The sequence below is a fragment of the Amphibiibacter pelophylacis genome (assembly GCF_037688875.1).
GTDB lineage: Bacteria > Pseudomonadota > Gammaproteobacteria > Burkholderiales > Burkholderiaceae_C > Amphibiibacter > Amphibiibacter pelophylacis.
The window spans coordinates 1-55,887 of the sequence record NZ_JAWDIE010000019.1; the positions used below are offsets into that span (position 1 = coordinate 1).

Consider the following 55,887-nt stretch of genomic DNA (forward strand, 5'->3'; position numbering starts at 1 on the left):
CCGGTCCGCCCCGAGCAGCCTCAGCGGTCAGAACGCCTGGGACAAACGCTCCCCGGCAGGCGGTCGCAGTGGCAGCAACAGCAGCCGCCCGATGTTCGGCCTGACCGCCCTGCCCCCCCGGCGCAGCACCGCCGCCATGACCGGGCGGCTGGACCGCCTGCTGTGGCTGCTGGTGCACGACCTGTCGCTGTGGAGCGCGCTGGATCACGGCGACCGCGCGCTGCTGGCGCAGCAGATGGCGCCCTGGCCGCAGCTCTTCGCCTGGCTGGGGCAGCAGTATGACGAGCTGGGCGCGATCTCGGCGGCCACGCTGCAGCGCCATCTGGCCCACGCGCACTGGAGCCCTGCGCCCGGCCACGAGGACAGCGCCGAAGCCCTGCACCACAGCGCCAGCGCCATCGCGCGCAAGGTGATGGCGCTGCTGCCGCCCAATGATTCGTCCGCCGCGCGCATCCAGGACGTGCAGACCACGCTGCAGCAGCTGCACCTGGAGCACCTTGACCGCCGCATCGAGCGCCTGCTGCGCCAGCGCAGCGAACCCCCTTCTGACGACGGCGAAGCGTCCAGCGGCGACAGCCCCGCACTTCGCGAAGAACTGGCGCGCTGCCTGCAGCGGCGCGATGCCCTGAAAAAGCGCCTCAGCCCGATCGGCCGAGAGGGTGTTCCTGGCCAGCCCAGCGGCTGATCGCCGTCAGTTTTTGGGCGGGGGATCGCCCTTGTCCGGCACGTTCAGCGCGCTTTGCAGCGCCTGGCCCCAGTGGATGCGAGCGTGCGCGGCCAGCGGCTCCAGGCTCTGGTTGAGGTGCTGCTGCAGGTCGGCCAGCACACGCCGCTGGATGGCCTCGGCCCAGACGGGCGACTGCTGCAGCACGCCACGCGTGATGCACTCGACCCACTGCTGCTGCCCGGCCTGCGTCTGCTGCTGGATCAGGGCGGGCAGCTCGTCGCGCAGCCACAGCTGCCAGCGCTGCTGGGCCTGCGCGTCGGCCTGCGCCTGCGCAGCCACCCGCGCCTCTTCGCGGCAGCGGGGTTCGAGTTCGCGCAGCAGCTCGGCGCGCAGTTCATCCCGGACATCATCCCGGACTTCGGCGCGGACTTCGGCGCGAACATCTTCCCTGATCTCGGCGCGGACCTCGTCCTTCAGCGCCTGGCGCACGCGCGCCTGAATCTGCTCGCGGCTCAGGCCGGACGGCGCGGGCTGCAGCACCTGATCAAGCACGGGCAGATCGGAAAGATCCGGCAGACCTGACAAGCCAGGAGCGCTGGGTGCGTCAGTAGCATCAGACGGGGTCATGCGGAATCCTTCACCAGATGTTCGATCTCGTGCCCGGCCTCGCGGTACTCGCGCCAGCGCTGACGCGCGGCCGCCAGGGCGGCGGGCGCGTCACCGACCACCTCCAGCAGGCGCTGGACGCCGCGTGCGGCGCAGGTGGACAGCAGCGCCTGCACGGCGGCCGGGCGGGTTTCGTCCCAGCCCAGGTTGAGCCAGACGGGCAGCAGCGGCGCATCGGCCGGATTGCGTGGCGCAGGGGGCCAGGGCGGCAGGCTGGCGTCGGGCAGCGCGTCCAGCAGCAGGATGCGGCTGCGGGGCAGCACGGCCTGGGCCTCGTCGGGCGGCATCAGCACCCAGTCGGCCGCGCGCAGCAGCGGCCAGACACGCTCGGGCGCGATCTTGTTCAGGCGCCCGGCTAGGTCGGTCGCCCGGCCCGGCCCGGCGTACAGCCACAGGCGCACGTCGGGGCGGGACAGCGCCTTGTCCATCAGGCGCACGCCGTAGTGCAGCGGATCGGGCCGGTGCGTGTAGAACTGGATTTTCACCGGCTGGACCCGTTTGCAGCCACCGCGCGCGCTGCGCTCAGCGGGCGACCTTGCGCGCCGTGCGGGCGGCCGGGGCTTTGGCGGCGGACTTCACCACCGCTTTATCAGCGACTTTTGCGGCAGCCTTGCCCTTGGCTTTGGCCGCTTTGGCAGGAGCCGCTTCGGGGGCGGGCCCCTTGGGCGCGAAATCCAGCACAAAGCGCGTCAGCAGCGAGACGGGGCGGCCCGTAGCGCCCTTGGCCGCGCCGCTGACGTGGGCGGTGCCCGCCACGTCCAGGTGGGCCCAGCGATAGGCTTTGGCGAAGCGCGCCAGGAAACAGGCGGCGGTGATCGACCCGCCTGCGCGCGAGCCCACATTGGCCACGTCGGCAAAGTGGCTCTTGAGCGCCTGGCCATATTCCTCTTCAACCGGCATGCGCCAGCAGGTGTCCAGCGCCTGCTGTCCGGCCTGGCCCAGCGCGCCCGCCAGTTCGTCGTCGGGGCTGAACAGGCCCGAATGACGGTGGCCCAGAGCGATGATGCAGGCGCCGGTCAGCGTGGCGACATCGACCACGGCGGCGGGCTTGAAGCGCTCGGCGTAGGTCAGCGCGTCGCACAGGATCAGGCGGCCTTCGGCGTCGGTGTTGAGCACCTCGATGGTCTGGCCCGACATGCTGGTGACCACGTCACCGGGCTTGGTTGCCGTGCCGCTGGGCATGTTCTCGCAGGTGGGCACCAGCACGACCAGGTTCAGGCGCGGCTGCAGCTGCACGATGGCGCGCAGGGTGCCCAGCACGCTGGCGGCGCCACCCATGTCGAACTTCATCTCGTCCATGTCGGGCGCGGGCTTGATCGAGATGCCGCCCGTGTCAAAGGTGATGCCTTTGCCGACCAGTACCACGGGCGCCACGTCCTTGCTGGTGCCGGTGTAACGGGCCACGATGAAACGCGGCGGCTCGGCGCTGCCGCGCGTCACGGACAGGAAAGAGCCCATGCCCAGTTTTTCGATCTGTTTGCGCTCCAGCACCTCGACCTTGAGCTGCGGCCAGTGGCGCGCCAGCTCTTCGGCCTGCTCGCCCAGGTGGGTGGGCGTGCAGACGTTGCCGGGGCGGTTGGCCAGCTCGCGGGCCAGAGCCACACCGGCTGTGGTGGCGCGGGCTTCTTCCAGCCAGGCCTCGAAGCTGCTGCGATCAACACCGCCCACCCGGCGAGCGCGCGACGGGGCCAGCACCGTCCAGCTCACCTGACCCAGCTGGCTGTCCTGGCGGGCGGACGGCTTGGTGCGCGTGTAGACGTAGACCGACTGATCCACGCTGCGCACCAGCGCCAGCGCGTGGCCGAAGGACCAGGGCACATCGCCCACCACCGTCAACGCCAGGTGTTTGATGCTGCCGCGCGTCAGTCCCGCCAGCGTTTTCAGACCGGTCTGCAGGGCGTCCTGCACGGCGGTGGCGCCCAGCGCATCGGCGCCGACCACGGCCACGCGGCTTGCGTCGCCCAGGCGGTGCAGGTAGAGGCTGCGGCCGGCCTTGGGCGCCCAGTCGCCGTCCTGCATGGCCTGGCGCAGCACACTGGCGGCCTCGGCGGGCAGGCTGTCGAGCGCGGAGCTGCCGGACAGGATGAGAACGGTTGCGTCGGCCGGGCTGGCCAGGGCCTGAGTTGCGAAGTCAACGGAAAATTGCATGGCGCCCTTTCGTGCCGCAGAGCAGTTGTTAAGATGCGGTGATGTTATTCGATTTGGCTCTCAGACGCGACGTATGGCGGACATTCGTCGCCACCGGGCTGGTGCTGCTGGCCCTGCTGGTCACCGTCACGCTGATGGAGGCGCTGCGCATCACCGCCAACGGCAGCATCAGCCCAAGCGACACGCTGCAGTGGCTGGGCTGGCTGCTGGGATCGCAATCACCGCTGGTGGTGGTGCTGGCCTGGTCCATCGCCCTGATGGCTGTGCAAAGCCGACTTTATGCGGGCAGTGAAATGGTGATCTGGTTCGCCAGCGGCATCTCGCTGGCCCGCCTGCTGCGCCCGCTTCTGCTGGCCAGCCTGCCCGTGGCGCTGCTGACACTGGCGCTGGGCTGGTGGCTGCAGCCGACCAGCGCCGCGCAGCAGCAGCGCCTGACCGACCAGTACGCAGCCGGATCGGTGCTGGCGCGGCTCACGCCGGGCGTTTTCCAGGCCTTTCCGGGCAAGGGTGCGCTTTTTCTGGATCAACCCGAGGGGCCGGATGCGGCCAGCACGCTTTACGCCCTGACCGCGCAGGACGCCATCAGCGCCATGGGCCTGAATTCGGACACCGCCCGCATCGGCCAGGACAGCACGGCCAGCGGCCGGGCGCGCGACGCCACGCTGCAGGCCGGGGAGCTGATCCACCAGGATCCGGCCAGCGGCACCACCGACCGCGTCCGCTTTGAAGCCCTGCAGTGGCTGGACCAGCGCCCGCCCGCCGAGCGCGCCGCCGTGCCCTGGGAGCAGCGCCCCAGCGCTGAACTGTGGCGCACGCGCGCCCAGCCCGAAGCCCGCGCCGAACTGTTCGGCCGCCTGTCGCCCGCCGTCCTGCTGATGGTGATGGTGCTGCTGAGCGCCGTGCTGGCCGTGCACCACCCGCGCCAGCCCTCGGTCTGGGGCTGGCTGGGTCTGGGGCTGGTGGCGCTGATTTATTTCAACACACAGTTTCTGGCGCAGCGCTGGCTGCAGCAGGACCGGGCCGCCTGGGGCCTGATCGTTGCCGGGGTGCACGGCATTCCGCTGGCGCTGGCCCTGGCGCTGCTGTACTGGCGCCAGTACCAGGGCGTGCGCCGCCCCGGTCTGTGGCCGCGCCGGAGCGCCGCATGATGCCGCGCCACCGCCGTCTGATCCTGGGCCTGCTGCTGCAGCGCGTGCTGCTGCTGGTCGTGGCGCTGCTGGCGCTGTTTGCTTTCCTGGACGCCACGCGCGTTTTCGCCCAGGTCAGGCCGGACGGCTACAGCTGGTTGCAGGCGCTGGGCCAGATCGGACTGCGCATGCCGCGCCACCTCTACGACGGTCTGCCGCTGGCGGTGCTGCTGGGCGCGGTGATGGCACTGAGCCACCTGGCGCAGACCTCGCAGTTCACCGTGCTGCGCGCCGCCGGGCTGGCCCCGCGCGATCTGGTCCGCCTGCTGGCGGGCACGGGCGTGGCGCTGGCCGCGCTGACCTGGCTGTGGGGCGACCAGGTGGCCACGCGCACCGACCAGGCCGCGCAGACGCAGCAGGATCTGCGCCTGGGCCGTCGCGCCGCCACCGATGCGCCGCCCGTGTGGCTGCGCGAGCGCTGGCCCGCACCGGGGTCGCCAAGCAGCGAACCGGCCACGCTGCGCTTCATCAGCGCCCGGGTGCGCGGCAGCGGCGAACTGGCCGATGTCGTCATCCAGGCCTTCGACGATCAGGGGCGGCTGCGCAGCACCTGGCGCGCAGCCGGGGCGCAGATTCCACCAACCGCCAGTGGCCACTGGACGCTGATGGACGCGCGCCGCACCGATTTCCCGCCCGCAGGCGATGCCCCCACCGCGCCGCCGCTGGCCGAAATCCGCCAGGCCCGCATGGACTGGCCCACGCAGCTGGACACCGCGCTGGTGCTGTCGGCCCTGAGCCCCAGCTACCAGATGAGCAGCGCCCGCCTGCTGGAATACGGCCGCCACCTGCGCGACGCCGGACAGAGCGACCAGCCCTACAGCGTCGCGCTGTGGAACCGCATTTTTTACGCCCTGGGCTGTGGCGTGCTGCTGCTGCTGGCCCTGCCCTTTGCCTACGCACCGCCCCGGCGCAACGCCAGCGGCATGGCCCTGCTGGCGGGCACGCTGCTGGGCGTGGCTTACGTGCTGGCCAACAGCGTCGCTGCACAGATCGGCCAGATCTACCAGTGGAACGCCCTGGCCAGCACCGCCTGGCCGACGCTGCTGGCGCTGGCCGGGGCCACGCTGTGGCTGCGCCGCACCTGGCGGCTGCGCTGACCCGGCGCTCCTTCCTTTCAAGGCCCTGCCATGAACCTGCACCAGTTCCGATTCGTCCAGGAGGCGGTGCGCCGCAACCTCAACCTGACCGAAACCGCGCGCGTGCTGCACACCTCTCAGCCGGGCATCTCCAAAGCCATTCTCGAACTGGAAGAAGAGCTGGGCATCGACATTTTCGTGCGTCACGGCAAGCGCCTGCGCCGCGTCTCCGAGCCTGGGCAGAAGGTGCTGGAATCGGTGGAAATCATCCTGCGCGAAGTCGCCAACCTGCGCCGCATCGGGCAGGAGTTCTCGCGCCAGGACGTGGGCCGCCTGAGCATCGCCACCACGCACACGCAGGCGCGCTACATGCTGCCCGAGCCGCTGGCCCGCCTGCGCCAGATCTACCCCAAGGTGCAGGTCAGCCTGCACCAGGGCACGCCCGACCAGGTCACCGCCATGCTGCTCGACGAGGTCGCCGACGTGGGGCTGGCGACCGAATCGGTGGCCGAATCGGACGCGCTCATCACCTTCGCCTGCCACGAGTGGCAGCACGCCATGGTCGTGCCCCAGCACCACGAGCTGGCGCAGCTGCCCGAATCGGCGGTGATCACGCTGGAGCAGCTGCAGCGCTGGCCGCTCATCACCTACCAGCCCTCGTTCGCCGGGCGCAAACGCATCGACGCGGCGTTCGAGCAGCGCCAGCTCACGCCGCAGATTGCGCTGGAGGCCATCGATTCCGACATCATCAAAACCTATGTGCGCCTGGGCATGGGCGTGGGCATCATCGCCGAAATGGCGCTGCAGCCCCCCGGCCAGACGGGCGAAGCGCGCCCTGACAAGGACCTGGTCTGGCGCCCGCTGGGCCACCTGTTTGGCAGCAACACGTCGCGCCTGGCGTTCAAGCGCGGCGTTTACGCGCGCGATTACGTGCTGACTTTTGCCGAACTGTTCTCGCCGCGCCTGACCCGCGAGCTGCTGCTGCGCACGCTGCAGGGGCCGGGCAAGGACCACTATGAGCTTTGAACAACAGGAGAAAACCATGAGCGATGCTGTCCTGATCTCCGCCCCCGACCTGCGCGCCGGGCTGGAGACGCCCGGCGCCCAGCCCCCCGTGCTGCTGGACTGCCGCCACTGGCTGGCCCAGCCTGCGCAGGGCCGCGAGGCCTGGCTGGCGGGGCACATTCCCGGCGCGCACTTCGCCCACATGGACGAAGACCTCAGCGGCACGCACAGCCCCGGCAGCGGCCGCCACCCGCTGCCGCAGCGCGAGGCGCTGGCGCAGTCGCTGGCACGCTGGGGCATCACGCCTGACAGCCGCGTGGTCGCCTACGACGCGCACTCGGGCGCCATGGCGGCACGCGCCTGGTGGCTGCTGCGCTGGATGGGCGTGCGCCAGGTGCAGGTTCTGGACGGCGGCCTGCCCGCCTGGACCGATGCAGGCGGGGCGCTGGAATCGGGCGCCACCCCGGCCGCACCGGGCGCCACCCCGGTCACCTGGCCCGAAGCACAACGGGCCACGCGCAGCACAGCCGACGTGCTGGCCGGAATTGGCCAGCAGCGCCTGATCGACGCCCGCAGCGCAGACCGCTATCGCGGCGAAAACGAAACACTGGACCCGCTCGCCGGGCACATTCCGGGCGCGCTCAACCGCTTTTACGGGCTCAACCTGGGGCCGGACGGCCGCTTCCTGGCGCCCGACGTTCTGCGCGCGCAGTGGGCCGAACTGGGCGTCACCGCAGACACCGCCGCGCAGACCCTGCACCAGTGCGGCTCCGGCGTCACCGCCTGCCACAACCTGCTCGCCCTGGCCCACGCCGGCCTGCCCCCGGGCGTGCTCTACCCCGGCTCGTGGAGCGCCTGGTGCTCGGACGCGGGGCGGCCGAGGGCGGTGGGGGTGGAGGCGGCTTGAAGGTATCCGGGCCAGATCAGCCGGATGGCGCAGCACCAGACGCCTGTAAATGCTTTTCGGGCAAAAGCAGACCGGAAAGCTCAAGCGGTGACATCGGACAAACCCCGCTTGCCCGCCAGGTGTTCGACGTGACCCCTCAAAAATGAATCGCATCCGGCCCCGGGTCCACCAGCCCGGCGGACAGCGCGGGAGCTGGGCTGGCTGCAGGCGCTGGGTTTGGGGCTGAGCCTGGCGCAGGTGCGGGCGTATCCAGCGCAGCGCTGGCCGGGATCAGCCCCTGCTGCACGGCGGCGCGGTGGGCCTCGATGGCCAGCAGGCCTTCGAAAATCAGGGTGTCGACGATGACGTGCGGCCAGGTGACGGCCTCGTGCAGGCGCACGGCAGCGCCCCCGGCCATGATGAGCACCGGCACCTGGTTCAGGCGCTGCTGCAGGCGGCGCAGCTGGCCTTCGATGGCGCCCGCCAGGGCGAAGGTGCCCCCGCTCATCAGAGCATCCGATGTGTTGGTGGGGAAATCGACCACGCGCCCGGTGGGCACCTTGAGCCCGGCGGTGCCCAGCTCCAGCGCTTTCTGCATCAGGCCAAAGCCGGGCAGCACGACGCCGCCCAGGAAGCGGCCGTCGGCGTCGAGGGCGTCGATGGTCACGCAGGTGCCGACCATGACGACGACGGCCGGCTGGTTCAGGCCCTGCTGGCGCAGGCGGTGACGGGCGCCGATCAGCGCCACCCAGCGATCAGCGCCCAGGCGGCTGGGGTGGTCGTAGCCGTTGCTCACGCCCGCCTCAGAGCGGCCAGGCACCACCCAGCGCGGGCTTAAGTCCCAGAACTCCAGCTGCTCGCAGGCGCGCACGCGGATGGCTTCCGACGCCACCACGCAGCCCAGCATGCGCGTGGGCTGGCTCCATTGCACGCCCACCTGGCGGGCCAGTCCGGCCCACTGGCGCTCGGCCAGATCGTCCACGCGCTCCAGGAAAACGGCGCCGTGGGCCACCAGCCCGGCGCCCGGCTCGGGCCGGTCGTAAATGGCCCACTTCAGGCGGGTGTTGCCAATGTCTATGCACAGAAAGCTCATGACCCGGACGGCGCCGACAGCGCAAACATCAAAAACGCCATCTTAGGGCCTGAAGCCGCCGCGCGACGGGCGCAGCCCCCCGCGTTTGTCCCTGGTTTCAGCTCAGAGCAGGCGCACGCCGTCAGTGCCTTCAGTCAGATCGCGGTTTTTGCTGACCTTGCTGTGCAGCTTGATCTGCAGCCGCAGATCGTTGGCCGAATCGGCGAAGCGCAGCGCATCCTCGTAGGTGATGCGGCCGCCGTCGTGCAGATCGAACAGCGCCTGGTCGAAGGTGCGCATCCCGGTTTCGGTACTGCGCTTCATCACCTCCTTGATCTCGGTGATTTCGCCCCGGAAAATCAGGTCGGAGACCAGCGGCGAGTTGATCATCACCTCCACCGCCGCCACGCGGCCCTTGCCGGTGACGTTGGGCACCAGGCGCTGCGACACCATGGCGCGCAGGTTGAGCGACAGATCCATGTAGAGCTGCTCGCGGCGATCCTGCGGGAAGAAGTTGACGATGCGCTCCAGCGCCTGGTTGGCACTGTTGGCGTGCAGCGTCGCCAGGCACAGGTGGCCGGTTTCCGAGAACAGCATGGCGCTTTCCATGGCCTCGCGGTCGCGGATCTCGCCCATCAGCACCACGTCGGGCGCCTGACGCAGGGCGTTGCGCAGCGCCACCGACCAGTCGTCGGTGTCCAGGCCCACCTCGCGCTGGGTCACGATGCAGTTCTTGTGCGGGTGCACGAACTCGATCGGATCCTCGATGGTGATGATGTGGCCGTGACTCTGCTCGTTGCGCCAGTCCAGCATGGCGGCCAGCGACGTGCTTTTGCCCGATCCCGTGGCGCCCACCATGATGAACAGGCCGCGCGGGCTCATCACCAGATCCTTCAGCACGGACGGCAGACCCATGGCGTCCAGCTGCGGCAGCTGGGTGGGAATCTTGCGCAGCACCAGGCCCACCTGGCCCTGCTGGACGAAGGCGTTGACGCGAAAGCGCCCCAGATCGGTCGGCGAAATGGCGAAATTGCATTCCTTGCTGCGCTCGAAATCGGCGGCCTGGCGGTCGTTCATCAGCGAACGCGCCATGGCCGAGGTGTGCAGCGGCGTCAGCACCTGCGGCGAGACCTTCTGCACGCGCCCGTCCACCTTGATGGCGGGCGGGAAACCCGCGGTCAGGAAAAGATCCGAGCCCTCGCGCGTGATGACCAGCCGCAGCAGGTCGGTGATGATTTTGGTGGCCTGGGTGCGATCCATAGTGACTGGTCTGTCCGTATCGGTGAAGTCGGTGAAAACGGGCGCTTACTGTCGCGCCATGAGGTTGCTCAGGCGCAGGCTGACCTGGCGCAGGTTGAGCGAGATGCGGCGCGCCAGCCAGGCCAGCAGCACGGCGGCCAGGCGCGGGTCGCGCTCCATCATGTCGTCGAGCTGCTGGGCGTCCAGCACCGCGACCTTGCAGTCGGTCAGGGTGTGGCAGCCCGAGAAGCGCATCCCGGCATCCAGCAGCGACATCTCGCCCAGCGTCTGCCCGGCCTTGGCTTCGACCAGGCGCGTGGTGCCGCCCCAGGTCTGGCGCCGCTCGATGCCAAACCGCCCTTCCAGCACGATGAACATGTAGTCGCCGTACTCGTCCTGGGCGATCACGTCCTGGCCGGCCTCGATCTCGACAAAGTGCAGGTAGCGGCTGATCAGCAGCAGCTGCTCGGGCTGCAGCGACTGCACGTGGCGCTGCGCCGCAAAGAGCGCGACGATGGCCTCGCGGCCCCAGTCCTCGTCCAGCGCCTTCCAGCGCAGCACGGTGCGCTTTTGCAGCCAGGTGACCAGCGGCTGGGTGTCTTCCAGCTCCAGAAAGCGGCTGGTGAAAAAAGCGCTGTCCTCTTCCGGAAAGGCGCTGGGTACGGTGCCGCGCCGCTCCGGGGTCTGTTGCGGTTCGGGCCGCAGGAAGGAAAGCAGGCGTTTCATGGAGGGTCTTTCGGGCGACGGGGCGACAGGCCGACGGTCAGCCGGGGAAGTTTTCCGGGTACTTGGCCTTGTTGCGAGCCTCGGACGGGGTGATGAGGTTGCGCTTGACCAGATCGCTCAGGTTCTGGTCCAGCGTCTGCATGCCGACGTTGGTCCCGGTCTGGATGGACGCGTACATCTGCGCGACCTTGTTCTCGCGGATCAGGTTGCGGATGGCCGAGGTGCCGATCATGATCTCGTGCGCGGCCACACGGCCCTCGCCGTCCTTGCGCTTGCACAGCGCCTGCGAGATCACGCCCACCAGCGATTCCGACAGCATGGCGCGCACCATGTCTTTTTCAGCCGCCGGGAAGACATCCACGATCCGGTCCACGGTCTTGGCCGCCGACGACGTATGCAGCGTGCCAAACACCAGGTGGCCGGTTTCGGCGGCGGTCAGCGCCAGACGGATGGTTTCCAGATCGCGCATTTCACCGACCAGAATGGCGTCCGGATCCTCGCGCAGCGCAGCGCGCAGGGCGTTGGAGAAGCTCAGCGTCTGCGGGCCGACCTCGCGCTGGTTGATCAGGCATTTTTTGCTCTCGTGCACGAATTCGATCGGGTCTTCGACGGTCAGGATGTGGCCGTATTCGTGCTCGTTGAGGTGGTTGACCATACCGGCCAGCGTGGTTGATTTGCCCGAGCCCGTCGGCCCCGTCACCAGCACCAGACCGCGCGGCTTGAGCGCCAGTTCGGCGAAGATTTTGGGGGCGCCCAGCTGCTCCAGCGACAGGATCTTGCTGGGAATCGTGCGGAACACCGCGCCGGCACCGCGCGCGTGATTGAAGGCGTTGACCCGGAAGCGCGCCAGGCCTTCGATCTCGAAGGAAAAATCGCACTCCAGCGTCTCTTCGTAGACCTTGCGCTGGGTGTCGGACATGATGTCGTAAATCAGCGCGTGGACCTGCTTGTGGTCCATGGCGTCCAGATTCAGGCGGCGCACATCGCCGTGCAGGCGGATCATGGGCGGCAGGCCCGCCGACAGGTGCAGGTCAGACGCCTTGTTCTTGACCGAAAATGCCAGCAGCTGTGTGATATCCATCGTCATCCTTTAACCTTCGCCCCCATGAGCGATACCCCATTGATTGTCCCGCACGATACGCCCCCCCTCCAGCAGGCCCTGGCCGCGCTGCAGCAGCGCATGGCCGCTGCCTGCCAGCGCAGCGGCCGTGACCCGGCCAGCGTGCGCCTGCTGGCCGTGAGCAAAACCGTAGCAGCGCCCGTCATCGCGCAGGCCTGGATGGCGGGCCAGATCGATTTTGGCGAGAACTACGTTCAGGAAGCCCTGGAAAAGCAGAGTCTATGGCCCCATATTCGGCCGCATGACGGAGACAGCGCCCGCCCGGACCCGGTCTGGCACCTGATCGGGCCGCTGCAGTCCAACAAGACGGCGGTGGTGGCGCGGCAGTTTGCGTGGGTGCACAGCGTGGACCGGCTGAAAATCGCCCAGCGCCTGTCCGACCAGCGCCCCGAAGGTCTGCCGCCGCTGAACGTCTGCGTGCAGGTCAATGTGCAGGGCGAGATCGGCAAAAGCGGCGTGCCGCTGGCCGAGGCCCAGGCGCTGTGCGCGGCCATCGCGCTGCTGCCGCGTCTGCGCCTGCGCGGTCTGATGGTCATCCCCGACCCGGACCGGGGCGCCAGCGCCACGCGCGCGGCTTTTGAAGCGCTGGCCGCGCTGCGCGACCGTCTGGTCGCCTCGGGGCTGCAAGGGCTGGACACGCTCTCCATGGGCATGAGCGGCGATCTGGAAGACGCCATCGCCGCCGGATCGACCTGCGTGCGCGTGGGCACGGCGCTGTTTGGCGCCCGCACCGCTCCCCCGGCCGGATGAGCGCAGCGGCCAAAGCCAGCCCGGCCGCCCGTGCCCTGATCAAGCTGGGCCTGGTCGACGCCCTGAGCCGCGCCCTGCACCTGCCGCTGCGTTACGAGGACGAAACCCGCCTGACGCCGCCGCTCGATTCGCGCCCCGGCGAGAGCGTGCTGGTCGAGCTGGAGATGGTCCAGGTGCCCGCCCAGCCGCCGCGCCCCGGTCAGCCCTGGACGGCGCTGGGCCGCTGCGTGATCAGCGGCCAGCGCGTGCAGCTGCGCTTTGTCCACGCCCACGCCGGGCTGCGCAAGCTGCTGGAGCCCGGCCAGCGCGTGCGCGCGTTCGGCGAAGTGCGGCACAGCTTTTCGGGCTGCGACATGGTCCACCCGCAGGTGCGCGCCGTGCAGCCGGGCGAGCCGCTGCCTGCCACGCTGACGCCCGTTTACCCCACCAGCGCCAGCCTGCCGCAGAACTACCTGCGCAAAAGCATCGCGGCTGCGCTGCCGCGCGCGCCGCTGCACGAGTGCTTTGCGTCGGCTGATCAGGCGCTGCCGCGTGGCCTGCTGCCGCTGCGCCAGGCGGTGCTGACGCTGCACCACCCCGCCCCGACCGAATCTCTGGACGCGCTGCTGGACCGCACACACCCGGCCTGGCAGCGCATCAAGTACGACGAGCTGCTGGCGCAGCAGCTCAGCCAGAAACGCGCCCAGCAGCTTCGCCGCCAAAGCGCCGCGCCGCGCCTGGCCCCGCACCCCAACCCGCTGGCGCAGGCGCTGCTGCAGCATCTGCCTTTTGCCCTGACGCCCGCGCAGGAGCGCGTTCTGGCCGAAATCCAGGCCGACCTGTCGCCGCCCGCCCGCCACGCTGTCACGCCCATGCACCGCCTGCTGCAGGGCGATGTGGGCAGCGGCAAGACCGTGGTCGCCGCGCTGGCCGCCTGCATGGCGCTGGCCGCCGGGTGGCAGTGTGCGCTGATGGCGCCCACCGAAATCCTGGCCGAGCAGCTCTTTGGCAAGCTGGTCGAATGGCTGGAGCCGCTGGGCGTGCAGGTCGCCTGGCTGAGTGGCAGCGTCAAGGGCCGCCGCCGTGCCGCCATGCTGGAGGCCGCCGCCAGCGGCCAGGCCGGGCTGGTCGTGGGCACGCACGCCGTCATCGAGCAGCAGGTGCGGTTTGCGCGTCTGGGGCTGGTCATCATCGACGAGCAGCACCGCTTTGGCGTGCAGCAGCGTCTGACCCTGAAGGACAAGGCCAGCGAGGGCGACGGCGCGGGTGCCGATCCGCGTTCCGCCCCGCTGGAAGCCCACCTGCTGATGATGAGCGCCACGCCCATTCCGCGCACGCTGGCCATGAGCTACTTCGCCGATCTGGACCTGAGCGTACTCGACGGCCTGCCGCCTGGCCGCAGCCCCATCGTCACGCGCGTGCTGGGGGCGCAGCGCCGCGACGAGGTCATCGCCCGCATGAGCGGCGCGCTGGAGCAGGGGCGGCAGATTTACTGGGTCTGCCCGCTGGTGGAGGAAAGCGAAAAGCTCGACCTGGAAAACGCCACCGCGACCCACGCCCTGCTGTCCGAACGTCTGGCGCCCTGGCCGGTGGCGCTGCTGCACGGGCGCATGAAAGCGCCTGAGAAAGCCGCCGTCATGGCCGCCTTCAAGGCCGGCGAAGCGCGGGTGCTGGTCGCCACCACCGTCATCGAGGTCGGGGTGGACGTGCCCAACGCCAGCCTGATGATTGTTGAACACGCCGAGCGTTTTGGCCTGTCGCAGCTGCACCAGCTGCGCGGCCGCGTGGGCCGGGGGAGCGCCGCCAGCGCCTGCGTGCTGCTGCACGGCGGGCCGCTGTCGCAGGCCGGGCGCGCCCGCCTGCAGGCCATGGCGCAGACGCAGGACGGCTTCGAGATCGCCCGGCGCGATCTGGAGATCCGCGGCCCGGGTGAGTTTCTGGGCGCACGCCAGAGCGGTGCGCAACTGCTGCGTTTTGCCGACGTGCAGCACGACGGCGATCTTCTGGACGCTGCCCGCGAACGCGCTGACCGCCTGCTGGCCCAGGCGCCCGAGGCCTGCGACGCCCACATCGCGCGCTGGCTGGGCCACCGCACCGAGTTCATCAAGGCCTGAGCCAGAAACGCGCTATCCCGGGCCGACTTGGCATAAACACCGCGAATTTCCCGGATTTGCACAAGATTTTTTATCAATCGGCCCGTTTGACACCATCAATTGGACGCCGATGGCTCTCAATCCTAGACTGGTTTCATTGATTTTTGACATTCAAACCAGCCTAAGGACAGCCTCATGACCCACCGATCAAAAACCCCCTGGCGCTCTGTGAGCCGCTTTGCCCTCTCGGCCATCATGCTGGCGGCAGGTGCTGCCGCACAGGCCCAGGCGACGCCAAACAGCGCCGCCCTATCGCCCGCCCAGGCCATGAGCAACAAGGACTGGTGGCCCAACCGGCTGGATCTCTCGCCGCTGCGCCAGCAGAATGCCGTCTCCAGCCCGATGGGCGCCGACTTTGATTACGCCAAAGAATTCAAAAAGCTGGATCTGAAGGCGCTGAAAAGCGATATCGAGGCCACGCTGACCGATTCCCAGGACTGGTGGCCTGCCGATTTTGGCAATTACGGGCCTTTTTTCATCCGCATGGCCTGGCACAGCGCCGGAACCTACCGCGCCATTGATGGCCGCGGGGGGGCAGAGGGGGCCCAGCAGCGCTTTGATCCGCTCAACAACTGGCCCGACAACGTCAACCTGGACAAAGCCCGGCGCCTGCTGTGGCCCATCAAGCAGAAGTACGGGGCCAAAATCTCCTGGGGCGATCTGATGGTGCTGGCCGGAACCGTCGCCATGGAATCCATGGGGATGCAGACTTTCGGCTTCGCGGGGGGCCGTACCGACGACTGGGAACCCGACCTGGTCTACTGGGGCCCCGAGCGCGAATGGCTGGGTGATGCGCGGCACAAGGAAGGCCGACAGCTCAAAGGCCCGCTGGCCGCCGTGCAGATGGGCCTGATCTACGTCAACCCCGAGGGGCCGAACGGCAACCCGGACCCGCTCGCTGCCGCGCGCGATATCCGGGAAAGCTTTGGCCGCATGGGCATGAACGATGAAGAAACCGTCGCACTGATCGCCGGTGGACATACTTTTGGCAAATCGCACGGCGCCCATCATCCGGAAAAATGTCTGGGCGGCGATCCCACCTCTTCGCCCATCGAGCAGCAGGGCTTCGGCTGGAAAAACAGCTGCGGCAAAGGCAACGCGGAAGACACCGTCAGCAGCGGTCTGGAAGGCTCGTGGACGTCCAGCCCTACCCTGTTCACCAAGACTTTCCTGAGCAACCTGTTCGCATACAACTGGGTGAAAACCAAGAGCCCGGCCGGTGCGACCCAGTGGAAACCCGCCGAAGCCGCTGAGGACGCGCAGGTCCCCGACGCCCACCTCCAGGGCAAAACCCATCCGCCCATGATGTTCACCACCGATCTGGCCCTGCGCGCGGATCCGGCTTACGAAAAAATCTCCCGCAGCTTTCTGGAAAACCCCCGAAAGTTCGAAACCGCCTTCGCCAAAGCCTGGTTCAAACTGACCCACCGCGATCTCGGCCCCCGCAGCCGTTACCTGGGCGCGGACGTGCCCAAGGAAGTGCTGCTGTGGCAGGACCCCCTGCCTGAGATCAAGTACAAGCAGATCGAAGCGGCTGATGTGAATGCGCTCAAGGCGCGCATTCTGGCCTCGGGCCTGACGACGCCGCAGCTCGTCCGCACCGCATGGGCTTCGGCCGCCTCGTTCAGGGGCTCTGACATGCGCGGCGGGGCCAACGGTGGCAGGATCCAGCTGGCGCCGCAAAAAGACTGGGCCGCGAACAACCCGGCCGAACTCGCTCAGGTGCTGGCACGGCTGGGCGCCATCCGCAAGGATTTCAACGCGACTCTGGGGAACGGCAAGCAGGTCTCGATGGCCGACGTCATCGTTCTGGGTGGCACTGCCGCTGTCGAGGCCGCGGCCCAGAAAGCCGGTTACAAGGTCCAGGTGGCCTTTACGCCAGGGCGCGCCGATGCAACCCAGGAGCAGACGGATGTGACCACCTTCGCCGTGCTCGAGCCCAAGGCCGACGGTTTCCGCAACTACTACAGCAAGGACGCCTATTTCCCGCCCGTGCAGGCCCTGGTGGACAAAGCCAGCCTGCTGCGTCTGTCCCCGCCCGAGATGACCGTGCTGGTCGGTGGCCTGCGCGCCCTGGACGCCAATGCCGGCGGCAGCCGAAACGGCGTTCTGACCGATCAGCCCGGGACACTGAACAACGCCTTTTTCGTCAACGTGCTGAACATGTCGACGGTGTGGCGTCCTGCGGGCACCGACGGCCTGTATGAAGGACGTGACCGCAAGACCGGCCAGGTCAAATGGACGGCAACGCCCGTCGACCTGATTTTTGGATCAAACTCTGAACTGCGCGCCATTGCAGAGCATTACGCCAGCGACGACGCCAAAGAGCGCTTTGTCCAGGACTTTGCCAAAGTCTGGACCAAAGTCATGGATCTGGATCGCTTCGACAGAAACTGAGTCCTGCGCGTTCAAGTATCCGGTCGGGATATAAGAACCAATCACCCGGCTGCTTAGGTGGCCGGGTTTTTGTATTTTCAAAACAGGAGTTTTTTTCTTGAATCTTCGTGAACTGCGTTACCTGGTTGCCCTGGCAGAGCATCTGCACTTTGGCCGCGCCGCTGAGGCCTGCAATATCACTCAATCCACCCTGTCGACCCAGCTGCGAAAGCTGGAGGGCTATCTCGGCCAAACCCTGATCGACCGTCAAAGCACCCCGATGTCACTGACGCCCATCGGCGCACAGATTCTCGAAAAGGCCCGGAAAGTCCTGCAGGAGGCGGATGATATTCTCGCCATCACCCGCAAGCGGGCCAGTCCGCTGTCCGGTCCGCTCGTGCTGGGCATCATCCCGACGCTGGCGCCTTACTATCTGCCGCAACTGCTCAATACGGTGGACAAGGCTTTTCCCGACCTCAGGCTGGTCATCCAGGAAGGGCAAACTGCCGAGTTGTGCGCGCGGCTTGAAAACGGCCTGATCGACGCCGCCATACTCGCGCTGCCCACGCCGCTGGCCGGGCTGACCCAGCCGGCTGACGCGTCCGGATGTTCTCCGCGCCACTGTGACCGCTGCGAGGCCGCCGTTCAAGGACTGCCCGCGCCGCTGGACACCCGGCAATATGCTTTGAGCCTGCTGTTTGACGAGCCATTCCGCGTGGCCCTGCCCGGCAATCATCCACTGGCACGAGGGGATCAGACCCCGGTCACCATCGCCGACATCGACGATCTCGATCTGCTGCTGCTCTCCGACGGCCACTGCCTGCGCGGACAGGCCATGGCGATCTGCGGGCAGCGTGCCCAGCAGTTTGCTGATGCCGCCCTGGACTGCAGCGCCACGAGTCTTGAAACCCTGCTGCAGCTGATCGCTGCCGGACGCGGCTGGACCCTGCTGCCCGCCCTGGCCGCCCCGCGCGCGGATGCGTCGCGGGTCAAGGTTTTGAATCTGCAGGGCAATCACTTTCGCCGCCTCGGTCTGGTCTGGCAGCGCAACAGCAGCCGCGACACCGGCCTCAGGCTGCTGGCGGAGCGTCTGGCGCTAAGCAGCCGACAGTCCCCGGAGCTGGCGCCGCCTTCACCATATCCACATGCGCAATGCCGTCCTCTTCATACGGCAGCCCCACCGCCTCAAAGCCCAGCGATTCATAAAAGGATTGCAGATAAACCTGCGCCCCAATCTGTATTCCTTGCCCCGGAAAACGACTTTCGGTGAAACGGATGGCTTCGGTGACCAGAAGCCGACCCAGTTTCATCGCCCGGAAAGCAGGCAGCGTCATCACCCGCCCGATCGAGGGCTGGGGGTATTTCAGCCCAGGATCAAGCACGCGGGCATAAGCGGCCAGATCAGGCCCCAGCCGCATCGTCAGATGCCAGGCCGCACTGTCGAAATCATCCGGGTCCTGATAGGCGCAGCGCTGCTCCACCACAAACACCGCAGCGCGCGCCTGGAGTATCTCCAGCAGCTGACGCGCTGGCAGATCGTCCACGCGGGACCAGGCCACTAGAACAGCAGTTTGGCCAATTTGTACAGGCCGGTGGCTATCGTGGCACAAAGGATCAGAAAGCATAAAAATTTGATGGATCCCCAATTGTCTTCATGCCATTCACCCCGCAAGGCGGAGAGCCATTGCGGCTGATACAGATACCTCAAGGACTCGAGAAAATCTTCCCAGTCGTCAAAAACCCATCGGCCGATCCAGATATACAGCGGAAGCGACACGAGGGCCATGACAAAAAGCAGGACGGGCCTGTCCACCGTCCAGACAGAGGGGTTCATCGTCACTCCCGATCAGGATGTTCAGAAGGTCAATCTGCCACCGGCGGTGTCGGCTCGGACGCCGCAGGCACGCTGCCGGTGTGGTGCACCACGCGCTGCGGGTAGGGAATCTCGATGCCGTTGCGGGTGAGGAAACGCCACAGCGCCAGGTTGACGTCGGAGCGCACATTGCCCTGGCCGTTGTCCGGATCGCCGATCCAGAAATTGACCTGCAGATCCAGGCCGTCGGCGCCAAAGCCGATCAACATGACGCTCGGGCCCGGATCGGCCAGGACGCGGGGCACGGCGCGGACCAGTTCGACCAGTTGCGGGAACAGCGCGTCCAGATCGGTCTCGTAACCCACGCTGACGCGGGTATTCAGCGCCACACGGCTGTCGGTAAAACTGATGTTTTCGATGCGGTTGGTCACCATCATTTCATTGGGTACGATGGATTCAATCCCGCCCGGCGTGCGCAGCACGGTATAACGCGTGTTGATATTGGTGATACGGCCTTCGAAATTATCCACGCGAACATGGTCGCCAATGCGTACGCTCTGCTCGGCCAGAATCACGAAACCGCTGACATAGTTCGCCGCCAGTTTCTGGAAACCCAGGCCAATACCCACACCGACTGCACCGCCCAGCACGGAGAGCGCCGTCAGCGGTATCCCCGCCGCCGACATCGCCAGCAGAATGCCCACAAAAATCAGCACGCTGCGCAGCGCATTGGCCGCCATTTTGCGCACCGACAGGTTGGAGCTGGAGCGCAGCAGGCGGCTTTCGATCGCCGACGACAGCCACATCACCACCAGCATGATCAGCAGCGTGGAGACCACCGCATCAAACACATTGCGCACCGACACCTGGGTGCCGCCCATCGTCCAGGTGATGTCTTCCATCAGGTGCAGGATGCCGGGCAGGATGTGCGTCAGCCACAGCAGCAGCAGCACCCAGACCCCCCAGGACAGCGTGCGCTCGGCCCAGTTCACCCAGGCGCTGCCCGGAAAAGACGCCAGCAGCACGCGCACCGTGACGCGGATGACCAGCAGGCCCAGCACCAGCGGAACCGCCAGGTTGTAGAAAAACAGCGGCTGTCCGGCCTGCAGATGAACCCGCGCGGCAATGCCCACGCCCACGGTCAGCAGCACCGGAAAGACCACACCATCCACACCCCGGCTGCCGTACCAGATGCCGTTGCCCGGATGGCGCCGCCCCAGGTGGCGGCTGATACCCCAGGCCAGCAGCACCAGCACGGCGACGGTGACGATTTCGATCAGCGTGCTGAGCTGCCAGAGGCGGCCAAACCACGCCGTGATGATGTTTGTCATTTCCTGTTCAGTCATGCGTTTCTTTCCTGAGTGCCACAGCACAAATTGGGGTATTGTCAGGCTTGCCCTGTCACCGCCCAACCCCGATTGCGATGCCCAGCCAGCCCCAAAACAACGAAGGCCACCCCGGCGCCAGCGGCGACCCGGTTCAGGCCCTGGAAGAACTGTTCGTTCAGCTCAATGGCCTGATTCTAGGGAAAAACCGCCAGATCGAACTGGCCATGGTCTGCCTGCTGGCCGGCGGTCACCTGCTGATCGACGACGTGCCCGGCGTGGGCAAAACCACGCTGTCGCACGGACTGGCGATTTCGCTGGGCCTGCAGTACGGCCGCGTGCAGTTCACCGCCGATCTGATGCCGTCCGACCTGACCGGCGGCAGCGTGCTGGATCCGCAGGCGCAGCGCTTTGTCTTTCACCCCGGCCCCGTGTTCAACCAGCTGCTGCTGGCCGACGAGATCAACCGCGCCGGGCCCAAGACCCAGGGCGCGCTGCTCGAAGCCATGGAAGAGCGCCAGGTCAGCGTGGACAACGTCACCCACCCGCTGCCGCAGCCCTTTTTTGTGATCGCCACGCAAAACCCGCTGGACCAGCGCGGCACTTACGCGCTGCCCGAATCGCAGCTCGACCGCTTCCTGATGTCGATTTCGCTGGGCTACCCCAGCCGCGAGGCCGAGCGCGCAATGCTGACTGGCGTGTCGCGCCGCAGCCTGCTGTCCGGCCTGCGCACCGTGCTGCCGCCGCCGCTGCTGGCGCAGATCCAGCAGCGCGTGGCCACCGTGCACGCGTCGGCGCCGGTGCTGGACTATCTGCAGAACCTGATCGCCGCCACGCGTTCGGGGCAGTGGTTTGTCCACGGACTGAGCCCGCGTGCGGCGCTGGCCCTGCTGGGTGCGGCGCGGGCGCACGCCTGGCTGGCCGGGCGCAGCCACGTCGCCCCGGACGACATCCAGGCCATCCTGCTGCCCTGTGCGGCGCACCGTCTGACCGCCCTGCCGTCAAGCGGGCGCAGCGCCCGCGACCAGCTCCAGCTGATGATGGACCGCATCGAGGTCGTCTGATGGCGCCCGTGCTGCGCCGGCGGGCCTCCCGCAGACCCCGTCCTCCCGCTCCTGGCCTGCTGCAGCGCTGGCTGGTGCCGCGCCTGCGCGCCAGCGAGACGCACACGCTGACGCCGCGCCGCATCTACATCCTGCCCAGTGCGGCCGGCTGGGGCTTTGCCGTGGCCCTGCTGGTGCTGCTGGTGACCTCGATCAATTACCAGCTCAACCTGGGCTACGCACTGACTTTTCTGCTGGCCAGCACCGGCATGGCCTCGGCCTGGGTGGCACAGCGCACGCTGCAGGGGCTGGAGATCGGCCTGCTGCCGCCCCAGCCCGTGTTCGCCCGCGAGATCCACGCGCTGCGCCTGAGCGTGAACAACCCCACCGCGCGCGACCGCCACGCCGTGCAGCTGCGCTGGCTGCCGCTGCCCCGGGGCCGGCGGCGCGGGCCGCAGCTGCCCGCCGATCCCCACCCGGCCGTGCTGGACTGCGCGGCGCTGGAGCGCAGCGACGCCGAGCTGCCACTGTCCTTCGTGCGACGCGGGCTGTCGCCGCTGCCGGTGCTGGAGATCGCCACCGAGTTCCCCCTGGGCCTCTTCCGCGCCTGGAGCTGGTGGCAGCCTGCGCAGACACAGTGGGTCTGGCCGCGCGTGGACACCGGCGCACCCGACCTGCGCGACCTGGACTGGACCAGCGACAGCTTTGACAGCCGCCCGCAGCGCGCCCGGCCGCACAGCGACCCGACCCAGCGCAGCGACATCCCCGACGATTACCGCGCCTGGCGCAGCGGCGACGCCCTGCGCCGGGTGGTCTGGCGCAAGGTCGCCAAGGCGGGGATGGACCGGCCCGCGCAGTGGGTCACCCGCGACACCAGCAGCGAAGAGGCCGCGGGCGATCTGACCGCCGTCTGGCTGGACCCGGCGCTGTGTGCGGGCCTGCCGCGCGAACGCCAGCTCGGCCGCCTGGCCGCCTGGGCGCTGCAGGCCGAAGATCTGGGCATCCCCTACGCCGTGCGCGGGCTGCCCGCTTTTGACGACGGCGCCAGCAGCCTGCTGGGCCACGGCCCGGCGCAGGTCCACCGCGTGCTGTGCCACCTGGCGCAGGCCTGACCGCCATGGCTTTGCCCCGCCCCGTCGAAGCGTCGCGTCCCCTGTCCGAGCGGCTGCGCGATCTGCCGCGCGAGGCGCGCGACACGCTGCTGCTGCTGGCCATCTGCGGCCAGATCCTGCTGCCGCTGCTGGGCGAGATCCCGCTGTGGTGTGCCGCGCTGGTCGCCGTGCTGTGGGGCTGGCGGCTGTGGACGGTACTGGCGCTGCGCGCATTGCCGCCGCGCTGGGCCGTACTGGCTGTTGCCGTGGCCGGGGCGGGCGCCATCGCAGCCACCGAGCGCCCGCTGCTGGGCCAGGGCGCCCTGGTCACCCTGCTGGTGCTGCTGATGGCGCTCAAAACACTGGAGATGCGTGCCCGGCGCGACACCTGGGTGCTGTGCCTGCTGGGCTTTTTCCTGGTGATTGCGGGCTTCATCCAGTCGCAGTCGCTGCTGGCGCTGGCCAGCATGCTGGTCTCGCTGGCGGGACTGCTGACAGCGCTGGTGCTGGCCCACCGGCCGGTGGGCCGTCCGCCGCTGCTGGCTGCGCTGGGCCAGGCGCTGCGGCTGCTGGCGCTGGGAGCGCCGATGGCAGCGGCGGCCTTTGTGCTGTTTCCGCGCATCGGGCCGCTGTGGGGCATGCCCGACGCGCAGATCGCGCGCACCGGCCTGTCTCAGGAGCTGCGCTTTGGCGACATGGGCCAGCTGGCGCAGGACAGCAGCATCGCGCTGCGCATCCGTCCCCTGCCCGGCCCGGACGGCCGCACCGTGCCGGTCGATCCCAAAACGCTCTACCTGCGCGGCCCGACCCTGAGCCACTTCGACGGTCGCACCTGGACCCCGGACAGCAGCAGCCGCTTTTCGGCCCTGGTCGGTGCCGACAGCGCAGGCCTGCGCCTGATGCAGGCGCCGCAGCGCCTGGAGATCACCGTCGAGCCCAGCCAGGGCACGCTGCTGGCCCTGCCCGAGCTGAGCCTGCCGCTGAAGCTGTCGCAGTCCTTGCTGGGCACGCACCCCAGCCCGGCCACGCCCCAGCCCGATCCCGCCCTGCCGCCCGGTCTGGCTGAAGACGACGGCAGCGCGCCCTGGCAGAGCACCCCGGCCGAGCTGCGCGCCGCCCGCCTGCCCCTGACTGAGGGCGAGCGTGAAGGCAGCGCCCGCCTGCTGCCCGATCTGTCCTGGCAGACCGACCAGCCCATTCGCCAGCGCCAGCGCCTCGAGGTGATGACCTGGCCGGCCGTGCAGATCGGCCCCTTCGGTCTGCCCGGCCTGGCGCCCACCGGCAGCGACGAAGCCCGCCCGGCCCCGGTCTGGCCCGCGCTGCTGCGCGCCAACCTGCAGCTGCCGCCGGGCAACGAGCGCACCATCGCCTGGGCCCACGACCTGCGCCGTCGCCTGGACCCGCGCCTGGACGCCGACGCCGACGCCTTTGGCGGCGCCGACGATCCGGCGCAGCAGCTCGATCCGCCCATGGTGCGTCACCCCTTCACCCTGGTCCAGGCGGTGCTGTCCTGGATCCGCCACGGCCAGTTCCGCTACACGCTGACGCCCGGCGTCTACCGCAGCAACCCCATCGACGCCTTCTGGTTCGACCGCCGCGAGGGCTTTTGCGAGCATTACGCCGCCGCCACCGTGATCGTGCTGCGCGCCATGGGCATCCCGGCGCGCATCGTCACCGGCTACCAGGGCGCCGACCCGGTCCCCCAGGACGGCTACTGGGTGGTGCGCCAGAGCAACGCCCACGCCTGGGTCGAGTACTGGCACCCGGAAATCGGCTGGGTGCGCGTGGACCCGACGGCCGCCGTAGCGCCCGACCGCATCGCGCAGGGCATCGCGCTGGATGCGCCTTCGCCGTTTGGCGATTTCATGCAGCGCCACGCGCCGGGCTGGCTGCCGCGGCTGCAGGCGCTGGGCTGGGACGCCCGCCGGGGCTGGGAGACGCTGAACAACCGCTGGAACCAGTGGGTGCTGGGCTACGACCGCGACCGCCAGGAAGAACTTTTTTCCGGCTCAGACTGGCCGCTGGACCCGGGGCAGACACTGGCCCTGAGCGTGAGCCTGCTGGCCCTGATCGCCAGCGCCGTGCTGTGGCTGCGCCAGCGGCGCGATCCGCGCAGCCCGTGGCAGCGCTTCATGGCCACGCTGGTGCAGGATCTGAGCCGCCGCGGCCATCTGCCGCCTGAGGCGGCACAGGCCTCGCCCGCCGCACTCACGCCGCTGCAGCTCGGCCAGCGCCTGCAGGCGGCGGCGCAGGGCCTGGCGCCCGAGCGTCAGCGCGCCATTCAGGCGCATGTGGCGCAGCTCGACGCCTGGCGCTATGGTGTGCCGCAGAGCCCGTCGCGGCGGGCCCGGAGCGTCTGGCTGCGCCTGTGGCGGCGCCAGCTGCTGGCTCTGTTAGCGCCGCGCTGATCCGCACTGGCGCCAGTCGTGACTTGTGCCACACCCGGACTCTGTGCGTGTTGCAAAGCCGCGATTAACATGCCGTTCATGGAAGAACTCCCACCCCAGTCGCCCCGTCTGCCCCGCTGGCGCAGCCCGCTGCTGCTGTGCGTGCTGGCCGGTCTGCTGCTGCTGCCGATGCTGTGGAACGACCCTCCGCTGATGAAACTCATGGGCGCCGCAGGTCTGGGCCTGCTGCTGCTGGCTGGACACAGCAGCCGCCGCCGCGAACGGATCTGGCGCGACAGCCTGATCCAGCAGGAAAACAGCAGCACTGACGAACTGGAGCGCCTGCGCGCCGAGCACGCCCACGTCATGGCCGCGCTGGACCGCCTGCCTGAGGCGCTGGTCATCTACGACGCGCAGGAGCGCCTGCTGCTGTGCAACCAGCGCCACCGCGAACTCTTCCCCCGCTCGGCGCCCTACATGCAGCCCGGCCAGCTGCTGCAGGACATCGTGCGCCAGACGCGGCTCAATGGCGAAGCCGAAAACCCCAGCGTGCGGCCCATGGCACTGGACCGGCCGCAGGGCAGCGGCTCCGACCTGCTCCAGCCGCTGGCTGACGGCCGCTGGGTGCGCCTGCGCCAGAAGCAGGGCAGCGACGGCAGCCTGGCGCAGTTGCGCGTGGAAGTCACCCCGGAAGTCCGCCAGCAGGAGGCACTGCAGCAGCTCAAGGACGGCCTGCGGCGCACGCAGCAGATGCTGCAGGAAGTCATCAACGCCCTGCCCGGCGGCGTGGCGCTGTACGACGGCCAGCAGCGCCTGCTGATGGCCAACGCCCAGATGACCGAGTTTTACCCGGCGCTCTCCGACCAGCTGCGTCCCGGAGTGCGGCTGGAAGATCTGCTGCGCGCGGGCCTGCGGCGGCGGATTTTCCCGCAGGCGACAGGCCACGAAGACGAGTGGATCCAGTCCCAGATTGATGCTTACATCTACGCCGAAGGCAGCGACCGCCCGGTGCGGCGCGTGTGCCGCCTGGCCGACGGCCGCAAGATGAGCATCAGCACCAAATACCTGAGTGGCGGGGGTTACCTGGGCCTGCACCAGGAGCTCACGCTGGCGGCTCGACCGGACAGCGACAGCGTGCCGGACTACCCCGAGCGCCTGCACACCACCGACCCGTTGACCGGCCTGTCCAGCCGCCGCTATTTCGACGTGACGGCGCAGGGCGCCTGGGGACGCGGCCAGCGCACCAGCACGCCGATGTCCGTAGCGCTGATCGATGTGGATCAGCTCAAGGCCTACAACGACCACTATGGCCACCTCAGTGGCGACGACTGCCTGCGCCAGGTGGGCCAGGTGCTCGAGGCCACACTGAAAACCGACAGCCCACCGGGCGGTTTTGTCGCCCGTTACAGTGGCGAAGCCTTCGTCATGGTGCTGCCCGACCAGGCTTTGGCGCCGGCGCAGGCGCTGCTGCAGCGCGCCCAGCAGGCCCTGCGCGACCAGGCCATCCCGCACGATGCCAGCACGGTGGACGCCTGCGTCACGGTCAGCATCGGCCTGGCCTGCGCCATCCCCCGCCCCGGCAGCGAGCTGTCCCAGCTGCTGGCCGCCGCCGACTCAGCGCTCGCAGAGGCCAAATCCAGCGGCCGCAACACCCTGCAGACCGCCAGCCTGGAGTTCCCCAACCGGCGGGCGGCGGTGCATGTCTGACGATGGTTGGACGTGAAGGCCAACAGAGGGTTGGCTGATACTGTCAGGCCGTCAGCGAACTGAGTCGGCCTTCACGCGCCCTCAGCCCTTCGCCTTGTCCGCCTCCGACACAAAGCTGTCGGCATAGAACGCGTCGGCGGGCAGGCCGCACTTTGCGGTGAAGTCGGCGCGGGCGGAATCGACCATGATGGGCACGCCGCAGGCGTAGACCTCGTGGGCGGAGAGGTCGGGGAAATCGGCCATCACGGCATGGTGGACAAAGCCGGTGCGGCCCTTCCAGCCCTCCGGGGCGCTGTCGCTGAGCACGGGCACGTAGCGCATCAGCGGGTTGTTGGCCGCAAACTGCTCGCACCAGTCGTGCATATAGAGATCGGACAGGCGGCGTCCGCCCCAGTAGAGCGTGACAGGGCGCTGTGCGGGAGCGCCCGCCTCGGCGGTCTGCGCCTTGTGCGCCCAGTCGTCCAGCATGGCCTTGAGCGGGGCGAAGCCGGTGCCGGACCCCAGGAAAATCATCGGCTTGCTGCTGTCGTCGCGGAGAAAGAAAGTGCCCAGCGGGCCTTCGATGCGCTGGATTTGACGCTCTTTCATGGCACCAAAAACGTGGTCGGTGAACGCGCCGCCGGGCAGGTGGCGGATGTGGAAATCGACTGCCGCCGGTTCGCCCAGATCGTGCGGGGCGCTGGCCATGGAGTAGCTGCGGCGGTCGCCGTTGCGCAGCAGCACGTCCACGTACTGCCCCGCACGGAAGCGGAAGGGGCTGGTGGCCGGCAGCTGCAGGCGCACGCGCATGACGTCGTCGGCCAGGCGCTCCAGGGCCTGCACGCGCACCGGCATTTTGCTGACCGGGTAGTCGGCCAGGCCCGCGACAATGCGTGCCTCCAGGACGACATCGCTGCGCGCGCGCGAGGTGCAGCTCAGGATCCAGCCCTCGGCCTCTTCCTGCGCCGACAGGGCGCTGCTCTGGTGCGGGCCCTGTTCGACCTGACCGGACAGCACCTTGCATTTGCACGAGCCACAGGCGCCGTCCTGGCAGCCATAGGGCAGACCCACCCGGGCGAGCTGGGCTGAATGCAGCAAAGTGTCTTCGGGGGCGGATTCAAACGTCAACCCGGCGGGCTGGACTTCGATGCGGAACATGTGCGTAACTCCTTGGTACTGCCATTTACTTACGCTGTATTGTATCGCCCGGGTCGCTGGTCCGTCCCACGGCGACCATCTGCATGGCCGACGCGATCAGCGACGAGACCTCGCCCATCTGGCTGGGCACGATCAGCGTGGTCCTGGCGTCGGACGCCACGCGGCTGTAGGCTTCGACGGCTTTTTCGGCCACTTTCAGCTGCACCGCCTGCTCGCCGCCGGGCTGGCGGATGGCGATGGCGATGCGCTCGATGGCCGCTGCAGTGGCGTCGGCCACGGCGGTGATCGAGGCCGCTTCGCCCTGCGCGTTGTTGATGGCGGCCTGCTTTTCGCCCTCAGAGCGGGCGATGAAGGCCTCGCGCTCGCCGGTGGCGATGTTGATCTGCTCCTGGCGGCGGCCTTCGGACGCGGCGATCAAGGCGCGCTTTTCGCGCTCGGCGGTGATCTGCGACTGCATGGCGCGCAGGATGGCCTCGGGCGGCGTCAGATCCTTGATTTCGTAGCGCAGCACCTTCACGCCCCAGTTCAGCGCGGCCTCGTCAATCGCCTGCACCACCTGCGCGTTGATGATGTCGCGCTCTTCGAAGGTCTTGTCGAGTTCCAGCTTGCCGATGACGCTGCGCAGCGAGGTCTGCGCCAGCTGCGAAATCGCCATGATGTAGTTGGACGAGCCGTAGCTGGCGCGCATGGGGTCGGTCACCTGGAAGTAAAGGATGCCGTCCACCTGGAGCTGCGTGTTGTCGCGCGTGATGCAGACCTGGCTGGGGACATCCAGCGGGATCTCCTTCAGGCTGTGCTTGTAGGCCACACGGTCGATGAAGGGCACGATCACGTTCAGCCCCGGGCCCAGCGTGCCCGCGTACTTGCCCAGGCGCTCGATCACCCACGCGCTCTGCTGCGGCACGACCTTGAGCGACTGGATGACGAAAATAATGGCCACAACGACCAGAACGAGAGCAAATTCCATGGGGTTTTCCTTGAAGCGGAGACAACAGTAACGGCGGTAACGGGGGATCAGGCCAGCGGCGCAGACCGGTCGGTCGCAGGCTGCAGCAGCAACGTATTGCCCTGCAGCGCAGCAACGCGCCAGGCGCCGGGCTGCAACGGCCGTACCTTGTGACCCGGATGCGGCTGGGCGCGCCAGGTGGCGCCGCGATAGCGCACCAGCGCTTCGTCACCGCTGCGCCAGTCGTCGACCTGAATCACCTCGCCGACATCCAGCAGGCCCAAGGCCGTGGCGCCCCGCCCGGCCCGCGAGCGACGGCGCAGCGTGTGACACAGGCCCACGGCAAGGATGGCCACGGCCGCCGCCACCAGCATCTGTGCCGTCATGCCCGCCCCGGCCAGCGCCACCAGCGCCCCGGCCACCAGGCCCAGTGCCAGCATCAGCAGGTAAAAGGTGCCGGTCAGCAGCTCGAGCGCCACCGCGACACCGGCCGCAATGGCCCACAGGGTGTACGTGCTCCATGCCATGATGGGGTCTCCTTGTGCCTTGTGACGCTTAACGGTAACACAGCGGAGAAATCACCCCCGGCCTTGAGCCACAAACGCCATGCCGATGGGCGTTTCACTCTGCAGCACCTGCACCGCGAACAGGGTATTGGCCAGCCCCGGGCGCGCCGCCTCAGGCGTTTTGGGGCTCAGGCCCGACTGGGCGCGCAGGTGGCAGTCAACCTCGGGGGCGGGAGTCTGGTGGTGGAGGGTGTGGGGCAGGGTCACTGAGCGGGCGGGAATTTCCGGGCGGTATGAACCACGTTAAGGACCACGATGGATTCGGCGCGGATTCTGACGAAAACAATGTAAGGCAGACGATGGACCAGCAGTTCACGCGCACCGGGTACCCTGTCACTGGCCCTGATCCTTTCGGGGAAAACGGCCAGCCCTTTGACCTGTTCCACAATGCGATGAAGAACTGCGTCGGCCGTGCGCTCGCTGGCCCGGGCACGAAACCAGCTGACGATGCTGGCAAGATCATCCAGCGCTTCGTCGGTCCACTGGATCTCCATGACGTGGAGCTCAGCAAGAAGATGCTGGTGGCTTTTCCTTGAGGCGCGAATCGACAGCGGACAGCACCTGCGCGTGCGGGGTCAGCGCCGTCTCGCCCGCTTCAAGCCGATCCAGAGTACCGCTGACCTTGGCACTCAGCCAGGCGTCATGCCCGGATTCTTTGTCCATGTACAGATCGCCAATCAGGGAACCTGCCGCATCCTCCATAGAAATCAGGATGCCCACCGGCCTGTTGTCACGGGTCACAAGCACCGGTTCGCGCTGGGCCATATCCAGCAGCTGGCCAAAATGGGTTTCGGCGTCACGGGTGGACATGGTTTTCATCGCGGCATCCTTGTCATAGCGGGTTCAGGCGCAGCATCGCCGCTTCACACCGGGCTGTCAATCCGGATCCAGGTGGTTTTCAGCTCGGTGTATTTCTCGAGGGCGTGCAGCGATTTGTCGCGGCCGATGCCGCTCTGGCGGAAGCCGCCGAAGGGCACGGTGATGTCGTCGCTGTCGTACTGGTTGACGTGCACGGTGCCTGCACGCAGGGCGCGGGCGACGCCGTGGGCCTTGTTCAGGTCGCGCGTCCAGACCGCCGCCTGCAGGCCGTAATCGCTCTGGTTGGCCTGGCGCACGACCTCGCGGGCGTCGTCAAAAGTCAGCACCGAGAGGACGGGGCCGAAGATTTCCTCGCGGGCGATGGTCATGGCGCTGGTCACGCCGTCGAAGATCGTGGGCTGCACATAGCAGCCGCCGGTGGACTGCAGCACGCGCTCGCCGCCCGCCAGCAGCTTCGCGCCTTCGCGCAGGCCGGAATCGATGTAGCGCAGCACGGTCTGGGTCTGGGTCTCGTCGACCAGCGCGCCCAGCTCGGTGCCGGGCAGCAGCGGGTTGGCGGGCGCGTACTGCGGCAGCAGCGCCAGCGCTTTTTCCAGAAAAGCCTCGCGGATGCTGGCCTCCACAAAAAGGCGCGACGGCGCATTGCAGCTTTCGCCCTGGTTGAAGAACAGGCTGCCCACCGAAGCCGCGACAGCGGTGTCCAGATCCGGACAGTCGGCGAAGACGATGTTGGGCGATTTGCCGCCCAGCTCGGTCCAGGCGCGCTTGAGGTTGCTCTGCCCCGCCATGACGTGAATCTGCTTGCCCACGCGGGTCGAGCCGGTGAAGGCGATGGCGTCCACATCCATGTGCAGCGCCAGCGGGCTGCCCGCCTCGGGGCCGAAGCCGGGCACAACCTGGAAAACGCCTTCGGGCACCCCCGCCTGCAACGCCAGATCGGCCAGGCGCAGCGCGGTCAGCGGCGATTTTTCGGAGGGCTTGAGCACCACGCTGTTGCCTGTGGCCAGCGCCGGGGCGATCTTCCAGGCGGCCATGATCATGGGGTAGTTCCACGGCACGATGACGCCGACCACGCCCAGCGGCTCACGCTGGATCAGGGCCAGCGCGTTGCGCGGCGTGGGGGCGATCTCGTCGTAGACCTTGTCGATGGCCTCGGCGTACCAGCGGATGCAGTTGGCCGTCGCGTTCACATCCACGCTGCGCGCGTACTGCACGGGCTTGCCCATGTCCAGGGTCTCGGTCACGGCGAGCTCGTCGGCGTGGGCCAGCACCAGGTCGGCAAAGCGCTGCAGCGTTTTCTTGCGCTGCGCCGGGGCCTTGTGCGCCCAGCGGCCGTCCTCGAAAGCGGCGCGGGCCTGGGCCACGGCGGCATCGATGTCGGCGGCGCCGCAGCGGGCCACTTCGGTCAGTCGGCGACCGTCGATGGGCGAATGGCAGTCGAAGCGCTGGCCGTCCAGCGCGTCAACGGCCTGGCCGCCGATGCGGGCGCGGCCATCGAAAGTCAGGGTCTGCGCCAGGGCGGCGTAATCAACGGGCGGGACATCTTTGCGGGACATAAGGCCTCCGGGCTGCGGGTTGTCGGGCCATGCTAGCACGCAGACCCGCTATCATCCCCGCACCGCTGACTTGCGCCCCGCGCTGCCGCCATGCCTGCCCGTGACACTGCCCCGCCCTCCATCACCTGCGTGATGCCCGCCTATAACGAGGCGGCCAACCTGCCCCATGTCGTGCCCCACGTGCTCGAAGCGCTGCTGGCGCTGTCGCCGCAGGTCGAGCTGCTGATCGTCGATGACGGCAGCCGCGACGGCACCGCCGACGTGGTGCGCGAACTGTGCCGCAGCCACCCGCAGTGCGTTCTGCTGGAGCTGTCGCGCAACTTCGGCAAAGAGGCCGCCATCAGCGCCGGGCTGGAGCAGGCGCGCGGCGACGTCACCGTCATCATGGACGCCGACGGCCAGCACCCCACCGATCTGCTGCCCGACATGCTGCGCCACTGGCAGGCCGGCGCCGACATGGTTTACGCCGTGCGCACCAGCCGCGACGACCAGCGCGGCCTGCACATTGGCCTGATCGGCTGGTTCTACCGCCTGGTCAACTGGCGCTCGCGGGTGCAGATTCCGCCCAACGCGGGCGATTTCCGCTGGATGGACAGAACCGTTGTCGCCGCGCTGAACGCCCTGCCCGAGCGCAACCGCTTCATGAAGGGCCTTTACGCCTGGGTGGGCTACCGCACCGTCGCCCTGCCCTATCAGCCGCTGGACCGGCACAGCGGCGTCACGCGCTTCAACTGGCACAGTTCGCTGCAGCTGGGGCTGGCGGGGATGATGTCTTTCTCGACCCTGCCGCTGCGCCTGATGACGGTCAGCGGCCTGCTGCTCGCGTTTTTTTCGCTGCTCTACGGCCTGTGGATCGTGCTGGATGTGCTGATCGGCGGCAAGGACGTGCCGGGCTTTGCCACCATCGCCACCGCCGTGATGTTTTTCAGCGGCGTGCAGCTGCTGTCCATCGGGCTGCTGGCCGAGTACGTCGGGCGCATCTATGACGAGGTCAAACGCCGCCCGCTGTTCATCGTGCGCGAGCGCGTGGGTCAGGGGCTGGACCCGGATCACGACCCCGCCGCGGCCCCCCAGCCGCCCCAGTCTGCCCGCCCACGATGAGCGCTGCGCGCCGGGCCTCGGCGCTGTGGTTTGTGGCCGTGGGCGCCGGGGCAGCGGCCACGCATCTGGCCGTGTTCACGCTGCTGCGCCGCAGCCCGCTGGCCGCGCCGGGGCGAAGCCCGGTGCCCGTCTGGGCCTGGCCCGAAACGCACAACGCCCTGGCCTTCGCCGTGGCCTTTGCCGTCAGCTACCTGGGCCACCGCCACCTGAGCTTCGCCGACACCACGCAGACGGCAAAAGACAGCCTGCCGCGCTTTGCCGCCACCGCCCTGCTGGGCCTGCTGGCCAACGAGGTCTGGTTTGTGCTGCTGCATCGCCTGATCGGCTGGAGCGACACAGCGGCCCTGCTGGCCGCCATGGTGCTGGTCGCCGGCCAGACCTGGGTGCTGGGCCGTCTGTGGGCATTCCGGCGCTGAACCGGCGCTGATCAGGCCTCGGCCGTCTCGGGCAAGGTGCGCCCGGCGGCGCGTTCCATGGCCCGGCGGGCGATGTCGGCGGGTCGGGGTCCGCCACTGCCCTGCTCCAGGCGGAAGCGCCCGACCATCTCGGCCAGACGCGCGGCCTGCTGGCTCAGGCTGTCGGCGGCGGCGCTGCTCTCCTCGACCAGCGCGGCGTTCTGCTGCGCGGAGGCATCGAACATCCCCATGGTCTGGCTGATCTGGCTGATGCCGCTGCTCTGCGCAGCAATCGAGCCGCTCAGCTCGGCCACCAGCGTGGAAACCTGGTGCACGCTGCTCAGGATCTCGTTCATGGTGCTGCCCGCCCGCGCCACCTGGGTGCTGCCGGTGTTGACCTTCTCGACCGAATCGCTGATCAGGGTCTTGATTTCCTTGGCGGCGGCAGCGCTGCGCTGCGCCAGGCTGCGCACTTCGGCGGCCACCACGGCAAAACCGCGTCCCTGCTCGCCCGCCCGGGCGGCTTCAACAGCGGCGTTCAGCGCCAGGATGTTGGTCTGGAAGGCAATGCCGTCGATCACGCCGATGATGTCGCTGATGCGCTGCGAGCTGGCGTTGATCTGCTCCATGGTCGCGACCACCTGCGACACCGCTTCGCCGCCGCTTTGCGCCACACCGTAAGCCTGGTTGGCCAGCAGCCGGGCCTGGTCGGCCGACTGGTTGCCCTGGGTGAGCGAGCGGGCCAGCTCGTGGATGGACTGCACGCTCTGCTGCACATTGGCAGCGGTGTTTTCGGTGCGCTGCGACAGGTCCAGGCTGCCCGTGGCGATTTCGCTGGAGCCGGTGGCGATCGATTCGCTCACATCACGCATGTCGCCCATCATGCGGCGCAGGCTGCTTTGCATGCGGTGCAGTTCAATCTTGACGGTGGCCGCCTCGTCCTTGCCGGTGGTGTCGATGTGGCGGCTGAGATCGCCGCTGGCGATGGCCGAAGCCGTTTGGCGCACATCGGCAAACACGGTCAGCAGGCGGCGCAGCACCAGCGCGATGATGCTGCCCATGACCAGCAGGATCAGCACATTGGTGGCCATGGCGATGCCCGACCACATCTGCGCCGACGCCACGGCGGCCTCGACTTCAGCGCGCGTGCGTGCATCCAGCCGGGTCATGAATTCGCCCAGCGGCTTCATGATTTTGGCCTTGTTGGCGTGATAGGCGCTGTCGCTGAGCATGCTGATGGCCTTGAGCTGCTGGGTATCGCGCTCCATCGGGTCGGCGATGTTGCTCAGGCCCTGGACGATCTTGAAGGCCGCCACCTCGGTGTTGACCAGATCATTGGACTGTCTGGCGGCTTCGGCGATCAGATCGAATTCCTGCGGCGTGAAACCGGCTTCTTTCATCTGCTCAGCCAGCGCCAGCGGCGGCAGCGTGTCGGTGCGGTAGCTGTCGTCGGCGGCGCGGTAATCCCAGTAAATGCCCTCGTAGTTCACCGGGCGCGGCAGCTTGCCGTTGCGGATGTCCAGAATCTCGTTGTACTGCTTTTCCCACATCGGGTTGGCGCTGGCGGCGTAGGTGCGCGCCAGGCGGGTCAGATCATCGGAGCTCTGGCGCAGCGTGTCGGCCAGCTGGTAGGCGTGCAGGCGCGCCTCGGTTTTGCGCTGCGCCAGATGCTCCAGCTGCTGGGAATGCCAGCTCGTCCAGGTCTGGCCCGCAAACATCAGCGCCATCGCGGCGCCGGACAGGGCGAATATTTTCTTGAATGACAGGCTGTTCATCGCGGACCTCGGGGCTCTCGGGGACGGTTTATGAGGCCCACCGGACCGGAGGGCGCCGGGCAGCAATCGTGATTTATGTCACTGCCTGGCGATGTTCTCGGTCAGCGGCAAAAAAACTGTAGCCCTTCATCCCCTGGTCCGGGGGGGATGAATGTCCGCGGATCAGGCCCCGCTGTTCAGCGCCCGCGCCTGCCAGCGCAGATGGTCTTCGATGTGGCTCTGGATGAAGAAATAGCCGTGGTCCTGGCCGGCGTGGCGGCGCAGCGTGAGCGGCTGGCCGATGGCGGCGCAGGCGGCCTCGAAGACTTCGGGGCGCAGCTGGCTGGCCAGGAATTTGTCGTCCAGCCCCTGGTCGATCAGGATGCCGTCCGGATACGGCACGCGCTCCTGTGCCGCCATCAGCGCGCTGGCGTCGTGCGCCGTCCAGGCGCTGCGGTCCGGGCCCAGATAGCCGCTGAAAGCTTTCTCGCCCCAGGGCACCTGGCTGGGCGCGCAAATGGGCGCCAGCGCCGTCACCGCCGCAAAACGCCCTGGATGGCGCAGCGCCAGCGTCAGGGCACCATGCCCGCCCATGGAATGCCCGCACAGGCCCAGGCGAGCCACGTCGAGCGGAAGCTGCTGCGCCAGCACGCCGGGCAGCTCGTGGACGATGTGATCCTCCATGCGGTAGTGCGTGGCCCAGGGCGCCTGCGTGGCGTTCAGGTAAAACCCGGCGGCCAGACCGAAATCCCAGTCCGCGTCCTCGCCGGGCACACCGGCGCCGCGCGGGCTGGTGTCGGGCGTGACAAGCGCCAGGCCCAGGTCGGCCGCCACGCGCTGCGCCCCGGCCTTGATGGCGAAGGTTTCTTCGCTGCAGGTCAGCCCGGCCAGAAAAAACACGGCGGGCACCGGCGCAGCGCCGGGCGCCAGCGCCTGCGGCGGCAGGTAGACGCCCACGCGCATGGGCCGGCCGATGGCGCCGGAATCGAAGCGGTAAAAGCGCTGCTGGCCCCCGAAGCAGCCATGGCTGGCGAGCAGTTCCAGCGCCATGTCAGTACAGCACCACGGCGCGGATGGATTCGCCGCGCTTCATCAGATCAAAACCGTGGTTGATCTCGTCCAGCTTCAGGCGGTGCGTGATCAGCGGGTCGATGCTGATTTTGCCGTCCATATACCAGTCGACAATTTTCGGAACATCGGTGCGGCCGCGCGCGCCGCCGAAGGCCGAACCTTCCCACTTGCGGCCCGTCACCAGCTGGAAAGGCCGGGTGGAAATCTCGGCCCCGGCCTCGGCCACGCCGATGATGATGCTGCGGCCCCATCCCTTGTGCGTGCATTCCAGCGCCTGGCGCATGACCTGGGTGTTGCCGATGCACTCGAAGCTGTAGTCGGCGCCGCCATCGGTCATCTGGACGATGGCATCGACGATGTTGCCGCCCGCCGCTTCGATGTCTTTGGGGTTCAGGAAGTGCGTCATGCCGAACTGGCGCGCCATGGCTTCGCGGCCGGGGTTCAGATCGACCCCGATGATTTTCCCGGCGCCGACCATTTTTGCGCCCTGGATCACGTTCAGGCCGATGCCGCCCAGGCCAAACACGACCACGTTGGCACCCGCCTCGACCTGCGCGGTGAACAGCACCGCACCGATGCCGGTGGTGACGCCGCAGCCGATGTAGCAGACGGTGTCAAACGGCGCATCCGGGCGAATCTTCGCCAGCGCAATCTCCGGCACCACGGTGTGGTTGGCAAAGGTGCTGGTGCCCATGTAGTGGAACAGCGGCTCGCCGTTCAGGCTGAAGCGGCTGGTGGCGTCGGGCATCAGGCCCTTGCCCTGGGTGCCGCGAATCAGCTGGCACAGATTGGTCTTGCGCGACAGGCAGAACTTGCACTGGCGGCATTCGGGCGTGTAGAGCGGAATGACGTGGTCGCCCTTTTTGAGCGTCGTCACGCCCGGGCCGACATCGACGACAACGCCCGCGCCCTCGTGGCCCAGGATGGCCGGGAAAATGCCTTCGGGGTCGGCCCCCGACAGCGTGTAGTAATCGGTGTGGCACAGGCCGGTGGCCTTGATTTCGACCAGCACCTCGCCCGCTTTGGGGCCCTGGAGGTCAACGGTCTCAATGGTCAGCGGCTGACCGGCTTTCCAGGCGACGGCGGCTCGGGTCTGCATGGTGGGCTCCTTGGGTTCTGTGAAATGGAAGATTCCGGATGTCAGGACGGGGGGCTGAAAGCGCTCAGGCCAGGCGCACCAGCTCGCGGGCGATCAGCAGGCGCTGGATTTCGCTGGTGCCTTCGTAAATCTGCGTGATGCGGGCGTCGCGGTAGTGGCGCTCGACCGGGTAATCCTGCAGATAACCGTAGCCGCCGTGGACCTGCAGCGCGGCGCTGCACACGCGCTCGGCCATCTCGGACGCGAACAGCTTGGCCTGGCTGGCCTGCAGCAGACAGGGCAGGCCCTGGCTTTTCATCTGCGCGGCCTGGTAAACCAGCAGGCGCGCGGCACTGATCTGCGTGTCCATGTCGGCCAGCTTGTGGGCGATGGCCTGGTGCTGGTGCAGCGGCTGGCCGAACTGCTGGCGCTGGCTGGCGTAGGCCAGCGCGGCCTCGAAAGCCGCACGGGCGATGCCCACGGCCTGCGAAGCAATGCCGATGCGCCCCGCCTCCAGGTTGGACAGCGCAATCGCCAGGCCCTGTCCAGGCTGACCCAGCAGGCCGCTGGCAGGCACGTGGCAGTTGTCCAGCGTCACCGGGCAGGTGTCGGAAGCGCGGATGCCGAGTTTTTTCTCGGGCTCGCCCACGATGAAACCGGGATTAGGCAGTTCGATGGCGAAGGCCGACAGGCCCTTCTTGCCCGCGGCCGGATCGGTCACGGCAAAAACGATGGCGATGCCCGCCCGGCGCGCATTGGTGATGAACTGCTTGCTGCCGTTCAGAACCCAGTCGCCCGTGCTGGCGTCGTGCACGGCGCGGGTTTTGATCTCGTGCGCAGCCGATCCGGCGCCGGGCTCGGTCAGGCAGAAGCAGGCGATGCGCTCGCCGCTGGCCAGGCGGGGCAGCCAGGCCTGGCGCTGTGCGTCGCTGCCGTCCTTGAGCAGCAGGCCGCAGCCCACCGACGAATGCACGCTCATCAGGGTCGAGCAGCTGGCGCAGCCGGCCGCCACCTCTTCCACCGCCAGGGCATAAGCCACAGCGTCCGTGCCGCTGCCGCCCCAGTCCTCCGGCAGCGTCAGGCCCAGCAGGCCCAGCTCGCCCATCTGCGCGACGATGTGATCCGGCAGCGCCGCGTCGCGGTCCCACTGCGCGGCGTGCGGCGCGAGTTCATTGCGGGCAAAGTCGCGCGCCATATCGCGCACCATGCGCTGGTCTTCGGTCAGCAGGGGGTCCATGTCCATCGCTTTGTCTCCGTGTTCTTGTGAGTGCTTATCGTAGCAGCAGCGGAAAAGATCCCCTGGCGATCAAAGCTGCAGCGATCTGCTGCGCGGCAGGTGGGAAAAATTCAGTCTGGACATGCTGATCACCCCGGCGGCCCGGGCGGGGCGGCCGTTGCGCATCTCACAGCGGCAGCTCGTCGCTGCCCGGGCCGTCGGCCGCGCTGTCGCTGGCGTCCCACAGGCGCAGCGGTTTTTGCATGGTGTCGGTGACGCGGCCTTTGCGGGCCCGCACGCCCGCGTGCTTTTGCAGGGCCAGCGGGCGGATCAGGTCTTCGCGCTCGCGTCCGCCGCGCAGCAGTCCGGCAATGCCCAGCACGCGCGCGAAGGGCGTGGCGGCGATCAGCGGATCGCCCTCGTCCACCGCCATCAGCGTCAGGCCCTTGCCGCCTTTGGGCTGGTGCTTGATCTCGGACAGCGCGTAAACCAGCAGGCGGCCGCTGCGCGACAGGCAGGCGACCCGGCTCTGGCCGGGGCGCAGGGCCTCGGGGCGCAGCAGGCTGGCGCCATCGTCCAGGGTCAGGAACTGCTTGCCCGCCTTCTGGCGCGACACCATGTCGGCGATGTCGGCCAGCAGGCCGTAGCCCGCGCTGCTGGCCAGCAGCAGACGCGTGTCGGCGCTGCCCGCCACATAGTGGCTGATGCGCGTGCCGCTGGCGATGTCAGCCAGCGCGGTGACGGGCTGGCCGTCGCCCCGCCCGCCCGGCAGCTGCGCCACGGGCACGCTGTAAACGCGGCCGTCGCTGCCCAGCGCCAGCAGGGTATCCACGCTGCGGCAGGCAAAAGTGCCATAGAGACTATCGCCCGGCTTGAAGGAAAGCCCTGACGGCTGCACCTCATGCCCCTTCAGGGCGCGCAGCCAGCCCTTGTCACTGACCACGACCGTCACCGGCTCGTCGACCACGCGCACGTCCAGCACGGTACGTTTTTCGGCCTGGATCAGCGTGCGGCGCGCGTCGGCAAACTGCTTCGCGTCGGTTTTGATCTCGTGGATGAGCTGGCGGCGCAGCGCATCGTCACTGCCCAGCAGCGCCTCCAGCTGCTCTTTTTCGGCCTTGAGTTTGGCCATTTCCTGCTCGATTTTGATGAATTCCAGCCGCGCGAGCTGGCGCAGGCGGATCTCCAGAATATCGTCGGCCTGGCGCTCGGACAGCGCAAAACGCGCCATCAGCGCCGCCTTGGGCTCGTCCGATTCGCGGATGATGGCGATGACCTCGTCAATGTGCAGCAGCACCGTGTGCCGGCCTTCGAGGATATGCAGGCGCGCCTCGATCTGACCCAGGCGGTGGCGGCAGCGGCGGCGCATCACGGCCAGGCGCTCGTCCAGCCACTCGTGCAGCACGGTCAGCAGCGCCTTCTGGACGGGACGGCCATCGACGCCGATCATGGTGAAGTTCAGCGCCACCGAGCCTTCCAGGCCGGTGTGCGCCAGCAGGATGCGGGCGAATTCGTCGGGGCTCTGGTTGCGCGAACGCGGCTCGAAAACCAGGCGCACCGGCGCATCTTTGCTGGATTCGTCGCGGACGTTCTCCAGCGCGCCCAGCACCACGGCCTTGATCTGCGTCTGCTCGCTGCTGAGCGTTTTCTTGCCCGCCTTGAGACGCGGGTTGGTCGCTTCCTCGATGTCCTGCAGCACGCGCTGGCTGCTGGTGCCCGGCGGCAGTTCGGTGACGACCAGCTGCCACTGGCCGCGCGCCAGCTCTTCCACCGTCCAGCGCGCGCGCACTTTCAGGCTGCCGCGCCCGCTGCGATACACCTCGGCGATGTCGGCCGCCGGGCTGATGATCTGTCCGCCGCCGGGGAAATCCGGCCCGGGCAGCACGGCCATGACCTCGTCCAGAGAGGCCAGCCGGTTGCGCAGCAGCAGCACGCAGGCCTGGGCAACTTCGTCCAGATTGTGCGGCGCGATCTCGGTCGCCAGGCCCACCGCGATGCCGCTGGCGCCGTTGAGCAGCACAAAAGGCAGACGCGCAGGCAGGCAGGAAGGCTCTTCGGTCGAGCCGTCGTAGTTGGCGATGAAATCGACCGTGCCGTCGTCGATCTCGTCCAGCAGCAGCCGCGCGATGGGCGCCAGGCGCGCCTCGGTGTAGCGCATGGCGGCGGCGCCGTCGCCGTCGCGGCTGCCGAAATTGCCCTGGCCGTCGATCAGCGGGTAGCGCTGCGAGAAATCCTGCGCCATGCGCACCAGCGCATCGTAGGCCGCCTGATCGCCGTGCGGGTGGAAGCGGCCCAGCACGTCGCCGACCACGCGGGCGCTCTTGACCGGACGCGCGCCCTGGCTGCCGTTGCTGCCGCCAAAGCCCAGGCCCATGCGCTGCATGGCGTAAACGATGCGGCGCTGGACGGGTTTCTGTCCGTCGCGCAGGTCGGGCAGCGCCCGGCCCTTGACCACGGACAGGGCGTATTCCAGATAGGCCTGGCGGGCATAAAGGCCCAGGTTCTGGGCGTCATCGTCGAGCGTCGTTGAGGTCATGGAAGCAGTCATCGGAACAGTCTGGGGTCAGCGGGCCGTCAGCGGCGCGACGACACAAACACCCCGCTGATGATCAGGGCGAAGGCCACGCCGTGATAAAGCTGCGGCGGCTCGCCCAGCAGCACGGTCGACATCAGCGCCGCGAACACCGGGGTGAAGTTGATGAAAAATCCGGAAATCGTCGCATTGGTTTTCTGCACGCCCAGCGACCAGAAGCGGTATGACACCAGCGCCGGGCCCAGCGCCACATAAAACACCAGCGCCGCCACCAGCGGCGTCAGCACCAGGGCGGGCGGCACGGCGGGCAACGTCCATTCGGCGGCCGCGAAAGCGCTGGACCACATCACCCCCAGCGCGATCTGCGCCAGCAGAAAGCCCGCCCAATCGGCGCGCACGGCGGCAGGCTCGCGGGTGCGCGACAGCAGCCAGTTGTAAAACGCCCAGACGATGGACGCCGCGATCATCAAAAGATCGCCCGGCACAAACTGGATGCCCGCCAGAGCGGCCCATTCTCCCCGCGTCATGACCACGCCCACGCCGGTGATGGACAGCGCCACCCCGGCCAGGTCCAGTGGGCGGATGCGCGCGCCAAAAAACAGCCGTCCCACCAGCAGCATCCACAGCGGCGTGCTGGAACCCACCAGCGTCACGTTCAGCGCGCTGGACGTGTGCAGCGCCCAGTACTGCAGCGAGTTGTAAGCGCCTATGCCCAGCAGACCCAGCGCAGCGTAGCGCTTCCAGTGCCGCCACAGCGGGCTGCCGGGCTTGAGCACCCAGCCCGCGAGCGGCAGCAGCAGGATCAGCGCCAGGCTCCAGCGCATCCAGTTCAGCGTCAGCGGCGGGATGAACGCCGCCAGATAACGCCCGACGATGGCGTTGCTGGCCCACAGCGCGGTCGCCAGAAGCAGGCTGGCGGCGGCGGACACGGTCAGGGTGGGCGCAGCAGGCGCTGCAGAGGGTGGGGCGGGATTCATGGCGCTCAGAGTCTAGCAGTTTGCCCGCACCCCACCCCGCCCCGGAACAGGGCACAAAGGCCCGCCGCTGCCCCGTGTCGGCACGCTTTTTGCACCACGGTGGCGCACGGCGGATGACACGGCGCGTGCAGGCCAGTGTCATCCGGGAAATGCGATGTTTTGGTGCGTAGCGCACCGTTTTGGGTCAAACAAGGAGATGGGCATGGGGATGGATGCACTGAAACAGAGCAACGACACCCTTTTTGTGCTGCTGGGCGCGATCATGGTGCTGGCCATGCACGCGGGCTTTGCCTTCCTGGAGCTGGGCACCGTGCGGCGCAAAAACCAGGTCAACGCGCTGGTCAAGATTCTGGTCGATTTCTCGGTGTCCACCGTGGTCTATTTCGCCGTGGGCTACGGCGTGGCCTACGGCACGCACTTTTTCGTCAGCGCGCAGGTGCTGGCCGAAAAGAACGGCTACGACCTGGTCAAGTTCTTCTTCCTGCTGACGTTTGCGGCGGCCATCCCGGCCATCATCTCGGGCGGCATCGCCGAACGTGCGCGCTTCTGGCCGCAACTGATCGCTACGGCGGTCATCGTCGGCTTCGTCTACCCGGTGTTTGAAGGCATCGCCTGGAACCGGCACTTTGGCGTGCAGGCCTGGCTGGAAGCCACCACGGGCGCAGCCTTTCACGATTTTGCGGGCAGCATCGTCGTCCACGCCGTCGGCGGCTGGATCGCCCTGCCCGCCGTCATCCTGCTGGGCGCACGCAGCAACCGCTACCGCAAGGACGGCGTGGTGTCGGCGCACCCGCCTTCCAGCATCCCCTTCCTGGCGCTGGGCGCCTGGATCCTGACGGTGGGCTGGTTTGGCTTCAACGTGATGTCGGCGCAGACGATCAGCGGCATTTCGGGCCTGGTCGCCGTCAATTCGCTGATGGCCATGGTCGGCGGCACGCTGGCCGCGCTGGTGCTGGGCCGCAACGACCCGGGCTTTGTGCACAACGGCCCGCTGGCCGGGCTGGTGGCGGTGTGCGCGGGCTCGGACCTCATGCACCCGCTGGGCGCGCTCGTGGTCGGCGTGGTCGCCGGAGCGCTCTTCGTCATCATGTTCACCCACACGCAGAACCGCTGGAAGCTGGACGACGTCCTGGGCGTGTGGCCCCTGCACGGCCTGTGCGGCACCTGGGGCGGTCTGGCCGCCGGCATTTTCGGCCAGACGGCCCTCGGGGGTCTGGGCGGCGTCAGTTTCATGGCGCAGCTGGCGGGCACCGTGATGGGCGTGGCCTGGGCCCTGCTGGGCGGCTGGATCGTCTACGGCGTGCTGAAAAAGACGGTCGGCATCCGCCTGAGCCAGGAGGAAGAGTTCAACGGCGCCGATCTGTCCATCCACAAAATCACTGCCACCCCCGAGCGCGAAACCAACTGGTGAGGCCACGCAAAAAATTCGCAAAAACCGCTTGACAGCCGTTCATACAGCGTTCATAATTCATTCTTCTGTCGCGGGGTGGAGCAGTCTGGTAGCTCGTTGGGCTCATAACCCAAAGGTCGTAGGTTCAAATCCTGCCCCCGCAACCAAAATTCTGGCTTGTTGATTAAGCACTTAAAGGCTCACAGCGATGTGGGCCTTTTTTGTTTTTAGGGCGGGTGTGTTGCTCTGTCACTTCTGGCACGTCACACACAAAAAAGCCCACGACCTTTCAGCCGCAGGCTTTTGCATGAAATCGCTGACAGGTCAGAACGGAATATCGTCGTCCTCATAGCTGCTGTAAGACGCTGGGGCCGGAGCGGGGGCGGCGCTGGCAGGCGTCTGCTGGCGGGGCGCCTGGCGCGGTGCCGGAGCGGGGCTGCCGTAATCGGCGTCAGACGGGGCGCTGCGCTGGCCACCACCACCCATACTGCCCGAACCGCCGTCCTCGCGACCGCCCAACATCTGCATCTGGTCGGCGATGATCTCGGTGGTGTAGGTGTCGCGGCCTTCCTTGTCCTGCCACTTGCGCGTCTTCAGGCGCCCTTCGATATACACCGGGCGCCCTTTCTTCAGATACTGCCCAGCGATCTCGGCCAGCTTGTCATACATGACGACGCGGTGCCACTCGGTTTCTTCCTGGCGCTCGCCGCTGTCGCGGCTCTTCCACTGGCGGCTGGTGGCCAGGGTGATGTTGCACACCATGGCGCCGCTGGGGGTGGATCGGGTTTCAGGGTCTCGGCCCAGGTTGCCGATCAGGATGACTTTGTTGATGGATGCCATGGGGCACTCCTTGCACGGGTTCGAAAAAAGGGGGTTCACCGCAGTGAATGACTCTGATTATGCCCGCAATCGCCCGCCCGGCCGATCGCCCTAGCGGGGGGTGCCGCTACAATCTGGCGGATGTCCGCGCCCTTTGCTCCACCCCTGAACGCCCCCGGCCCCGAGGCCCAGCTGCAGGTGCTGCGAGAGGTCTTCGGCTACCGGGAATTCCGCCTGCAGCAGGGCGACGTCATCGCCCACGCCAGCGGGGGCGGCAGCGCCCTGGTGCTGATGCCCACGGGCGGCGGCAAGAGCCTGTGCTATCAGGTCCCGGCCATTGCCCGCCACCGCGCGGGCCTGGGTGTGACGCTGGTCGTCAGCCCGCTGATTGCCCTGATGCACGACCAGGTCGAAGCCCTGCGCGAAGCTGGGGTGGCCGCCGCCGGGCTGACCTCGGCGCTGGATGGCGACGCCGCGCGCCAGATCGAGCGCGACTGGGTCAGCGGCCGGCTCACCCTGCTCTACGCCGCGCCCGAGCGCGTCACCCAGCCGCGCTTCCTGGCCATGCTGGACGCGCTGCAGGGGCGCGGTCAGCTCAGCCTGATCGCCATCGACGAAGCGCACTGCGTCAGCCAGTGGGGCCACGATTTCCGCGAGCACTATCTGCAGCTCTCCCTGCTGCACGAGCGCTACCCGGCCGTGCCGCGCCTGGCGCTGACCGCCACCGCCGACCAGCACACGCGGCAGGACATCGTCCAGCGCCTGGATCTGCAGGATGCGCGCCTGTTCATCAGCAGTTTCGACCGCCCCAACATCTTCTATACCGTGGTGGACAAGGACAAGCCGCGCCAGCAGCTGCTCGATTTCCTGCGCAGCCAGCCCATCGGTGACAGCGGCATCGTCTACTGCCAGAGCCGAAAAAGCGTCGAACAGGTCGCCGCCTTCCTGGTCCAGGAGGGCTTTGACGCCCTGCCCTACCACGCCGGCCTGGACGCGGCCGTGCGCCAGACGCACCAGAACCGCTTCCTGCGCGAGGACGCGGTCATCATGGTGGCCACCATTGCCTTCGGCATGGGCATCGATAAGCCCGACGTGCGCTTTGTCGCGCACCTTGATCTGCCGCGCAGCATCGAGAGCTATTACCAGGAAACCGGCCGCGCCGGACGCGATGGCGCCCCCGCGCGCGCCTGGATGTGCGTGGGCGCAGGCGACGTGATGCAGCAGCGCCGCATGATCGAAGCCAGCCCCGCCGACGACACCTTCAAGCGCCTGCAGGGCCGCAAGCTGGACGCGCTGCTGGCGCTGACCGAGGCGCACGACTGCCGCCGCGTCCACCTGCTGGACTATTTCGGCGAAGCCTCCAGGCCGTGCGGCCACTGCGACAACTGCGTCAGCCCGCCCCAGACCTGGGACGCCACGCGGGCCACCCAGCAGGCGCTGAGCACCGTCTACCGCCTGGCGCGCCACGGCGAGAACGGCTTTGCGCCGACCGCCTTCGGCGCCACCCACCTGATCGACGTGCTGCAGGGCAAAGCCAGTGAAAAGGTACGCGAATACGGCCACGAGCGCCTGAGCACCTTTGGCATCGGCAAGGACATCGACGCGATGCAGTGGCGCCAGGTGGTGCGCCACGCGCTGGCCCGCCACCTGCTGCGCGCCGAAGGCGACTGGGGCGCGCTGGCGCTGGACGACGGCGCCCGCCCCGTGCTGCGCGGCGAGCAGGCCGTTCACCTGCGCGTCCTGGAGCCGCGCCGCGCCGTGCGCAGTCCCACCTTCAAACAGGAGCGCAGCCGCCGCGCCAGCACCCTGGACACCAGCGACTGGTCCAGCGGCGACATCGCCCGCTGGGACGCCCTGCGCGCCTGGCGCTCCGAGGTCGCCCGCCAGCACGATGTGCCGGTTTACGTCATTTTCAACAACGCCAGCCTGGCCGACATGGCCCAGCGCAACCCGTCCAGCCTGGACGAACTCGCCGACGTCCAGGGCGTGGGCGCCAAAAAACTGCAGGCTTACGGCGAAGAGTTGATCACGCTGCTGGGTCGGGTGCGCTGACAGCGCTGTCCTGCCGGTGCAAACGCACAATCACCTCGCGGGTGGGCGGCGTCACCGCGTCGGCCAGGGTGTGTTCGTCCAGTCGGGCATAGAAGGCGGCTTCGGCGTCACCCAGCAGGCTTTTCAGGCCGCAGCGACCGCGCAGCGCGCAAGGCGGGCTGGCGCAGTCGATCAGGCCATTGCCGCGCTCCAGCGTGCGCACCAGGTGCCCCAGGCGCGACTGCGCCATGTCGGGCGCCAGGCGCACGCCGCCGCCTTTGCCGCGCACGCTGTTCAGCCAGCCCTGCTGGCCCATGAACTGCACGACCTTGCTCAGGTGGTTGTGCGCCACGCCCAGGCGCTGCGCGATCTGGGCGATGGTCACGGCGTCGTCAGGCGGTACGCCGCCCAGGTACATCAGCACCCGCAGACCCAGATCGGTGAACAGTGTCAGCTGCATGAAACGCTCCCGCACGGCCCAGAAACAGGCCGATGCGCATTGTCTCCGCTGGCGCTTACTCTTTCACGCCGCCCGTACCAAAAGCCTCAACGTGGATGCGCTCCGGCGCGTAGCCCAGCGCACGCAGCGCCTGGATCTGCGTCAGCATGAAGCCCTGCGGGCCGCAGACATAGGCGTCGGCATCAGCGGGCAGCAGCCCCTGCGCGTGCAGGGCAGCCAGGTCCAGACGGCCGACCGCCTCGCACGATCCGGCGGGCGAGCCCTGACCGTCCTCGTGCACGATCCAGGCGCTGCTGCGGGGCATGTCTGCCAGCAGTTCGCGCACGCGCGGGCCGAAAACCTGCACGGCAGCGCTGCGGGCGGCATGAAGGAAGCGCACCGGGCGCTGCGGCGCGGTGGCACGCAGATGCTCCAGCATCGCCAGCATGGGCGTGATGCCGATGCCGCCGCTGATCAGCAGCACGGGCGTGTCGCGGTCTTCATGCAGGAAGAAATCGCCCTGGGGCGGTGAAACCTCCAGCACATCACCCGCCTGGAAGTGGTCATGCAGGTGATTGGACACCATGCCCGGCACATCGCCCGGCCGGGCTTCGCGCGTCACCGAAATGCGCAGGTAGCCCTTGCCCGGCGCGTCCGACAGGGTGTACTGGCGCGGCTGGCGGTAGCCCAGTTCAGGGACGATCACGCGCAGCGTCAGGAACTGGCCGGGGCGCCACAGGGGCAGCGGACCGCCATCGGCCGGGCACAGGTAGAAGGACGAAACCTCGGCGCTCTCCGCCTCGCGGCGCTCGATGCGGAAGCTGCGCCAGCCCGTCCAGCCGCCCTCAATGGCCGCTGACTGGTTGTACAGCTTCTGCTCCATGCCAATCAGGATGTCGGCCAACTGGCCGTAGGCCGCCGCCCACGCCTGGACCAGCTCGGGTGTCGCGGCGTCGCCCAGCACTTCGCCCAGGCTGGCCAGCAGGTGGCGCCCGACGATGGCGTAATGCTCCTGGCGGATGTTCAGGCTGACGTGGCGCGCGGCAATGCGCTCCAGCACCGGCATCAGCACGCCGGGGTTGTCGATGTGCAGGGCGTAGGCCGCGACGGCGGCGGCCAGCGCCTGCTGCTGATCGCCCTTGCGCTGGTGACCCTGGTTGAAGTGTTCGCGCAGCTCGGGGTTGTGCGAGAGCATGCGCGCGTAAAAGTGGCTGGTCAGCGCCTCGCCGTGCTGCTGAAGGACGGGCGCGGTGCCGCGAACGAGGTCACGTGTGGTCTGGTCGAGCATGAGAGCTTTCAGTGAGTGGTTAATAAATGCATTTTAAATGCATTTATGTCGCACCCACAAGAAATGACACAACCCGACAGAAAGACTCAGCCGGTGCGCACCCCGCGCCGGTGCAGAATCTCGCCCACGATGCCGCGCCGGAACAGCAGCACGCACAGCACGAAAATCAGCCCGATGACGATGGTCACCGATTCGCCCAGGCCGTTGAACCAGTCGATGCCGGTCAGGCTGGCAAAAGCGCGGCCGACGTTGCCCAGGCGGTTTTCCAGGATCACGATGATGGCCGCGCCCACGACGGGGCCCAGCAGCGTGCCCATGCCGCCGATCAGCGTCATCAGGATCACGAGGCCGGATGTGGCCCAGTAGACATCGGTCAGCGTGGCGAAGCCCAGCACCAGGGTTTTGGTCGAACCGGCCAGGCCCGTCAGCGCCGCCGACAGCACAAAAGCCAGCAGCTTGAAGCGGTCAGCCGGGTAGCCCAGCGAAATGGCGCGCGGTTCGTTGTCCTTGATGGCGCGCAGCACCTGCCCGAAGGGCGAATGCACCACGCGCGCCACCAGGGCAAAACCGGCCACGGCCACGGCCAGCACCAGGTAGTAGAGCGCGGTGTCGCTGGACAGATCGATCAGGCCCAGCAGCTGGCCACGCGGCACGCCCTGCAGTCCGTCCTCGCCGCCCGTGAAAGGCGCCTGCAGGCACAGAAAGTAGAACATCTGCGCCAGCGCCAGCGTGATCATCGAAAAGTAGATGCCCTGGCGACGGATGGCGATCCAGCCCATGACCGCGCCCAAAGCCGCCGCGAACAGCGTGCCCGCCACGATGCCGCCCAGCGGGCCCCAGCCCTGGCTGGCGGCCAGATAGCCGGTGACGTAAGACGCTCCGCCAAAAAACGCGGCGTGGCCGAAGGACAGCAGGCCGGTGTAGCCCAGCAGCAGGTTGAAGGCGCAGGCAAACAGGGCGAAGCACAGCAGCTTCATCATGAACACCGGGTAAACCACCAGCGGGGCCAGCAGGCCCGCCAGCAGCAGCACGGCGTAGAGGATCAGGTTGGCGCGGTTGGACATCATCGGGCCTTCATTTCTCTTTGCCGAACAGGCCGGCCGGACGCAGGATCAGCACCAGCACCATGATGACGAACACCACCGTGCTGGACGCCTGCGGGTAGAACACGCGGGTCAGTCCCTCGATGACGCCCAGCGCCAGGCCGGTGACGATGGCGCCCAGAATCGAGCCCATGCCGCCAATGACCACCACGGCGAAGACGACGATGATCAGGTGCGAGCCCATCAGCGGCGAAACCTGCATCACCGGCGCGGCCAGCACCCCGGCCAGGCCCGCCAGCGCCACGCCAAAGCCGTAGGTCAGCGTGATCATGCGCGGCACGTTGACGCCGAACGATTCCACCAGACGCGGGTTTTCGGTGCCTGCGCGCAAAAGCGCTCCCAGCCGGGTTTTCTCGATGACGAACCAGGTCGCGAAGCACACCGCCAGCGAGGCCACGACCACCCAGGCGCGGTAATTGGGCAGGATCATGAAGCCCAGGTTGGTCGCGCCCTGCAGCAGGTCGGGCGTGTCGTAGCTCTGGCCCGAAGCGCCGTAGATGGAGCGGAAAATGCCCTCGATCAGCAGCGTCAGCCCGAAGGTCAGCAGCAGGCCGTAGAGATGATCCAGGCGGTAGAGCCAGCGCAGCATGGTCTTTTCAATGACGATGCCCAGCAGCCCCACGACCAGCGGCGCCAGGACCAGCATCACCCAGTAGTTCAGACCGAGGTAGTTTGCCCCCATCCAGGCCAGCATGGCGCCCAGCATGAACAGGGCACCGTGGGCGAAGTTGATGACATTGAGCAGGCCGAAAATCACGGCCAGCCCCAGGCTGAGCACCGCGTAAAAGCTGCCATTGACCAGCCCCAGAAGGAGCTGGCCCAGCAGGGCCACCAGGGGGACGCCAAACAGTTCCATAGGGCTTTCCGCTTGCGGTATCAGGGCTTATTTCTTGACCAGGCTGCACTTGGATTCGGCCAGCGTGGTGTAGGCCTTGCTGCCCGGCACGGTCTGCAGCAGCTTGTAGTAATCCCAGGGCTTGGTCGATTCGGCGGGCGTTTTCACCTGCAACAGATACATGTCGCGCACCATGCGGCCGTCGGCGCGGATGGTGCCGTTCTTGACGAACATGTCGTTGATCGGCGTCTTGCGCAGCTGCTCCATCACCTTGGCGCCGTCGGTCGTCCCGGCGGCCTTGACCGCCTTCAGCCAGGTCAGGGTGGCCGAGTAGTCGGCGGCCTGCAGGCTGCTGGGCATGCGCTTGAATTTCTCGATGAAGCGCGATGCGAACTTGCGCGTGTCGTCGTTCTGGTCCCAGTACCAGCTGTCGGTGACCAGCAGGCCCTGCGCGGTTTTCAGGCCCAGGCTGTGGATGTCGTTGATGAACACCAGCAGGCCAGCCAGCTTCATGGTCTTGGTGATGCCGAACTCGTTGGCCGCCTTGACGCTGTTGATGAAATCGCCGCCCGCGTTGGCCAGGCCCAGCACCTGCGCCTTGGAGGCCTGCGCCTGCAGCAGGAAGGACGAGAAATCCGACGCACCCAGCGGGTGGCGCACTGCGCCGGCCACCGTGCCGCCGCTGCCCTTGACGATTTCGGTCGCGTCTTTTTCGAGCGAATGGCCGAAGGCGTAATCGGCGGTCAGGAAGTACCAGCTCTTGTCGCCCTTGTCGACCAGGGCCTTGGCCGACACGCGGGCCAGCGCCACGGTGTCGTAGGCGTAGTGGACGTTGTAGGGCGTGCAGTCCTCGTTGGTCAGGCGCGAAGAGCCCGCGCCGATGATGAAATAAGGCACTTTCTTGTCGGCCATGATGCGCGCCGTGGCCAGAGCGGCGGCCGAATTGGTGCCGCCCACGACCATGTTCACACCCTGCTGATCCACCCATTCGCGGGCCTTGGTGGCAGCGACGTCGGCCTTGTTCTGGTGATCGGCGGTCAGCACCTCGATCTTGCGGCCCAGCACGTTGCCGCCGAAATCAGCCACAGCCATTTTGATGGCTTCGCCACCGGCCTGGCCGTCGATGTCCGAATAGACGCCCGACATGTCGGTGATGAAACCGATGCGAACCGGGCCGGTTTGCGCGTGGGCGGCGGTAGCCAGCAGGCTGGCCAGAGCGAGGGCGGTGATTTTCAGGGTCTGTTTCATGGGAAGGCTCCGTTCTTTCGGGGTCAAGTTCAGGATGTCAAAAAAGGACAGCCGCCCGTGCGCAAAAGAGGCGCCGGGCGCTGGCGGGCGTCAGACGCCCAGCAGTTCGTTCAGCTGCGGCATGCGCGCCGCCAGCTCGCTCTGGCCGAATTCCAGCGCGACGCGGCCGTGCTCCATCACGTAGAAGCGGTCGGCCAGCGGCCCGGCAAAGTGGAAGTTCTGCTCGACCATCACGATGGTGAAGCCCTGGCCGCGCAGCGTCTGGATCATGCGCGCCAGCGTCTGGACGATAACGGGCGCCAGGCCTTCGGAGATTTCATCCAGCAGCAGCACGCGCGCGCCGGTGCGCAGCATGCGCGCCACCGCCAGCATCTGCTGCTCGCCGCCGGACAGCCGCGTGCCGGGGCTGCTGCGCCGTGTTTTCAGATTGGGGAAGAGGCTGTAGATCTCGTCCACACTCATGCCCTCGCGGCCCGTGCCGACCAGCGGCGGGGGCAGCATCAGGTTTTCCTCGCAGGACAGGCTGGCGAAAATGCCGCGCTCTTCGGGGCAGTAGCCCAGGCCCAGGCGGGCGATGCGGTAGGTCGGCCAATCGATGGTTTCCTGCCCCAGGATGCGCACCGAGCCCGTGCGCCGACCCGTCAGGCCCAGCAGCGCACGCAGCGTGCTGGTGCGGCCCGAGCCGTTGCGGCCCAGCAGCGAAACCACTTCGCCCTCGCGCACCTCCAGGCTCACGCCGTGCAGGATGTGCGATTCGCCGTACCAGGCGTTCACGCCGTCCAGCTGGATCACCGGCGCGCTCATGCGTGCGCTCCCTGCAGGGCCACGTCGGCGCTGCCCATATAGGCCTGCATCACCTCGGGGTTGGACGACACGGCGGCGTAATCGCCCTCGGCCAGTACCTTGCCCTGCTGCAGCACCGTGATGCGGTCGGCGATGGCCGAAATCACGTTCATATTGTGTTCCACCATCAGAATGGTGCGGCCCCGGGAGACCTTTTTGATCAGCGCAGTGACGCGGCCCACGTCCTCGTGGCCCATGCCCTGGGTGGGCTCGTCGAGCAGCATCAGCTCGGGCTCCATGCCCAGCGTGGTGGCGATCTCCAGGGCGCGCTTGCGCCCGTAGGGCAGATTGGCCGTCAGCTCGTGCGCCATGTCCTGCAGATCGACCTCGGCCAGCAACTCCATCGCCCGCGCGTCCAGCTGGCTGAGCAGGCTCTGGCTGCGCCAGAAGTGGAAAGACACGCCAAGGCCCCGCTGCAGTCCCAGGCGCACGTTCTCCAGCACCGTCATGCCGGGGAAGACCGCCGAAATCTGGAAGGACCGGATCACCCCGCGCCGCGCCACCTGCACCGGGCTGTCAGCGGTGATGTCCTGTCCGTTGAACAGGATGCGACCGCTGGTGGGCGCCAGAAACTTGGTCAGCAGGTTGAAGCAGGTGGTCTTGCCCGCCCCGTTGGGACCGATCAGGGCGTGAATGTGGCCGCGCTGGACGTTCAGGGAAACATCGTCCACCGCCAGGAAATCCCCGAATCGGCGGCTGATGTGTTCGGCTTGCAGGATAGGGTCGGACATGTCGGGTGCGCCGCGCACCTGTCAAAATCTGATCAGCGCGGGCGCATTTGTTGCACCGCAGCGGAGTTTAGGGGCTGGAATCGGCGTGCTCCGCAGGGGTTTTCCCTGTAATTCCAGACCCAGCCCGCGTTTCTGCCCCAGCCTCGCCCGCATCGCAGGGCTGCCCGGTGCGGCGGCAGTGGTGGCCCTCGCGCCAGGCGCTGCCCTGGGACAGACAGCCCGTGCGGCAGATCACCCGGTGGACCAGCCGCGCGGCGTGCTGCGGCGTCATGGCCAGCGGCTGAGCTTGAGTGCCCGCCGCCTCCCCCACCCAGGACAGCAGCGTGGTCTGCAGCACCAGGCGCACCTGCTGCGCCCAGAGGCGCTCGCGCTGCGCACGATTGTCAGCGTCCAGCGCGGCCACTTGCGCCTGAAGGGCGCTGACGGTGTCCGTGCAGCGCGTCTGCAGCGCGGCCAGGTGGCGGATGAGCAGCTGGTGCTCGCACAGTCGGTCTGACAGCATGGCGGGGCTCCGGTGGATGGGGAGCCCCATGTTACATGAGAATTATTCTCAAATAAGTACAAAGCGCAGACCACGTCCCTACAGCAGATCCACCGACGTCACCTGCCGCACGATGATCCGGTGGCGTTTATCGGGCTCGCAGCGCAGCCACCAAACGTCGCCTTTACGGATGATGAGCGACCCCTGGCTTTGCCCCAGGCCCAGCAGCAGGCCCAGCATGTCGCCCAGCAGCGGCTGGTGGCTGACCAGCAGCAGCGTGGGCGCCAGGGCCTGCTGGCGCGGGGTGGGCGGCCACTGCAGGAAATCCAGCACCACCCTCGCCCGGCCCTGCGGGTCCATCACGGGCTGGCGCTGGTAATCGCGCTCCAGCGCCTCCACCGTTTCGATGGCGCGCCGCGCCGGGCTGGAGCAGACCAGCGTGTCGTCGGGCAGACGGCGGCGCAGCCAGGCGGCCATGCGCTGCGCCTGACGGTGGCCTTTGGGGCTGAGCGCGCGGTCCAGGTCGGACTGGCCCTCCTGGGCCGCGTGAGCGTGGGCGTGACGCCAGAGCAGAAGATCCATGCAGCAGAAATCAGGTCAGAGTGAGACGGAACGGCCTGCCGCACCGGCCGGCTGCGGGGCGCCTTCGCTGTGCCCAGCCATCAGGCGGTCGTGCACGGAGGGCTGGCCCGGCACCGGCGCAGGCGGCAGATACTGGCTATCGCGCAGCGTCCAGGACAGCGCGCGATCTTCCAGATAGTAGCCCAGACCTTCGCGCAAAATGCGGCGCACCAGCGCCGGGTCTTCCACCGGCCAGGCCAGCTCGATGCGGCGCAGCATGTTGCGGCTCATCCAGTCAGCGCTGGACAGCAGCAGCTCCTGGCGCCCGGCGATGTCGAAATGGACGATGCGCGTGTGCTCCAGAAAGCGCCCAATCACCGAGCGCACGCGCACGTTGTCCGTGACCCCTGCCAGCTGCGCGGGCAGCATGCAGGCGCCGCGCACGATCAGCTCGATCTGCACCCCGGCCTGGCTGGCGGCAACGATGGCTTCCAGCAGCGCCTCGTCGGTAAAGGCGTTCATTTTGGCCACGAGGCGCGCCGGTTTGCCCGCCCGCGCCGCGCGCGCCGCCGCTGCCATGCGCGCCAGCAGACGGCTCTGCAGCCCGGAGGGCGCCAGCCAGATCTTGCCCAGACGCGGCAGCTCGGTCTGGCTGGCCAGGTGAACGAAAATCTTGTGCATGTCCAGCGTCAGCACCGGGTCGGCGGTGAAATGGCTGAAATCGGTGTACAGCCGCGCCGAGCGCGCGTTGTAATTGCCCGTGGACAGATGGCCGTAGCGGCGCAGCCGCCGCCCTTCGCGGCGCGTCACCAGCAGCATCTTGCCGTGGGTTTTCAGGCCGACCACGCCGTAAACCACCTGCACGCCCACCGCCTCCAGCGATTCGGCCCAATTGATGTTGGCCTCTTCGTCAAAGCGGGCCTGAAGCTCGACCAGCGCGGTCACATCCTTGCCCTTGCGCACCGCTTCGCCCAGCAGGCGCACGAGCTGCGAGCCGCTTTCGGTGCGGTAAATCGTCTGCTTGATGGCGACCACGTCCGGGTCGTGCACCGCTTCGCGCAGGAAATCAATGACGGCGTCAAAGCTCTCAAAAGGCTGGTGGGCCAGCACGTCGCCCTTTTGCAGGCGCTCGAAAAACGACTGCCCCGCCTTCAGCCCCGGCGCGGGGCGCGGCTGAAACGGCGGGAAGAGCAGATCGGGGCGGTCCACGAGGTCCATCACCATGCCCAGGCGCACCAGGTTGACCGGCCCGTTGACGCGGTACAGCGCCTGCTGATCCAGCCCGAACTGCTCGCACAGGAAGAGTGCGTTGGTGTCGGTGCAGTTGGCCGAGACCTCGATGCGCACCGCGCGGCCGTAATGGCGATGCTTGAGGCTTTCGCGCAGCGCCAGGCGCAGGTTGCTGACATCGACGTCGGTCATGTCGATGTCGCTGTTGCGCGTGACGCGGAACTGGGAGATCTCCTCCACCCGCCGCCCGGCGAACAGCGACTGCAGATTGCCCCGGATCAGGCTGGAGAGCGAGACCAGCGGAATCTCGCCCGGGCGGCTGGCCAGGCGCGCCGGCAGGCGGATCAGGCGCGGCAGCGCGCGCGGGATGCGCACGATGGCGACCTGGTTGCTGCGCCCGAAAGCATCGCGGCCCTCCAGGCGCACCATGAAGTTCAGCGATTTGCTGGCCACCTGCGGAAACGGGTGCGCCGGGTCCAGCCCGATGGGCAGCAGCAGCGGGCGCACCTCGCGCTCGAAGTAGTGGCGCAGCCACTGGTTCTGCGCCGCGTTGCGCTCCGCGCCCGACAGGAAGTGGATGCCGCGGCTGCGCAGCAGGGGCTCAAGCTCGCGGGTCAGGATGTCGTACTGGCGCGCCACCAGCTCGTGCGCCTGCGCACTGAGTGCCGCGTAGCTGGCCGGGCTGCAGGGGCCGGGGCGGGTTTCGCCGTCCAGATGCGCCTGCAGGTGATCGACCATGCGCACTTCGAAGAACTCGTCCAGGTTGCTCGACACAATGGTCAGATAGCGCAGACGCTCCAGCGGCGGTACGGCCGGGTCCTGCGCGCGCTGCAGCACGCGGGCGTTGAAAGACAGGATGCTGGCGTCGCGCGGTATCCAGCCCGGCAGTCCGGGGGCGGACGGGGTTTGGCGCGGTTTTTTGCGGGGAGCAGAAGCTGAAGACATGGCACAACTGGGCTGCAGTGAACAACCCGGGGATTGAAACGGCCCGATGTGACAGCCCTGTGACAAAAATCACGGACGCCCGGCGCAGAACACCCCGCCCGGCTCAGGCCGTACTGTCCGGCGCGGCGCCAAACTGCAGCGCGTGCATCTGCGCGTAGGCGCCGCGCGCCTGCAGCAGCGCGGCATGCGCGCCCTGCTCGATGATGCGGCCGTGGGCCATCATGACGATCACATCGGCGTGTTCGATGGTGGAAAGGCGGTGGGCGATGACGATCGTGGTGCGCCCCTGGCGCAGGCGCTCCAGCGCCTGCTGCACGGCGCGCTCGGAGGCCGAATCCAGCGCCGAAGTGGCCTCGTCCAGAATCAGGATGGGGGCGT

At 67.9% G+C, this 55,887-nt stretch carries 50 protein-coding genes, 1 tRNA gene and 2 pseudogenes (1 of these 53 only partly in view); 18 read left to right on the forward strand and 35 right to left on the reverse strand.

All coding sequences use genetic code 11. The features are described from left to right. Positions 1–685: hypothetical protein (locus RV045_RS11505; RefSeq protein WP_423235938.1), on the forward strand; the 685-nt coding region annotated here is incomplete at its 5' end. Between the two features lie 6 nt (positions 686–691). Here RV045_RS11505 and RV045_RS11510 read toward each other — a convergent pair. The 3 genes from RV045_RS11510 to RV045_RS11520 are packed head-to-tail and all read right to left on the reverse strand — an operon-like array spanning position 692 to position 3,481. Further along, positions 692–1,294 (reverse strand): hypothetical protein, encoded by a 603-nt coding sequence (locus tag RV045_RS11510; protein ID WP_423235939.1) that lies wholly within the window; start codon positions 1,292–1,294, stop codon positions 692–694. After that, entirely contained in the window at positions 1,291–1,818 is a 528-nt protein-coding gene (locus tag RV045_RS11515) for a DNA polymerase III subunit chi (protein WP_423235940.1), read from the reverse strand. Before RV045_RS11515 ends, RV045_RS11510 begins: the two co-directional genes overlap by 4 nt. 37 nt (positions 1,819–1,855) lie before the next feature. Next, on the reverse strand, positions 1,856–3,481 hold the full coding sequence (locus RV045_RS11520; RefSeq protein WP_423235941.1) for a leucyl aminopeptidase: 1,626 nt from the start codon (positions 3,479–3,481) through the stop codon (positions 1,856–1,858). A 41-nt stretch (positions 3,482–3,522) separates the two neighbouring features. On the opposite strand from RV045_RS11520, the gene RV045_RS11525 reads away from it, so the two are divergent. The 4 genes from RV045_RS11525 to RV045_RS11540 are packed head-to-tail and all read left to right on the forward strand — an operon-like array spanning position 3,523 to position 7,656. Beyond that, entirely contained in the window at positions 3,523–4,629 is a 1,107-nt protein-coding gene (locus tag RV045_RS11525; RefSeq protein WP_423235942.1) for an LptF/LptG family permease, read from the forward strand. Beyond that, positions 4,626–5,765 (forward strand): LptF/LptG family permease, encoded by a 1,140-nt coding sequence (locus tag RV045_RS11530; protein WP_423235943.1) that lies wholly within the window; start codon positions 4,626–4,628, stop codon positions 5,763–5,765. The genes RV045_RS11525 and RV045_RS11530 overlap by 4 nt, the downstream gene beginning before the upstream one ends. A gap of 30 nt (positions 5,766–5,795) precedes the next feature. Then, the gene (locus RV045_RS11535) at positions 5,796–6,770 is read left to right on the forward strand and encodes a CysB family HTH-type transcriptional regulator (protein ID WP_423235944.1); all 975 of its coding nucleotides are present in this window, start codon (positions 5,796–5,798) and stop codon (positions 6,768–6,770) included. Between the two features lie 16 nt (positions 6,771–6,786). Continuing rightward, positions 6,787–7,656, forward strand: coding sequence for a sulfurtransferase (locus RV045_RS11540; RefSeq protein ID WP_423235945.1), 870 nt, complete (start codon positions 6,787–6,789; stop codon positions 7,654–7,656). 292 nt (positions 7,657–7,948) lie between these two features. Here the strand turns inward: RV045_RS11540 and RV045_RS11545 are convergent. From RV045_RS11545 to RV045_RS11560, 4 genes and pseudogenes are all read right to left on the reverse strand, one after another. Then, positions 7,949–8,728, reverse strand: a pseudogene (locus RV045_RS11545) (type III pantothenate kinase); the annotation flags it as partial. A 102-nt stretch (positions 8,729–8,830) separates the two neighbouring features. Further along, on the reverse strand, positions 8,831–9,967 hold the full coding sequence (locus RV045_RS11550; RefSeq protein WP_423235946.1) for a PilT/PilU family type 4a pilus ATPase: 1,137 nt from the start codon (positions 9,965–9,967) through the stop codon (positions 8,831–8,833). A 45-nt stretch (positions 9,968–10,012) separates the two neighbouring features. After that, the gene (locus RV045_RS11555; RefSeq protein ID WP_423235947.1) at positions 10,013–10,672 is read right to left on the reverse strand and encodes a cyclic nucleotide-binding domain-containing protein; all 660 of its coding nucleotides are present in this window, start codon (positions 10,670–10,672) and stop codon (positions 10,013–10,015) included. Between the two features lie 37 nt (positions 10,673–10,709). Next, complete coding sequence (locus RV045_RS11560) at positions 10,710–11,753, reverse strand: type IV pilus twitching motility protein PilT (RefSeq protein ID WP_423235948.1); 1,044 nt, start codon at positions 11,751–11,753, stop codon at positions 10,710–10,712. Between the two features lie 24 nt (positions 11,754–11,777). On the opposite strand from RV045_RS11560, the gene RV045_RS11565 reads away from it, so the two are divergent. From RV045_RS11565 to RV045_RS11580, 4 genes are all read left to right on the forward strand, one after another. Continuing rightward, positions 11,778–12,542, forward strand: a complete 765-nt coding sequence (locus RV045_RS11565) for a YggS family pyridoxal phosphate-dependent enzyme (protein ID WP_423235949.1) — start codon at positions 11,778–11,780, stop codon at positions 12,540–12,542. Then, positions 12,539–14,635 (forward strand): ATP-dependent DNA helicase RecG, encoded by a 2,097-nt coding sequence (gene recG / locus RV045_RS11570; RefSeq protein WP_423235950.1) that lies wholly within the window; start codon positions 12,539–12,541, stop codon positions 14,633–14,635. Before RV045_RS11565 ends, recG begins: the two co-directional genes overlap by 4 nt. A gap of 234 nt (positions 14,636–14,869) precedes the next feature. After that, positions 14,870–17,071: a catalase/peroxidase HPI gene (katG, locus tag RV045_RS11575; RefSeq protein WP_423235995.1), complete on the forward strand. Its 2,202-nt coding sequence runs from the start codon at positions 14,870–14,872 to the stop codon at positions 17,069–17,071. Between the two features lie 97 nt (positions 17,072–17,168). Then, positions 17,169–18,320 (forward strand): LysR substrate-binding domain-containing protein, encoded by a 1,152-nt coding sequence (locus RV045_RS11580; protein WP_423235951.1) that lies wholly within the window; start codon positions 17,169–17,171, stop codon positions 18,318–18,320. Here RV045_RS11580 and RV045_RS11585 read toward each other — a convergent pair. The 3 genes and pseudogenes from RV045_RS11585 to RV045_RS11595 form a co-directional block, all read right to left on the reverse strand. Then, positions 18,241–18,675 (reverse strand): annotated as a pseudogene (locus RV045_RS11585) (GNAT family N-acetyltransferase); the annotation flags it as partial. The gene RV045_RS11580 and the pseudogene RV045_RS11585 sit on opposite strands and share 80 nt — an antisense overlap. Further along, positions 18,609–18,884: a hypothetical protein gene (locus tag RV045_RS11590; RefSeq protein ID WP_423235997.1), complete on the reverse strand. Its 276-nt coding sequence runs from the start codon at positions 18,882–18,884 to the stop codon at positions 18,609–18,611. The gene RV045_RS11590 and the pseudogene RV045_RS11585, both read right to left, overlap by 67 nt. A gap of 29 nt (positions 18,885–18,913) precedes the next feature. After that, entirely contained in the window at positions 18,914–20,209 is a 1,296-nt protein-coding gene (locus RV045_RS11595; RefSeq protein WP_423235952.1) for a mechanosensitive ion channel family protein, read from the reverse strand. Between the two features lie 77 nt (positions 20,210–20,286). On the opposite strand from RV045_RS11595, the gene RV045_RS11600 reads away from it, so the two are divergent. The 4 genes from RV045_RS11600 to RV045_RS11615 all read left to right on the forward strand — a co-directional run bounded on the left by RV045_RS11600 (position 20,287) and on the right by RV045_RS11615 (position 26,416). Next, the gene (locus tag RV045_RS11600; RefSeq protein WP_423235953.1) at positions 20,287–21,252 is read left to right on the forward strand and encodes an AAA family ATPase; all 966 of its coding nucleotides are present in this window, start codon (positions 20,287–20,289) and stop codon (positions 21,250–21,252) included. After that, on the forward strand, positions 21,252–22,343 hold the full coding sequence (locus RV045_RS11605; protein ID WP_423235954.1) for a DUF58 domain-containing protein: 1,092 nt from the start codon (positions 21,252–21,254) through the stop codon (positions 22,341–22,343). The genes RV045_RS11600 and RV045_RS11605 overlap by 1 nt, the downstream gene beginning before the upstream one ends. A gap of 5 nt (positions 22,344–22,348) precedes the next feature. Further along, on the forward strand, positions 22,349–24,730 hold the full coding sequence (locus RV045_RS11610) for a transglutaminaseTgpA domain-containing protein (protein ID WP_423235955.1): 2,382 nt from the start codon (positions 22,349–22,351) through the stop codon (positions 24,728–24,730). A gap of 78 nt (positions 24,731–24,808) precedes the next feature. Continuing rightward, complete coding sequence (locus RV045_RS11615; protein WP_423235956.1) at positions 24,809–26,416, forward strand: GGDEF domain-containing protein; 1,608 nt, start codon at positions 24,809–24,811, stop codon at positions 26,414–26,416. A gap of 81 nt (positions 26,417–26,497) precedes the next feature. Here the strand turns inward: RV045_RS11615 and RV045_RS11620 are convergent, their stop codons facing one another. From RV045_RS11620 to RV045_RS11650, 7 genes are read right to left on the reverse strand one after another with little or no spacing between them, the layout of a single operon-like run. After that, entirely contained in the window at positions 26,498–27,553 is a 1,056-nt protein-coding gene (locus RV045_RS11620; protein ID WP_423235957.1) for a CDP-6-deoxy-delta-3,4-glucoseen reductase, read from the reverse strand. A gap of 25 nt (positions 27,554–27,578) precedes the next feature. Further along, complete coding sequence (locus RV045_RS11625; RefSeq protein WP_423235958.1) at positions 27,579–28,520, reverse strand: SPFH domain-containing protein; 942 nt, start codon at positions 28,518–28,520, stop codon at positions 27,579–27,581. A 47-nt stretch (positions 28,521–28,567) separates the two neighbouring features. Next, positions 28,568–29,026 carry an NfeD family protein gene (locus RV045_RS11630; protein ID WP_423235959.1) on the reverse strand — a complete coding sequence of 153 codons (459 nt, stop codon included), beginning with the start codon at positions 29,024–29,026 and terminating at the stop codon, positions 28,568–28,570. A gap of 51 nt (positions 29,027–29,077) precedes the next feature. Further along, on the reverse strand, positions 29,078–29,272 hold the full coding sequence (locus RV045_RS11635; protein WP_423235960.1) for a hypothetical protein: 195 nt from the start codon (positions 29,270–29,272) through the stop codon (positions 29,078–29,080). Next, complete coding sequence (locus RV045_RS11640; RefSeq protein WP_423235961.1) at positions 29,269–29,559, reverse strand: type II toxin-antitoxin system RelE/ParE family toxin; 291 nt, start codon at positions 29,557–29,559, stop codon at positions 29,269–29,271. Before RV045_RS11640 ends, RV045_RS11635 begins: the two co-directional genes overlap by 4 nt. Before the next feature lie 10 nt (positions 29,560–29,569). Further along, the gene (locus RV045_RS11645) at positions 29,570–29,884 is read right to left on the reverse strand and encodes a type II toxin-antitoxin system Phd/YefM family antitoxin (RefSeq protein ID WP_423235962.1); all 315 of its coding nucleotides are present in this window, start codon (positions 29,882–29,884) and stop codon (positions 29,570–29,572) included. Between the two features lie 44 nt (positions 29,885–29,928). Beyond that, complete coding sequence (locus RV045_RS11650) at positions 29,929–31,440, reverse strand: aldehyde dehydrogenase (RefSeq protein ID WP_423235963.1); 1,512 nt, start codon at positions 31,438–31,440, stop codon at positions 29,929–29,931. A gap of 90 nt (positions 31,441–31,530) precedes the next feature. Between RV045_RS11650 and RV045_RS11655 the strand changes: the two genes are divergently transcribed. Next, complete coding sequence (locus tag RV045_RS11655) at positions 31,531–32,541, forward strand: glycosyltransferase family 2 protein (RefSeq protein ID WP_423235964.1); 1,011 nt, start codon at positions 31,531–31,533, stop codon at positions 32,539–32,541. After that, on the forward strand, positions 32,538–32,957 hold the full coding sequence (locus RV045_RS11660; RefSeq protein ID WP_423235965.1) for a GtrA family protein: 420 nt from the start codon (positions 32,538–32,540) through the stop codon (positions 32,955–32,957). Before RV045_RS11655 ends, RV045_RS11660 begins: the two co-directional genes overlap by 4 nt. A gap of 11 nt (positions 32,958–32,968) precedes the next feature. On the opposite strand, the gene RV045_RS11665 is transcribed toward RV045_RS11660, so the two are convergent. The 6 genes from RV045_RS11665 to RV045_RS11690 form a co-directional block, all read right to left on the reverse strand. Further along, positions 32,969–34,711, reverse strand: a complete 1,743-nt coding sequence (locus RV045_RS11665; RefSeq protein WP_423235966.1) for a methyl-accepting chemotaxis protein — start codon at positions 34,709–34,711, stop codon at positions 32,969–32,971. Positions 34,712–34,873: 162 nt separating this feature from the next. Further along, on the reverse strand, positions 34,874–35,740 hold the full coding sequence (gene fghA, locus RV045_RS11670) for an S-formylglutathione hydrolase (RefSeq protein WP_423235967.1): 867 nt from the start codon (positions 35,738–35,740) through the stop codon (positions 34,874–34,876). Between the two features lies 1 nt (position 35,741). Then, entirely contained in the window at positions 35,742–36,860 is a 1,119-nt protein-coding gene (locus tag RV045_RS11675) for an S-(hydroxymethyl)glutathione dehydrogenase/class III alcohol dehydrogenase (protein WP_423235968.1), read from the reverse strand. Positions 36,861–36,924: 64 nt separating this feature from the next. Further along, positions 36,925–38,076 carry an acyl-CoA dehydrogenase family protein gene (locus tag RV045_RS11680; protein ID WP_423235996.1) on the reverse strand — a complete coding sequence of 384 codons (1,152 nt, stop codon included), beginning with the start codon at positions 38,074–38,076 and terminating at the stop codon, positions 36,925–36,927. A gap of 166 nt (positions 38,077–38,242) precedes the next feature. Continuing rightward, positions 38,243–40,603: a DNA topoisomerase IV subunit A gene (gene parC / locus RV045_RS11685; protein ID WP_423235969.1), complete on the reverse strand. Its 2,361-nt coding sequence runs from the start codon at positions 40,601–40,603 to the stop codon at positions 38,243–38,245. Positions 40,604–40,629: 26 nt separating this feature from the next. After that, positions 40,630–41,565, reverse strand: coding sequence for a DMT family transporter (locus tag RV045_RS11690; RefSeq protein WP_423235970.1), 936 nt, complete (start codon positions 41,563–41,565; stop codon positions 40,630–40,632). Positions 41,566–41,773: 208 nt separating this feature from the next. On the opposite strand from RV045_RS11690, the gene RV045_RS11695 reads away from it, so the two are divergent. Then, positions 41,774–42,976 carry an ammonium transporter gene (locus RV045_RS11695; RefSeq protein WP_423235971.1) on the forward strand — a complete coding sequence of 401 codons (1,203 nt, stop codon included), beginning with the start codon at positions 41,774–41,776 and terminating at the stop codon, positions 42,974–42,976. Positions 42,977–43,045: 69 nt separating this feature from the next. After that, positions 43,046–43,122 (forward strand) — tRNA-Met (locus RV045_RS11700). A 157-nt stretch (positions 43,123–43,279) separates the two neighbouring features. Here the strand turns inward: RV045_RS11700 and RV045_RS11705 are convergent. Next, entirely contained in the window at positions 43,280–43,795 is a 516-nt protein-coding gene (locus RV045_RS11705; protein ID WP_423235972.1) for a single-stranded DNA-binding protein, read from the reverse strand. Positions 43,796–43,915: 120 nt separating this feature from the next. Between RV045_RS11705 and recQ the strand changes: the two genes are divergently transcribed. After that, positions 43,916–45,826, forward strand: a complete 1,911-nt coding sequence (recQ, locus tag RV045_RS11710; protein WP_423235973.1) for a DNA helicase RecQ — start codon at positions 43,916–43,918, stop codon at positions 45,824–45,826. Here the strand turns inward: recQ and RV045_RS11715 are convergent. The 11 genes from RV045_RS11715 to msbA all read right to left on the reverse strand — a co-directional run. Beyond that, a complete protein-coding gene (locus tag RV045_RS11715; RefSeq protein WP_423235974.1) occupies positions 45,801–46,265 on the reverse strand; it encodes an RrF2 family transcriptional regulator in 465 nt (154 codons plus the stop codon). The two genes, recQ and RV045_RS11715, sit on opposite strands and share 26 nt — an antisense overlap. 55 nt (positions 46,266–46,320) lie before the next feature. Continuing rightward, positions 46,321–47,532 (reverse strand): NO-inducible flavohemoprotein, encoded by a 1,212-nt coding sequence (gene hmpA / locus RV045_RS11720; protein WP_423235975.1) that lies wholly within the window; start codon positions 47,530–47,532, stop codon positions 46,321–46,323. An 86-nt stretch (positions 47,533–47,618) separates the two neighbouring features. Continuing rightward, positions 47,619–48,599: a branched-chain amino acid ABC transporter permease gene (locus RV045_RS11725; RefSeq protein ID WP_423235976.1), complete on the reverse strand. Its 981-nt coding sequence runs from the start codon at positions 48,597–48,599 to the stop codon at positions 47,619–47,621. A gap of 7 nt (positions 48,600–48,606) precedes the next feature. Further along, the gene (locus tag RV045_RS11730; protein ID WP_423235977.1) at positions 48,607–49,491 is read right to left on the reverse strand and encodes a branched-chain amino acid ABC transporter permease; all 885 of its coding nucleotides are present in this window, start codon (positions 49,489–49,491) and stop codon (positions 48,607–48,609) included. 27 nt (positions 49,492–49,518) lie between these two features. Next, a complete protein-coding gene (locus tag RV045_RS11735; RefSeq protein WP_423235978.1) occupies positions 49,519–50,718 on the reverse strand; it encodes an ABC transporter substrate-binding protein in 1,200 nt (399 codons plus the stop codon). A gap of 90 nt (positions 50,719–50,808) precedes the next feature. Continuing rightward, positions 50,809–51,522, reverse strand: a complete 714-nt coding sequence (locus RV045_RS11740; RefSeq protein ID WP_423235979.1) for an ABC transporter ATP-binding protein — start codon at positions 51,520–51,522, stop codon at positions 50,809–50,811. After that, entirely contained in the window at positions 51,519–52,292 is a 774-nt protein-coding gene (locus tag RV045_RS11745) for an ABC transporter ATP-binding protein (protein ID WP_423235980.1), read from the reverse strand. The genes RV045_RS11740 and RV045_RS11745 overlap by 4 nt, the downstream gene beginning before the upstream one ends. A gap of 67 nt (positions 52,293–52,359) precedes the next feature. Further along, positions 52,360–52,794 carry a hypothetical protein gene (locus RV045_RS11750; protein ID WP_423235981.1) on the reverse strand — a complete coding sequence of 145 codons (435 nt, stop codon included), beginning with the start codon at positions 52,792–52,794 and terminating at the stop codon, positions 52,360–52,362. Between the two features lie 78 nt (positions 52,795–52,872). Next, entirely contained in the window at positions 52,873–53,355 is a 483-nt protein-coding gene (locus RV045_RS11755) for a SixA phosphatase family protein (RefSeq protein ID WP_423235982.1), read from the reverse strand. A 15-nt stretch (positions 53,356–53,370) separates the two neighbouring features. Then, positions 53,371–55,509 carry a polyphosphate kinase 1 gene (gene ppk1, locus RV045_RS11760; RefSeq protein WP_423235983.1) on the reverse strand — a complete coding sequence of 713 codons (2,139 nt, stop codon included), beginning with the start codon at positions 55,507–55,509 and terminating at the stop codon, positions 53,371–53,373. Positions 55,510–55,612: 103 nt separating this feature from the next. Next, positions 55,613–55,887: the 3' end of a lipid A export permease/ATP-binding protein MsbA gene (gene msbA, locus RV045_RS11765; protein ID WP_423235984.1), read on the reverse strand. It continues 1,489 nt past the right edge of the window; 275 of the gene's 1,764 nt are visible here — the last part of the coding sequence; the start codon falls outside the window, past its right edge; the stop codon is at positions 55,613–55,615.

What these genes read in the sequence shown, in the direction of transcription:
- RV045_RS11510 (WP_423235939.1), bottom strand. Translation starts at nt 1,294, where the DNA reads ATGACCCCGTCTGATGCTACTGACGCACCCAGCGCTCCTGGCTTGTCA.
- RV045_RS11520 (WP_423235941.1), bottom strand. Translation starts at nt 3,481, where the DNA reads ATGCAATTTTCCGTTGACTTCGCAACTCAGGCCCTGGCCAGCCCGGCC.
- RV045_RS11525 (WP_423235942.1), top strand. Translation starts at nt 3,523, where the DNA reads ATGTTATTCGATTTGGCTCTCAGACGCGACGTATGGCGGACATTCGTC.
- RV045_RS11530 (WP_423235943.1), top strand. Translation starts at nt 4,626, where the DNA reads ATGATGCCGCGCCACCGCCGTCTGATCCTGGGCCTGCTGCTGCAGCGC.
- RV045_RS11535 (WP_423235944.1), top strand. Translation starts at nt 5,796, where the DNA reads ATGAACCTGCACCAGTTCCGATTCGTCCAGGAGGCGGTGCGCCGCAAC.
- RV045_RS11540 (WP_423235945.1), top strand. Translation starts at nt 6,787, where the DNA reads ATGAGCGATGCTGTCCTGATCTCCGCCCCCGACCTGCGCGCCGGGCTG.
- RV045_RS11550 (WP_423235946.1), bottom strand. Translation starts at nt 9,967, where the DNA reads ATGGATCGCACCCAGGCCACCAAAATCATCACCGACCTGCTGCGGCTG.
- RV045_RS11555 (WP_423235947.1), bottom strand. Translation starts at nt 10,672, where the DNA reads ATGAAACGCCTGCTTTCCTTCCTGCGGCCCGAACCGCAACAGACCCCG.
- RV045_RS11560 (WP_423235948.1), bottom strand. Translation starts at nt 11,753, where the DNA reads ATGGATATCACACAGCTGCTGGCATTTTCGGTCAAGAACAAGGCGTCT.
- RV045_RS11565 (WP_423235949.1), top strand. Translation starts at nt 11,778, where the DNA reads ATGAGCGATACCCCATTGATTGTCCCGCACGATACGCCCCCCCTCCAG.
- recG (WP_423235950.1), top strand. Translation starts at nt 12,539, where the DNA reads ATGAGCGCAGCGGCCAAAGCCAGCCCGGCCGCCCGTGCCCTGATCAAG.
- katG (WP_423235995.1), top strand. Translation starts at nt 14,870, where the DNA reads ATGCTGGCGGCAGGTGCTGCCGCACAGGCCCAGGCGACGCCAAACAGC.
- RV045_RS11590 (WP_423235997.1), bottom strand. Translation starts at nt 18,884, where the DNA reads ATGAACCCCTCTGTCTGGACGGTGGACAGGCCCGTCCTGCTTTTTGTC.
- RV045_RS11595 (WP_423235952.1), bottom strand. Translation starts at nt 20,209, where the DNA reads ATGACTGAACAGGAAATGACAAACATCATCACGGCGTGGTTTGGCCGC.
- RV045_RS11600 (WP_423235953.1), top strand. Translation starts at nt 20,287, where the DNA reads ATGCCCAGCCAGCCCCAAAACAACGAAGGCCACCCCGGCGCCAGCGGC.
- RV045_RS11605 (WP_423235954.1), top strand. Translation starts at nt 21,252, where the DNA reads ATGGCGCCCGTGCTGCGCCGGCGGGCCTCCCGCAGACCCCGTCCTCCC.
- RV045_RS11610 (WP_423235955.1), top strand. Translation starts at nt 22,349, where the DNA reads ATGGCTTTGCCCCGCCCCGTCGAAGCGTCGCGTCCCCTGTCCGAGCGG.
- RV045_RS11615 (WP_423235956.1), top strand. Translation starts at nt 24,809, where the DNA reads ATGGAAGAACTCCCACCCCAGTCGCCCCGTCTGCCCCGCTGGCGCAGC.
- RV045_RS11620 (WP_423235957.1), bottom strand. Translation starts at nt 27,553, where the DNA reads ATGTTCCGCATCGAAGTCCAGCCCGCCGGGTTGACGTTTGAATCCGCC.
- RV045_RS11625 (WP_423235958.1), bottom strand. Translation starts at nt 28,520, where the DNA reads ATGGAATTTGCTCTCGTTCTGGTCGTTGTGGCCATTATTTTCGTCATC.
- RV045_RS11630 (WP_423235959.1), bottom strand. Translation starts at nt 29,026, where the DNA reads ATGGCATGGAGCACGTACACCCTGTGGGCCATTGCGGCCGGTGTCGCG.
- RV045_RS11640 (WP_423235961.1), bottom strand. Translation starts at nt 29,559, where the DNA reads ATGGAGATCCAGTGGACCGACGAAGCGCTGGATGATCTTGCCAGCATC.
- RV045_RS11645 (WP_423235962.1), bottom strand. Translation starts at nt 29,884, where the DNA reads ATGAAAACCATGTCCACCCGTGACGCCGAAACCCATTTTGGCCAGCTG.
- RV045_RS11650 (WP_423235963.1), bottom strand. Translation starts at nt 31,440, where the DNA reads ATGTCCCGCAAAGATGTCCCGCCCGTTGATTACGCCGCCCTGGCGCAG.
- RV045_RS11655 (WP_423235964.1), top strand. Translation starts at nt 31,531, where the DNA reads ATGCCTGCCCGTGACACTGCCCCGCCCTCCATCACCTGCGTGATGCCC.
- RV045_RS11660 (WP_423235965.1), top strand. Translation starts at nt 32,538, where the DNA reads ATGAGCGCTGCGCGCCGGGCCTCGGCGCTGTGGTTTGTGGCCGTGGGC.
- RV045_RS11665 (WP_423235966.1), bottom strand. Translation starts at nt 34,711, where the DNA reads ATGAACAGCCTGTCATTCAAGAAAATATTCGCCCTGTCCGGCGCCGCG.
- fghA (WP_423235967.1), bottom strand. Translation starts at nt 35,740, where the DNA reads ATGGCGCTGGAACTGCTCGCCAGCCATGGCTGCTTCGGGGGCCAGCAG.
- RV045_RS11675 (WP_423235968.1), bottom strand. Translation starts at nt 36,860, where the DNA reads ATGCAGACCCGAGCCGCCGTCGCCTGGAAAGCCGGTCAGCCGCTGACC.
- RV045_RS11680 (WP_423235996.1), bottom strand. Translation starts at nt 38,076, where the DNA reads ATGGACCCCCTGCTGACCGAAGACCAGCGCATGGTGCGCGATATGGCG.
- parC (WP_423235969.1), bottom strand. Translation starts at nt 40,603, where the DNA reads ATGACTGCTTCCATGACCTCAACGACGCTCGACGATGACGCCCAGAAC.
- RV045_RS11690 (WP_423235970.1), bottom strand. Translation starts at nt 41,565, where the DNA reads ATGAATCCCGCCCCACCCTCTGCAGCGCCTGCTGCGCCCACCCTGACC.
- RV045_RS11695 (WP_423235971.1), top strand. Translation starts at nt 41,774, where the DNA reads ATGGATGCACTGAAACAGAGCAACGACACCCTTTTTGTGCTGCTGGGC.
- RV045_RS11705 (WP_423235972.1), bottom strand. Translation starts at nt 43,795, where the DNA reads ATGGCATCCATCAACAAAGTCATCCTGATCGGCAACCTGGGCCGAGAC.
- recQ (WP_423235973.1), top strand. Translation starts at nt 43,916, where the DNA reads ATGTCCGCGCCCTTTGCTCCACCCCTGAACGCCCCCGGCCCCGAGGCC.
- RV045_RS11715 (WP_423235974.1), bottom strand. Translation starts at nt 46,265, where the DNA reads ATGCAGCTGACACTGTTCACCGATCTGGGTCTGCGGGTGCTGATGTAC.
- hmpA (WP_423235975.1), bottom strand. Translation starts at nt 47,532, where the DNA reads ATGCTCGACCAGACCACACGTGACCTCGTTCGCGGCACCGCGCCCGTC.
- RV045_RS11725 (WP_423235976.1), bottom strand. Translation starts at nt 48,599, where the DNA reads ATGATGTCCAACCGCGCCAACCTGATCCTCTACGCCGTGCTGCTGCTG.
- RV045_RS11730 (WP_423235977.1), bottom strand. Translation starts at nt 49,491, where the DNA reads ATGGAACTGTTTGGCGTCCCCCTGGTGGCCCTGCTGGGCCAGCTCCTT.
- RV045_RS11735 (WP_423235978.1), bottom strand. Translation starts at nt 50,718, where the DNA reads ATGAAACAGACCCTGAAAATCACCGCCCTCGCTCTGGCCAGCCTGCTG.
- RV045_RS11740 (WP_423235979.1), bottom strand. Translation starts at nt 51,522, where the DNA reads ATGAGCGCGCCGGTGATCCAGCTGGACGGCGTGAACGCCTGGTACGGC.
- RV045_RS11745 (WP_423235980.1), bottom strand. Translation starts at nt 52,292, where the DNA reads ATGTCCGACCCTATCCTGCAAGCCGAACACATCAGCCGCCGATTCGGG.
- RV045_RS11750 (WP_423235981.1), bottom strand. Translation starts at nt 52,794, where the DNA reads ATGCTGTCAGACCGACTGTGCGAGCACCAGCTGCTCATCCGCCACCTG.
- RV045_RS11755 (WP_423235982.1), bottom strand. Translation starts at nt 53,355, where the DNA reads ATGGATCTTCTGCTCTGGCGTCACGCCCACGCTCACGCGGCCCAGGAG.
- ppk1 (WP_423235983.1), bottom strand. Translation starts at nt 55,509, where the DNA reads ATGTCTTCAGCTTCTGCTCCCCGCAAAAAACCGCGCCAAACCCCGTCC.